A 47,960-nucleotide genomic window follows, 5' to 3' on the forward strand; every position below is an offset into this window, starting at 1 on the left:
TTCGGGGTGACACCCCCGAACGGGCCCGCCCTGTCCGTGTGCCGCCTCACCGGCTCCACCGGCGCAGTTCCCGCGCGATGTCGGACACCGATGTCTCGCCGTCCTTGACCAGGCGGGCCAGGTCACGGACCTGCTCGGGTGAGGTGGCGACCTTCAGGCCGCTGGCGACGAGATAGGCGTACGCGACGGCGCAGGCGAACAGCGCGTTGGAGCGCTCAAGGGCGGGGACGTGGATGAGGAGCTGGAGCAGCGCGGCGGCGCGGGCGGGCGGGTCGTCGTAGACGGGGACGTCGAATATCCGGGCCTGATGGCGGGCCACGGCCGCCACCAGTGCTCCCCAGTCGGTGACCTGGGGGTCTCCCGGGGTGTTCTGTTCGGCGAGCATGAGAAGCCAGGCGAGGTCGATGCGCAGTTCGCTCAAGGGATCAGCGGCGACCTTCGCGCGTGCCGCCCTCGCGTTCGGCGCCGAACTCCTCCACGAAGAGCGCCTCGTACTGCTTCATGAAGTCGCCGGCGGCCTCGACGAACGTGTGGCCGACCTCGCCGGCGTCCTGTCTGACCAGCTCCTCTATGTAGCGGTTGACGCTCATGCCGCGGGCCGTGGCGCGCTCGCGGGCCGCCCGGGCCGTGCCCTCGTCGACGCGTACGTTCAGCTGGGTCTTCGCCATACCTAGACGCTAGCGCCGGAACGCTAGCAACGGCAAGGGCGGACGGGAATCGAAAAGGGATACCGGGTGTGCGCCGGGTCACACTACGCTCGGCCCGGCACCAGCACACTCGGCACGTCCTTACGAGCGAGGAGGCAGCCTTGTCCACACCTGCTGCGGAGCACGCCCCCGGCCCGGCCGCGGCCGACCGGGTCGCCGCCCGCGCCCGTGCTCTGACCAAGGCGTACGGCTCGGGCGAGACCGCGGTGCTCGCCCTGGACTCGGTGGACGTGGACATCGCGCGCGGCCGCTTCACCGCCGTCATGGGACCGTCCGGCTCCGGCAAGTCGACGCTGATGCACTGCCTGGCGGGCCTCGACACCGTTTCGGCCGGTCAGGTGTGGCTCGGCGACACCGAGATCACGGGGCTGAAGGAGCGGGAGCTGACCCGGCTGCGACGGGACCGGATCGGGTTCATGTTCCAGTCGTTCAACCTGATCCCGACGCTCAACGCGGCCGAGAACATCACCCTGCCCATGGACATCGCGGGTCAGAAGCCCGACCAGAAGTGGCTGGACCAGGTCATCGACACACTCGGCCTGCGGGATCGGCTGAAGCACCGGCCGTCACAGTTGTCCGGCGGTCAGCAGCAGCGCGTGGCCTGCGCCCGGGCGCTCGCCTCCCGCCCCGAGCTGATCTTCGCCGACGAGCCGACCGGGAACCTGGACTCGCGCGCGGGGCTCGAGGTCCTGTCGTTCCTGCGGGAGGCCGTCGACAACCTGGGCCAGACCGTCGTCATGGTCACCCATGACCCGGGTGCCGCCGCCCATTCCGACCTGGTGCTCTTCCTCGCGGACGGGCGGATCGTGGACGAGATGGAACGGCCGACGGCGGAGGCGGTGCTGGAGCGCATGAAGCGCTTCGACGTGATCCGCGCCCAGTCCGACGGAGGGAGCGGCGACGGGGGCTACGGGGGCGACGGCGACCCGGTCGTCCCGGCCGCCGGCGGCCGTGCCACCGACGGCCACGGCACCCGCACCGGCGCCGACGCCGACGCCGACGCCGAGGAGAAGTGATCCGGTGCTGAAGGCGACACTGAGGAGTTTCCTCGCGCACAAGGGCCGGCTGCTGCTGTCCGCGCTCGCCGTCGTCCTGTCGGTGGCGTTCGTCGCGGGCAGTCTGATCTTCTCCGACACGGTGACGCGGACCTTCGACCGGCTCTTCGCGTCCACTTCGCCGGATGTGACGGTCCAGCCCCGGGACGACCTCACCGCGTCCGTGCCGACCGGCGCGGTACAGACCGTGCCCGCCGCCCTCGCCGGCCAGGTGGCCCGCGTCGACGGCGTCGCGTCCGCCCACGCGGACGTGAGCGTGGAGAACATCACGGTCGTGGACGGCGACGACAAGTCCGTCGGACCGACCACCGGCGCGCCCACCATCGCCACCGACTGGTACGTCAGCGACCGCAGCCCGGTGAAGCTGACCTCCGGCCATGCCCCTCAGGGCGCCGGCGAGGCCATGCTCGACGCCGACACCGCCGACAAGAAGCACGTGAAGATCGGCGACACCCTCACCGTGATGGCCCAGCCGGGCACGTTCGAGGTGAAGATCGTCGGCATCGCCACCTTCACCACCACGAACCCCGGAGCGGCCCTCGTCTACCTCGACCCCGCGACCGCGGGCACGCAGCTCCTGGGGTCGGCGGACAAGGCCACGAGCATCTCCGTCGACGCGGCGCAGGGGGTGAGCGACGCGGTGCTCGAGCGGCGCGTCGTCGCCGCGGTCGGTACCGCGACGTACGACGTGAAGACCGCCGACGAGCAGGCGAAGTCGTCGGCGGAGGCGCTGGGCGGGTTCCTCGACGTGATCAAGTACGTGATGCTCGGCTTCGCCGGGATCGCCGTCCTGGTCGGCGTGTTCCTGATCGTCAACACGTTCTCGATGCTGATCGCCCAGCGCACCCGGGAACTGGGCCTGTTGCGCGCCCTGGGGGCCGACCGCCGTCAGGTGCGCCGCTCGGTGCTCACCGAGGCGGTGCTGCTCGGTCTCGTGGGTTCCACGCTCGGCCTCGCCGCGGGCATCGGTCTCGCGGCCGGGCTGATCAAGCTGATGAGCGCGTTCGGCATGAACCTCAACGCCGCGGAGATGGTGGTCGGCTGGGCGACCCCGGTGTCGGCGTACGTCGTCGGTGTCGGCGTCACCTTCGTGGCGGCCTATCTCCCGGCCCGGCGCGCCGCGACCGTGTCGCCGATGGCGGCCCTCGCGGACGCCGACATCGCCGGAACGGGCCGGCCGCTCAGGGTCCGGGCGGTCGTGGGCACGGTCGTCGGAGCGCTTGGCGTGGCCGCGCTGGCCGGCTGCGCGAGTGCCTCGAAGACGGCGTCCGCGGCCTCGCTGCTGGGCCTGGGGGTCGTGCTCACGCTCATCGCCACCGTCATCGCGGGACCGCTCCTCGTCCGCCCGGTGATCCGCGTCCTCGGCGGTGCCTTCCCCGCGCTGTTCGGCTCCGTCGGCCGGATGAGCCAGCGCAACGCCCTGCGCAACCCACGCCGTACGGGTGCCACGGCGGCGGCGTTGATGGTGGGCCTCGCCCTGGTCGGCGGGATGTCGGTGGCGAGCGCCTCGATGTCCAAGTCCTTCGACCAGCAGATCGACAAGACGCTGGGCGCCGACTTCGTCGTCCAGAACGCGAACTTCACACCGTTCTCCGAGGAGGTCACGGACGCGGTCCGCGACACCGGGGGCGTCGGCCTCGTCGTACGGCAGCGGTTCGCGCCGGTCGCCGTGCGGCTGCCCGACGGCAAGCGCGTGGAGACGACCGCCACCGGCTACGACGACCGGGTCGACGACGTCGCGCACGTCACGTACGCCGCGGGCGGCACGGCGGCCGCGCTGGCCGACGGCGCCATCGGCATGGACGCCGACTTCGCCGCGGACCACGGCGTGCGGCTGGGCAGCGTGCTGCCGGTGCAGTTCCCCGGCGACCGGACCACGTCACTGAAGGTCGGCGCGCTCACCGACCAGGACACCGGCGACGGGTTCGGCATGCAGGGCGGGCTGTTCGTCGGGATCGCCACCGTCGAGAGGTACGTACCCGACGGGCAGGACTCCGCGCTGTACGTGAACGCGTCCTCCGGCACGACCGGCGACCAGCTGCGTCCCCGGCTGGAGCGGACCCTCGCCGCGTATCCGCAGGTACAGGCGCGTGACCAGGCCGACTACAAGAAGCTGGTGCACGATCAGATCGCCGTCCTGCTGTACCTGGTGTACGCGCTGCTCGGGCTCGCGATCGTCATCGCGGTGCTCGGTGTGGTCAACACCCTGGCGCTCTCGGTGGTGGAGCGGACCCGGGAGATCGGGCTGCTGCGTGCGATCGGGCTGGCCCGGCGGCAGTTGCGCCGGATGATCCGGCTGGAGTCGGTCGTGATCGCGGTGTTCGGCGCGGTGCTGGGGCTCGCGCTCGGGCTGGTGTGGGGCGTGTGCATACAGCAGGTGCTGGAGTTGCAGGGCATGAAGGCCTTCGCCGTCCCGTGGGGCACGCTCGTCGCGGTCATGGTGGGCTCCGCGGTCGTCGGTGTCGTGGCGGCGCTGCTGCCCGCGTTGCGCGCCTCCCGGATGAACGTGCTCGCCGCGATCGCGCACGAGTGAAGGACACGCGGCGCGGGCCCGGGGCGGGCGGGCGGTCCGCATGCTGGAAATCGGCGTTCCGGCCGGTACCGCCCGTGGTGGGATCGGTCCATGACTGATCTGCGGATTCGGGCCGCCGGCCCCGAGGACCTGGACGCCGTGCTGGCCTTCTGGAAGACCTCCGCCGAGGGTACGAGCATCAGCGACGACCGGAGCGGGGTGGAGCGGCTGGTCGCGCGCGACCCGGGGGCTCTGCTCCTGGCCGAGCGGGACGGTGAGCTGGCCGGGACGGTGATCGCCGGGTTCGACGGGTGGCGGTGCCATCTGTACCGGCTGGCGGTGCACCCGGAGCGCCGCCGGCAGGGGATCGGATCGGCGCTGCTGGCCGCCGCGGAGGAACGGTTCGTCCGGCTCGGCGGGCGTCGCGGCGACGCGATGGTGCTCACCCGCAACGAGACGGCGCATCATGCCTGGCGCGCGGCGGGGTACGCGCCGGAGGAGAAGTGGCGGCGCTGGGTGAAGCCACTCAGCGTCTGACCGGGGCCCCGCCAAGGCCCTTTTGCCGATCCTTTACCATTGGGGGACTGTGCGGATCGCCGCGCGGTCCCCCGACGACTTCATGAAAGGTGTGAGCGTCCGCCCATGGGCGAGCCTCCCAGTACCCCGTCCCCCACGCGACATCGCGCGTCCCTCACCACCCTGTCCGACGATGGGACGGAGGTGACCCGATGACCGAAGTCCTGCTGCTCCTGGTGGCGATCCTGTTGTCGCTCGCGTGCGGCGCCTTCGTCGCCGCCGAGTTCTCGCTCACCACGGTCGAGCGCAGCGAACTGGAACGGGCGGTGGAGCGCGGCGAGCGCGGCGCGCCCGGAGCGCTCAAGGCCGTACGGAACCTCACCTTCCAGCTCTCGGGTGCGCAGCTCGGCATCACCGTCACCAACCTGGTGGTCGGCATGCTCTCCGAGCCGTCGATCGCCAAGCTGATCGCCGGGCCGCTGGAGTCGCTCGGCCTGTCGAGCTCCACGTCGAGCTCCGTCGCGCTGGTGCTCGGTACGGCCCTGTCGACCGTGTTCCTGATGGTCGTCGGCGAGCTCGTGCCCAAGAACTGGGCGATCTCCTCCCCGCTGGCGGTCGCCAAGCGCGTGGGCAACGCGCAGCGCTGGTTCAGCGCCGCCTTCCGGCCCTTCATCACCCATCTCAACAACACCGCGAACCGTATCGTGCGCCGCTTCGGCGTGGAGCCCACCGAGGAGCTCGCCGCCGCGCGCGGCCCGCAGGAGCTCGCGGCCCTGGCCCGGCACTCCGCGAAGGCGGGCGCCCTGGAGGCGGACACCGCGGAGCTGTTCGTGCGCACGCTGAACCTGGCGGATCTGACCGCGGAGAACGTGATGACCCCGCGCGTCCAGGTCATCGCCCTCGAGGCCGCGGCGACCTGTGAGGACGTGGCGAACGCGACCCGGGCGACGGGCCTGTCCCGGTTCCCGGTGTACCGCGGCAGCCTCGACTCGGTGGTCGGCACCGCGCACATCAAGGACGTGCTGGCGATCCCGGCGGGGCGCCGCGCGCGCGTGCCGGTCTCGGACCTCATGCGCGAGCCGCTGCTCGTGCCCGAGTCGCTGACCGTGGACCGCCTGCTGGACCGGCTGTCCGGCAAACGGACGATGGCCGTGGTCATCGACGAGTACGGCGGCACGGCGGGGGTGGCCACACTGGAGGACATCGTCGAGGAGGTCGTCGGCGAGGTCCGCGACGAGCACGACCCGCACGAGACCTCCGACCTGGCCGCCGCGGGCACGGACGGCGACGGCCGCACCCTCTACTCCGCCGACGGCGCGGCCCGCACCGACCAGCTCGCGCGCGTGGGGCTGCACACCCCCGAGGGACCGTACGAGACGCTCGCCGGTCTGGTCGCCACCGAGCTGGGCCGGATACCGGCGGTCGGCGACACCGTGGAGGTGGCCGGCTGGCGGATGGACGTGGTGGACGCCTCGGGCCGCCGGGCCGCGCGCGTGCTGCTGCACGCGCCGCTCGCCCCGTCCGAGGGTTTCGAACAGGAGGCCGGAAAGTGATCGCCATCCAGTTGCTGATCGCACTGGCGACCCTCGTCGTGAACGCGTTCTTCGTCGGCGCGGAGTTCGCGCTGATCTCCGTGCGCCGCTCCCAGATCGAGCAGTATCTCGATGACGGCGCCGGCACGAACGGGGCACAGGGCGACCGCCGCGCCAGGAGCGTGCTGTGGGGCCTCCAGCACGTGTCCGCGCTGATGGCGGCCGCGCAGCTCGGCATCACGCTGTGCACGCTGATCCTCGGTGTGGTCGCCGAGCCGGCCATCGCGCACCTGCTGGAACCCGTGTTCCACGCGGCGGGCGTGCCCGAGGGCGCGGGACACGCGGTGTCCTTCGTGATCGCGCTCGCGGTGGCGACGTATCTGCACATGCTGCTCGGCGAGATGGTGCCCAAGAACGTCGCACTGGCGGAGCCGGTGCGCAGCGCGCTGCTGCTGGGGCCGCCGCTGGTCGCGCTGGCGCGGGCGCTGCGCCCGGTGATCTTCGCGATCAACGCCGTCGCGAACGGCCTGCTGAAGCTGCTGCGGATCGAGACCAAGGACGAGGTCGCCGCGGCGTTCTCGGACGCCCAGCTGGCCCAGATCGTCAAGGACGCGAGTGCGGCGGGTCTCATCGACGACCGCGCCCTGGAACGCCTGCACGACGCCCTGGAGCTGGGCCGCCGTCCGGTGCGGGACGTCGTCCTGCCGTTGGAGCGGGTCGTCTACGCGCGCGTGGGCGTCACTCCGGAGGAGCTGGAACGGCTGGCCGCGGAGTCCGGGTTCTCCCGGTTCCCCGTGGTGGACGAGGGCCGCCGGATCGTCGGCTACCTGCACGTCAAGGACGCGCTGGACGCCTCGCCGCGGGAGCAGCCGTTCCGGTCGGCGGACATGCGGCCCATCGCGCGCGTGCGGGAGGCGACCCCGATGGACGACGTCCTCACCGCGATGCGGGGCAGCCGTACGCATCTGGCGGCCGTGCTCGGCTCCGACGGGCGGCTGTCCGGGCTGGTGACCATGGAGGACGTGTTGCAGGAGTTGTTCGGGCAGCGGGCGTGAGGGCACCCTCCGACCGGAGGGGACCGGCCGGAGGGGACCGACCGCTGGGTATGGGACTCGGGCTACCATCGATGTCGCCATGCAGACGAATTCCACACACACCAGCCTGGTCGCGATCGGCGACTCCTTCACCGAGGGCATGTCGGACCTGCTGCCCGACGGCTCGTACCGGGGCTGGGCGGACCTCCTCGCCGCACGGATGGCCGCCCGCACCCCCGGCTTCCGCTACGCCAACCTGGCGGTGCGCGGCAAGCTGATCGGGCAGATCGTCGAGGAGCAGGTGCCGGTGGCCGCCGCGATGGGCGCCGATGTGATCACACTGGTCGGCGGACTCAACGACACCCTGCGCCCCAAGTGCGACATGGGCCGCGTGAAGGACCTGCTGACGGAGGCCGTGGAGCGCCTGACCCCGGCCTGCAAGGAGCTGGTGCTGATGCGCAGCCCGGGTCGGCAGGGGCCGGTCCTGGAGCGGTTCCGGCCGCGCATGGAGGAGCTGTTCGTGCACGTCGAGGAGCTGGCGCAGCGGCACGGCGCGCTCGTCGTCGACCTGTACGGCGCTCCGTCGCTCGGCGACCCGCGCCTGTGGGACGTCGACCGGCTGCACCTGACGGCGGAGGGCCACCGCCGCGTCGCGGAAGCGGTCTGGCAGACGCTCGGGCACGACCCCGAGGACACCGAGTGGCACACGCCGATGCCGGCGACGCTGCCTCCGGGCTGGGGCGCCCGGCGCGTCGCGGACGCGCGGTTCGCCCGGCAGTACCTCATCCCCTGGATAGGCCGCCGTCTGACCGGCCGGTCCTCCGGGGACGGCCTGCCGCCGAAGCGGCCCGATCTGCTGCCGTACGAGGGCCGGGCGTAGGGCCGCGGTTCCCGTCCGCACACGGGTGACGTCGGTCTCGTAGGTTCCGCCCAACAGTTCGGTGGCGCTGGCCTGCACGAATCGCCAGTAGAATCCGTCCACGTGACTTCCGCTCCCGCCAAGCCCCGCATCCCCAACGTGCTCGCCGGTCGCTACGCCTCCGCCGAGCTCGCCACGCTCTGGTCGCCCGAGCAGAAGGTGAAGCTGGAGCGTCAGCTCTGGCTCGCCGTGCTACGGGCTCAGAAGGACCTCGGGATCGAGGTGCCGGACGCGGCGATCGCCGACTACGAGCGTGTCCTCGACACCGTCGACCTGGCCTCCATCGCCGAGCGCGAGAAGGTCACCCGGCACGACGTGAAGGCCCGCATCGAGGAGTTCAACGACCTCGCCGGCCATGAGCAGGTCCACAAGGGCATGACGTCCCGCGATCTGACGGAGAACGTCGAGCAGCTCCAGATCCGTCTGTCGCTGGAGCTCGTCCGCGACCGTACGGTGGCCGTGCTGGCGCGCCTGGGCAGGCTGGCCGGCGAGTACGGCGAGCTGGTCATGGCCGGGCGCTCCCACAACGTGGCCGCGCAGGCCACGACCCTGGGCAAGCGGTTCGCGACCGCCGCCGACGAGCTCCTCGTCGCGTACGGCCGGGTCGAGGAGCTGCTCGGGCGTTACCCGCTGCGCGGCATCAAGGGCCCGGTGGGCACCGCCCAGGACATGCTCGACCTGCTCGGGGGCGACGCCGCCAAACTCAGCGAGCTGGAGGACCGGATCGCCGGTCACCTGGGCTTCTCGCAGGCTTTCACGTCCGTCGGCCAGGTCTACCCGCGCTCGCTGGACTACGAGGTCGTCACCGCGCTGGTGCAGCTCGCCTCGGCCCCCTCCTCGCTGGCGAAGACGATCCGGCTGATGGCCGGGCACGAGCTGGTGACCGAGGGGTTCAAGCCCGGCCAGGTCGGTTCCTCGGCGATGCCGCACAAGATGAACACCCGCTCCTGCGAGCGCGTCAACGGCCTGATGGTCATCCTGCGCGGCTACGCGTCGATGACCGGCGAGCTGGCGGGCGACCAGTGGAACGAGGGCGACGTGTCCTGCTCGGTGGTGCGCCGGGTCGCGCTGCCGGACGCGTTCTTCGCGCTCGACGGTCTGCTGGAGACGTTCCTGACGGTGCTCGACGAGTTCGGCGCCTTCCCGGCGGTCGTCGCGCGGGAGCTGGACCGCTACCTGCCGTTCCTCGCCACCACCAAGGTGCTGATGGGCGCGGTGCGCGCGGGCGTCGGCCGTGAGGTGGCGCACGAAGCGATCAAGGAGAACGCCGTCGCCTCCGCGCTGGCCATGCGCGAGCAGGGTGCCGAGCGCAACGAACTGCTGGACAAGCTGGCCGCCGACGAGCGGCTGCCGCTCGACCGGGCCCAGCTGGACGCGCTGATGGCCGACAAGCTGTCCTTCACGGGCGCCGCGGCGGCCCAGGTGACCACGGTCGTCGGCCGGGTCGAGGAGATCGTGAAGCAGCGTCCGGAGGCGGCCGGTTACACCCCTGGAGCGATCCTCTGACGCGCTTCACCAAGGCGGAGCTGGAGGCCGCCCGCGACCGACTCGTACCGGATGTCGTCGCGGGCGGCCTGCGTGTGCTGTTCTGCGGCATCAACCCGGGTCTGATGACGGCGGCGACCGGTCACCACTTCGCCCGCCCGGGCAACCGCTTCTGGCCGGTGCTGCACCTGTCCGGCTTCACACCGAGGCTGCTGAAACCGGCGGAGCAGCGGGAGCTGCTGTCCTACGGGCTCGGCATCACCAACGTGGTGGCGAGGGCGACCGCCCGGGCCGACGAGCTCACGGCGCGGGAGTACCGCGACGGCGGTCGGCTGCTGGCGGAGAAGGTGACACGGCTGAAGCCCCGCTGGCTGGCCGTGGTGGGCGTGACCGCGTACCGGGCCGCCTTCGACGACCGCAAGGCCGCGGTGGGCCCGCAGGAGCGCGTCATCGGGGACACACGCGTGTGGGTGCTGCCCAATCCCAGCGGCCTGAACGCGCATTGGACGGCGGCGACGATGGCGGAGGAGTTCGCGCGGCTGCGGGTGGCGGCGGACGACTGAGGGCGGGGCGCCCCTCGGTGCCCGGCCCTCAGGGCGGGCCGGTATCGGTGACGACCAGCAGGAGCTGGATCTCGTCGTCCGGGTCCAGGTCGGCCACACCCAGGGCCACCCAGCGGCCGCGCTCCTCCGCCTGCCCCGTCTGCCCCGTCTGCCCCGTCTGCCCCGTCTGCCCCGTCTGCCCCGTCTGCCAGAGGTATACGTCGCCCACCCGCAGGCTCAGCTCGGCCCAGGGCTCGGGTATCTCCTCGGTCCCGGTCCGGAGCCGGACCGTCTGCAGGCCCACGTGGTACGGATCCCCCCATCTCCGCGTCAGTTCTCCGGCCAGCTCCTCCTTCCGCTCGTGGAACCGCTCCACCTCCGCGAGACGCACCTCGGCGTCCGCGACCGTCAGGCCGTGACTGGTCACCAAGGCGGTCGTACGGTGACCGGGCCCGAGGTACCTGTCGATGTCCATGAGCTCCAGTAAACCCGCCGCCACTGACAATTGGCGGGCCGTCAGCCCGCCGACCGCTGCGGCGTCCCCCCGCCGCGACCGCCGTCGCCGTCCGGAGAGCGACCGTGGCCGGACGTGGTCGGGCGCGTGGTGTGCCGAACGCGGAGAGCGCCGCCCGGCTCGGCGTCGGGACGGAGACGGTCAAGTCCCGTGCCGGCGCGGTGCCGGTGAAGCTCGGGGCGCGGAACCGGACGCAGACGGTGATCACGGCGTACGAGTCGGGGTTCGTCGCGCCGGGGTGCGCGCGCTGCCGGAGATATCGGTACGGATTCCTTACTCGCCGGGGTCCGCCGCGCCGAGTACGATCCGCCCAATACGCGCACGAGCTGGAAGGACGTACGTTGCGGCAGCTGACCGGCGGGGATCCCTCGCTGCTGCGAAGGATCAATTCCGCGGTGGTGCTGCACGCGCTGCGTGCCGCGGACTGCGCGACGCTCACGGAGATCACCCGCATCACGGGCCTGTCCAGGCCGACCGTCGAGGGGGTCGTCGAGGACCTCATCGGGGCGGGGCTCGTCGTCGAGAAGGCGGCCGACGAGAGTGTCGCCCGGCGGCAGGGGCGGCCCGCGCGCCGCTTCCGGTTCCGGGCGGAGGCCGGGCATCTGCTGGGGCTGGAGATCGGCTCGCACCGGGTGGCCGCGCTGCTGTCCGACCTGGACGGCCGGGTGCTGGGCGCGCAGGCCAGGGAGGTCGACGAGGCGGCGCCGGCGGACGAACGGCTGGAGCGGCTGCGCACGGCGGTCGCCGAGCTGCTGCGCCGGGCCGGCGTCCCGCGCAGCTCGCTGCGGGCCGTGGGCGTCGCCACGCCGGGCATCGTGGAGGCGGACGGGACGGTACGGCTGGGCACCGCCCTGCCCGAGTGGACGGGGCTGCGGCTGGGTGAGCGGCTGGGCCGTTCCTTCAAGTGTCCGGTGCTGGTGGAGAACGACGCCAACGCGGCGGCCGTGGCCGAGCACTGGAAGGGGGCGGCCACCGAGTCCGACGACATCGTCTTCGTGCTGGCCGGGCTGAGTCCGGGCGCCGGTTCGCTGATCGGGGGGCGGCTGCACCGGGGGTACGGCGGCGCGGCCGGGGAGATCGGCGCGCTGCATCTCCTGGGCCGGGAGGTGACGCCGGAGACGCTGCTGTCCATGACGGACGAGCCGCTGCATCCGCTGGACGAGCAGGCGGTCGCCGAGGTGTTCGCGCAGGCCCGCGAGGGGGACGAGCAGGCCCGGGCGGCCGTGGACCGCTTCATCCAGCGGCTCGTCCACGACGTGGCCGCGCTGGTGCTGGCGCTCGATCCGGAGCTGGTCGTGGTCGGCGGCTGGGCGGCCGGTCTCGACGGTGTGCTGGAGCCGCTGCGACAGGAGTTGGCCCGCTACTGTCTGCGGCCGCCGAAGGTGGCCCTGTCGCTGCTCGGTGAGGCGGTGGTGGCGACGGGGGCGCTGCGGCTCGCCCTCGATCACGTCGAGGAGCAGTTGTTCGCGGTGGAGGGGACCGTGACGGCGAGGCGGTGACCGGCCGTCACCGGTGGAACGCACCGCGCCCCGGTGGAGTTCCGGGGCGCGGTGGGGGCCTCCGTCCGGCGGTCGGGTGCAGGCTGTTCAGGGAGCCGGCCGGGGCCGGCCGGGAGCGGAGGGGGCGTTCAGGAGGCCTGCCGCTCCGGCCCGTGGTGTATCTCCACGCCGCCGGACGCGCCGAACGTCAGCCGGCAGGTGTCCGCGCGGTAGGTCGCGACGGAGAGCGCCGCGGTGCGCCCCTCGGCGAAGAAGCGGGTGGTGAGGACGAGGACGGGCGCGCCGGGGAGCCGGTCGAGTTCCCTGGCGTCGTCCGCGCGGGCCGAGCCCAGTTCCACGGCGCGGTCCTGGCCCTGGAGTTCGAGGCGCTGGAGCTCGCGCAGTACCGCACGCGCGCGTGCCGCCTCCGAGGGGGCGTCGATCGCGGTGAGGTCGGGCACCGACGTGGGGGGGACATAGAGCAGTTCGGCGGCGACGGGCTGGCCGTTCGAGACCCGCGAGCGGCGCACGATGTGCACGGCCTGGTCGCGCGCGGTCTCCAGAGCGGTGGCGACGACGGCGGGCGGCGTCGCGAGCGCGCAGTCGACGGCCTGCCAGGCGTCGTCGCCCGCGCCCGGCCAGACCTGCTGCCCGGTGCCGACGGCGACACCCATCCGCGGCGGCGCGACGGTGGTGCCGACGCCGCGACGGCGCTGGAGCCGGCCCTCGAGTTCGAGCTGCTCCAGTGCCTGGCGGAGCGTGGCGCGGGCGACACCGAAACGGGCGGCCAGGTCACGCTCGTTGGGGAGGATCTCACCGACGGTGAATTCCGAGTCGAGTGCCTCGCTGAGCACCGTCTTGAGATGCCAGTACTTCGGTTCCGGTACCGATTCCAGTTGCGTGGTCCCCACCCTGTCCTCCGCAATCACCGTGGTCCGGCGGCGTTTTTTCGCGCCCTTGTTTATTAAAGGTTGTTGTACTTCTCTGCGACCATAGGACGGCCCCCACCCTTGGTCAAGACCAATCCGCACAACCGATCCTCGATCCTCCCGAGGGCCTGGAGACCGTCTGCCGGGAAGCGTTCACGGGGCGTTCGTACGCGCGCGTTCTCGTGACACTCCGGCAAAGTCCCCGTCGCGCAACACGGTTGCGCACCCGGCTCCGACACCACCCCCAGGGGCTACCCGCCGGTAGCTTTTGCTGACAAGCTGTCTACGGCGTCCGCCGGCCGGTCCACGGCCCTCCAGTCGAGGAGCTCCCCATGTCCGCCACCGTCTCCTTCACGGTCCCCTCCCCCAGTGGCCCGCTGCCCGTCACCGTCTCCTACGCGCGCGTGGGCAAGGGGGAGCCACTGCTCCTGCTGCACGGCATCGGACACCACCGGCAGGCCTGGGACCCGGTGGTGGACATCCTGGCCGCCGAGCGCGAGGTGATCGCCGTGGACCTGCCCGGATTCGGCGTGTCCCCGCCCCTGCCGGACGGACTGGCCTACGACCTGCCCACCACGGCCGCCGTGTTCGGCGCCTTCTGCGAGGCGCTGGAACTCGACCGACCGCATGTCGCGGGCAACTCCCTCGGCGGTCTGCTCGCCCTGGAACTCGGCCGCGGGAAACTCGTACGGTCCGTCACCGCGCTGTCCCCCGCCGGGTTCTGGTCGCAGGCCGAGCGGCGCTACGCCTTCGGGGTCCTCATCACCATGCGCCAGATCTCGCGCCGGATGCCGCTGCCCCTCGTCGAGCGGATGGCCGGCACGGCGGCGGGCCGTACCGCCCTCACCAGTACCATCTACGCCCGGCCGAGCCGGCGTTCACCCGAGGCCGTGGTCGCCGAGACGCTGGCTCTGGCCCGGGCCACCGGGTTCGACCAGACGCTGCGGGCCGGCACCACCGTCCAGTTCACCGACGACATCCCCGGTGTCCCGGTCACGGTCGGCTGGGGCACCCGCGACCGGCTGCTCGTGCGCCGCCAGGGCGTCCGCGCCAAGCGGATCATCCCCGCTGCGCGTCTGGTGCGGCTGCCCGGCTGCGGTCACTGCCCGATGAACGACGACCCGGCGCTCGTCGCGCGCGTGATTCTCGACGGCAGCAGCCGCTGAGCCCCTGGGGGCACGGCTCGACGCCCCGGCCCCCAGGGCGACTCCGATCCCGACGAGCGCGCTTCCGACAGCCTGGGCGGGGCCGTAGGAGCCCGTTCCCACGAGGGGGGCGGTGCAGGCGGCCGCCACCGGAACGAGCCCGGAGAAGAGCGTGGCGCGCTCCGCGCCGATCCGCTGCATGCCCATGTACCAGCACACGAAGCCGACGACGGTGACGACGGCCGCCTGCCACAGCAGCGCGGCGGCCTCCGCGCCGTCCGGCCGCCGCAGCCACGCGCCGCCGTCGAGCAGCGCTCCGGTCACGGCGGCCTCGGCCGCGGCGATCCCGCACACCGTGGCGGACAGCAGCCGTGGCCCCAGCAGCCGCAGGACCGGCACGGCCAGGACCGCGAAACCGACCTCCCCGCCCAGCGCGCAGACCGAGAAGGCGAGGCCCGCGCCGTCGGTGCGGCCCCACCCCTGCACCGTGATCGCGCCCACGGCGACCAGTGACGCCCCGGCGAGAACCGGACCGCGGGGCCGTCGTCCCTCCAGGAGCGGGACGAGCACCCCCACGACGACGGGCGCACAGCCCACGAGGACGCCGGGGACGGCGGGTTCCGCCGAGCGCTCGGCGGCCAGCACCGCCATGTTGAAGCCGACCATCCCGACGGCCGCGAGCAGCGTCAGACGCAGCCACAGTCGGGGGGTGAGCGCCCGCAGCCGGATCCGGGACCCCGCCCCCGCCAGGGGCACGAGCAGCAGACAGGCGAGGCCGTAGCGCAGGGCCTGGCCGCCCGCGTACGGGTACGCGCCGAGGACGCTGTTGGCGGTGAACGACCCTCCGACGAGGAGACAGGCGAGCGCGGCGAGCAGGGACCCGCGCAGGGTGGTGGCATTCATGAAGGTGACGCTAGGAACGCCGGCGGCCCCGGTTAAGGTCCACTTCCATGACGTCATCGGGGACCAATCCCGGCCGCGCGCCGGGGTCCACGGCCTGGGAGGTGCTGCTGCCGGCCACCTCGGCTCCGCCGCGCGCGCGTGGCCGTGCGCTCCAGGCCGCCCTGCGGGACGCGGTCCGCTCGGGGCGCCTCGCCCAGGACACCCGGCTGCCGTCCAGCCGGGATCTCGCCGCCGACCTCGGGGTGTCGCGGGGGCTGGTCACGGAGGCGTACGAACAGTTGACGGCCGAGGGCTATCTGCGCAGCGGTCGCGGTGCGGGGACGTGGGTGAGCGGCGCCGTCCGGGCGGCCCGGCCACCCGCGCGTGACCTCGCCCCGCGTTCTCCGGGCGTACGGGCCGACTTCGTGCCGGGCACCCCGGACCTGTCGCTGTTCCCGCGCGCCGCCTGGGCCGCCGCGCAGCGGAGTGTGCTCGCCGGGCTGCCCCACCACGAACTCGGTTATCCCGACCCGCGCGGGCTGCCCCGGCTGCGTACCGCGCTCGCCGGCCTCCTCGCCCGCCGCCGGGGCGTGGTCGCGGACCCGGAGCGTCTCGTGGTCGTCTCCGGGGTGGCCCAGGCGACGGCGCTGCTCGGTCTCGCGCTGCACGCGCGCGGCACGGACGCCGTCGGCGTCGAAGACCCCGGGAGCCCCCAGCACGGCGCCCTGTACGCGGCGGCGGGCGTCACCGCCGTACCGCTGCCGCTCGACGAGGACGGGCTGGCGGTGGAACCGCTCCGGTCGTCCGGGGTACGGGCGGTGGTGACGACGCCCGCGCATCAGTTCCCCACCGGAATCGCGTACTCGGCGCGGCGGCGGGCCGAGCTGCTGGACTGGGCGAGGTCCGTGGACGGCTTCGTGGTCGAGGACGACTACGACGGCGACTTCCGCTACGACCGCGCTCCCGTGGGCGCGCTCCAGGGCCTGGACCCGGAGCGGGTGGCCTACACCGGTTCGGTCAGCAAGTCGCTCGCGCCGGGGCTGCGGCTCGGCTGGCTGCTCGTTCCCGAGGCACTGACCGAAGAGGTCGTCGAGCGCAAGCGGACGATGGATCTCGGCCATCCCACCCTCGACCAGGCGCTGTTCGCCCGGTTCGTGGAACGCGGCGACTACGACCGTCAGCTGCGCCGCTGCCAGCGGGCCTACCGGCAGCGCCGGGACGCCCTGGTGGACGCGCTCCAGGAGCACTTCCCCGGGGCACGGGTGTCCGGGATCGCGGCGGGGCTGCACGTCATCGCCGAACTCCCGGGACGGCACGGGCCCCAGGAGCGGTTCCTCGCGCGGACGGCCGCGGCGGGCGTCGAGGTGCGTGCGCTGGCGGAGTACGCACACGCGCGTGCCGTCCAGGACACGCACGTACGTCTCGTCCTCGGCTACGCGCACGTGCCGCCCGCGCGCATCCGCGACGGCGTACGCCTGATGGCGGAGGCCGCCGCGAGCGGGTGACAGCAGCCGTGCCCCGCGGAACCCGCGTGCGCGCGGCCAGTTGTTCACTTGTGGTTTCCGTGTGCGCTGCGGCGCACCAGTAGTTGTGGCAGTGCACACCGGCCGGTTCCCGCCCCTGGAGGCCCCTTCATGTCACCCACTCCGTTTCCCGGGCGCCGCAGCGTCCTGCGCGGCTCGCTCGCCGCGTCCGCGGCCCTGACCCTGCCCGCCGCCGTCGGCGCTGCCCCCGCCTTCGCGCTGTCCGGGCGGCCCGGGGCGGGGTGGGGCGTCCAGACCGGGGACGTGACCTCCGACTCCGGGCTGGTGTGGGTGCGCTCCGACCGTCCGGCGCGGATGGTCGTCGAGACCGCGGCCACCGAGTCCTTCCGGGGCGCCCGCCGGTGGCACGGCCCGCTGCTCGGCGCCGGTACGGACTTCACCGGCACGACCCGGCTGCACGGTCTGCCGGCCGGCGAGCAGATCCACTACCGCGTGCTCCTCGCCGACCCGGACGACCCGCGCCGCACCGGCGAACCGGTGACCGGCACCTTCCGGACCACCCCCACGGGGCGTCGGCACGGGGTGCGCTTCCTGTGGTCCGGTGACCTCGCGGGACAGGGCTGGGGCATCAACCCCGAGCTGGGCGGTTACCGCATCTACGACGCGATGGCGAAGCTCGACCCCGACTTCTTCCTGTGCAGCGGCGACAACATCTACGCCGACGGCCCGATCGCGGCGACCCAGGCGCTGCCCGACGGCACCCTGTGGCGCAACGTCGTCACCGAGGAGAAGTCCAAGGTCGCCGAGACCCTCGCCGAGTTCCGCGGCAACTTCCGCTACAACCTGCTCGACGAGAACCTGCGTCGCTTCAACGCCCGGGTGCCGTCCGTCATCCAGTGGGACGACCACGAGGTCCGCAACAACTGGTACCCGGGCGAGATGATCGCCGACTCCGACGCCCGTTACACGGAGAAGAGCGTCGACGTGCTCGCGGGGCGCGCCCGGCGGGCGTTCAGCGAGTACTTCCCGATCTCGACCCTGCGCCCGGGCGCCAGGGAGGGCCGGGTCCACCGGGTCGTGCGCCACGGCCCGCTGCTGGACGTGTTCGTGCTGGACATGCGGACATACCGCAACGCCAACTCGCCCGACGACCAGAAGGCCGACCCGCAGGGCATCCTGGGCGCCGAGCAACTGGAGTGGCTGAAGCGGGAGCTGTCACGCTCGCGTGCGGTGTGGAAGGTGATCGCCGCCGACATGCCCCTCGGACTTGTCGTGCCGGACGCCACCGAGGGCAGGCCGAACATCGAGGCCGTCGCGCAGGGGGATCCGGGTGCGCCGCTGGGCCGCGAACTCCAGATCGCCGAACTGCTGCGGTACATCAAGCACCGGCGGATCACCGGCACGGTGTGGCTGACGGCCGACGTCCACCACACCTCGGCGCAGCACTACCAGCCGTCGCGGGCCGCGTTCACCGACTTCGAGCCGTTCTGGGAGTTCGTCTCCGGTCCGCTCAACGCGGGCGCCTTCCCGGCCAGCGCGCTGGACGGCACCTTCGGTCCCGAGCGGGTCTTCGTGAAGGCGCCGACCGCCTCGAACGTGTCACCCGCCGGGGGCTACCAGTTCTTCGGCGAGGTCGACATCGACGGCGGCAGCGGTGAGTTGACGGTGCGTCTGCGCGAGCAGGACGGGACCGTGCTGTTCACACAGGTGCTCCAGCCGGGACGGGTCGGGCAGTAGGGCGGCTTCCCGTACCCTCGGACATGTGCCGCGCACCGGCGTCATCCCCTGGTGCGCGGCGCGGTCGTGACACCTGGCGGGACAGCCGGTGCGCGGTGCGGTGGTAAAAGTATTAACAAAACGGGCATTGGTAACCTTTACCCATCAGTCACACACCGTTCGTGATCACGCAACACCGTTCCTCCACAGTGGCTGCATGAGTCGAGACATGTCTGATGTGACGCGCGCGAAGCACGGCCGCCCGGTGCACCACTGGCGGCGGGACGTCGTGGAACTCGCCGCGCTGTTCACGGCCGTCGCGGTGGCCGACGGCGTGGCTAACCTGGTGGGGCACGGACCCGACGGTCCGGTGCTGCTGTCCGTCTCCGCCGTCCTGCTCGTCGCCACGGCCGGATTCCACACCTGGTGGTCACGGCGCCACGGTCACGCGCCGCCCACGAGCGATACCGACGCCCGGCCGCGCTCCGAGGAGCCGCAGGCCGGGCCGTCCGAACTCCCCTCCGGGGTCACCGCGGAGAGCGCCCTGTGGCGGATGCGGACGACGGTGAAGGACGCCCCGGGGTCACTGGCCGCGCTCTGCGCCGCGCTCGCCGGCCACCGGGTGGACATCCTCAGCCTCCAGACCCACCCGCTGGGCGAGGACACCGTGGACGAGTTCCTGCTGCGCGCCCCGGGCTCCCTGGCGGCGGCCGGGATCACCCGGGCGGTGGCGCTGGTGGGCGGCAGCCGCACCTGGATCGAGCGGGCCGACGCCCACGATCTGGTGGACGCGCCGACCCGGGTCCTCGGCCTGGCCACCCGCACCGCCCTCGACGCGGCCGAACTACCCTTGGCGCTGCGCCAGTTGCTGGGCCGCTGCACGATCCGTTCGCTGCCCGTCGCGTCGGGGAACGGCGGCCGTGGGCCGGAGGGGGTGCCCTTGGAGGGCGTACTGGAGGACACCGTGATGCGCCTGCGGGCGCCGGAGGGTGGAGTGATCACCGTGGAGCGGCCGTACCTGCCGTTCACCCCGACCGAGTTCGCACGCGCGCGTGCGCTGGTGGAACTGGACGCCCGGCTCGGCCCCCGGGTCCCGCGCGGCCAGGACGTGCTGACACTGCCCGAGGGCAACGCCATCACCGTGCGCCGGGCCGACCCCGGTGACCTTGCGGCGGCGAAGGCCATGCACGAGCGGTGCTCCTCGCGCACGCTCGGGATGCGCTACCACGGGCCCGTCGGCGACGCCGACCGCTACCTGAGGCACCTGCTCAGCCCCCGCTTCGGCCGCACCCTCGCCGTGCAGACGCCGTCGGGGCGCGTCGTCGGCCTCGGTCATCTGCTGTGGGACGGCGACGAGACGGAGGTGGCCCTGCTGATCGAGGACCAGTGGCAGCGGCGCGGCATCGGCGCCGAGCTGCTCGGCCGCCTGGTGGCGATGGCCGTCGAGGCGCGCTGCGAAAGCGTCTACGCCGTGACGCAGGCCTCCAACACCGGCATGGTCGCCGCGATGCGCGGCCTCGGCCTGCCCCTCGACTACCAGATCGAGGAGGGGACCCTGGTCATCACCGCCCGTCTGGAGGGCGCCGCGACCGGCACGCGGGTGCCGTCCGAGCGGTACGACGAGCGCGTCGCACGCGACTGAGACACGGGATCGGGACACGGGACGCGGCACGGCCCGGCGGAGCCACACCGCCGGGCCGGTTGCGCACGGTTCGCCGCCCACGGCGTCGCCGCGACCGGTTCCGAGCGGACGACCACACCCGGCAGGGGCGGCACCCCGCTCGGAGCGGGCGACGGTCGGTCACGCCCGGACCGAGCGCCGAGACGTCACCCGGTGGCCCTGCGCCCGGACACGGTGACCATCACGCCGGTACCGAGCGCCGCGACCGGTCACCCGACGGCGGCTCCCCCGCTCGGACAGGGTGACCCTCACACCCGTACCGAGCGCCGCGACCGGTCACCCGACGGCAGCTCCCCCGCCCGGGCAGGGTGACCATCACACCCGTACCGAGCGCCGCGACCGGTCACCCGACGGCGGCTCCCCGCTCGGACAGGGCGGCCGTGGCGCCCGCGCCGAGCGCCCCTCGCAGGTCGTCCCACAGGTCCTCGACGTCCTCCAGGCCGACCGAGAGCCGCAGCAGCCGGTCGCTCACGCCCGCGCCCCGGCGCTCCTGCGCTTCCACGATGCGATGACTGATGGACGCCGGGTGCTGGATGAGGGTGTCGACGCTGCCGAGGCTGACGGCCGGGGTGATCAGGCGGACGCCGGCGATCACCTCGTGCGGGTCGCCGTGCACCTCGAAGGCGATCATCGCGCCACCGATCCGCGGATAGTGGACGCGGGCGACCCGCGGGTCGGCGGCCAGCCGCCGGACCAGTCCGGCGGCGGTCGCGGAGGCGGCCCGTACCCGCACCGGCAGGGTGGACAGGCCCCGCAGCAGCAGATAGCCGGCCAGCGGATGCAGCACGCCACCGGTGGCGAAACGTATCTGCCGAAGTCGTCCGGCGAACTCCTCGTCGCAGGCGACCACACCCCCCAGCACGTCCCCGTGCCCGCCCAGGTACTTGGTGGCACTGTGCAGGACGAGCCGCGCACCCTGCTCGGCGGGCCGCTGGAGCACGGGCGTCGCGAAGGTGTTGTCGGCGAGCAGCGGAACCGAGCCGCAGGCGTGGGCGACGGCCCGCAGGTCGACCTCGGCGAGGGTCGGATTGGCCGGCGTCTCGACCATGACCAGACCGGTGTCCGGGCGGAGCGCGTCGGCGATCCCGGCCGGGTCGGTCCAGGTGACCTCGGAGCCGAGCAGCCCTGCGGTCAGCAGATGGTCGCTGCAGCCGTAGAGGGGGCGGACGGCGACGACGTGCCGCAGTCCCGTCGAGGCACGCGCGAGCAGCACCGCGCTCAGCGCCGCCATCCCGCTGGCGAACGCGACCGCGCTGTCGGTGCCTTCGAGGCGGGCGAGGGCCGTCTCGAAACGGGCGACCGTCGGATTGCCCAGCCGGCCGTAGACGGGCGGCCCTTCCGGCTCCGCGCCCATGGCGGCGAACGCGTCGATGCGGGCCGCCTCGGCGCGGCTGTCGTACGAGGGGTAGGTGGTGGACAGGTCGATCGGCGGGGCGTGCAGGCCCTGCCGGGCCAGATCGTCCCGCCCGGCGTGCACGGCCTCGGTGGCCAGTGCGCGGGGCGCTCTCGACGCGGGTCGGCGTACGTCGTCGTACGCGTGCGTGCTCGCTGGGGCTGAGTCCATGGACCGCAGGGTGAACATCGAACGGGTCACTGTGTTCGAACACCGTGCTACGTTCGGCCGATGGCTGAATCCGTCGTACTGGACCCGGTCGATCTCCAGCTGCTGCGGCTGCTCCAGAACGACGCCCGGACCACCTACCGCGACCTCGCGGCGCAGGTCGGTGTCGCGCCGTCGACGTGCCTTGACCGGGTGACCCGGCTGCGCCGCTCGGGCGTGATCCTCGGCCACCAGCTGCGGCTCGATCCGGCCAAACTGGGGCGTGGTCTCCAGGCGCTGCTGTCGGTACAGGTCAGGCCGCACCGCCGGGAGCTGGTGGGACCGTTCGTGGAGCGGATCCGGACCCTGCCGGAGGCGCTCACCGTCTTCCACCTCACCGGGCCGGACGACTACCTCGTCCATGTCGCCGTCGCGGACATGGCCGACCTGCAGCGGCTGGTGCTCGACGAGTTCACGGCACACCGGGAGGTGGCACGGGTCGAGACCCGGCTGATCTTCCAGCAGTGGGAGTGCGGACCGCTGCTGCCGCCGACGGCTTCGGGACAAACGGCGTGACGTGCGCCACCGCCTCGTACGAGGATGGGGCGCATGTCACACACCAACAATCCGCTTCCCCGCGAGGTCGCCGACGCGTATGTCGACGACTTCATCGCCCTCGACCCGGTGACCGGTACCTACCTCGGTGTGCAGCAGAGTTCGAGCCGTCTGCCCGACTACTCGCCCACCGGCCAGAAGGCGCTCGCGCAACTCGCGCGGGACACCCTGGCCAGGCTCGACGAGGCGGAACGGAGGCCCGGTGCGGAAAGTGACATCGAGCGCCGGTGCGCGCGCCTGCTGCGCGAGCGCCTGACCGCCGAACTCGCCGTGCACGACGCCGACGAGGGGCTGCGCGCCGTGGGCAACATGGCCACCCCTCCGCATCACGTGCGCGAGGTGTTCACCGTGACGCCCACGCAGACCGCCGCGGACTGGTCGGCGGTCGCCGAGCGGCTGCGCGCGGTGCCGGCGGCCCTCGCGGGCTACCGGGAGTCCCTGGCGCTCGGTCTGGAGCGCAAGCTGTACGCGGCACCGCGCCCGACCGCCACCTTCGTCGGACAGCTCACCGAGTGGTCGGACACGGACGGCGAGGGCCACGGCTGGTTCGAGGACTTCGTGTCCACCGGGCCGGACGCGCTGCGCCCGGAGCTGGACGAGGCCGCCCGTGCGGCGACCGCGGCCGTCGTGGAGCTGCGGGACTGGATGCGCGACGTGTACGCGCCGACGATCGAGGGCGCGCCGAACACCATCGGCCGGGAGCGCTACGCCCGCTGCTCCCGCTACTTCAACGGCACCGACCTCGACCTCGACGAGGCGTACGCGTACGGCTGGGCGGAGTACCACCGGCTGCTCGCGGAGATGAAGCAGGAGGCCGAGAAGATCCTGCCGGGCGCGGAGACCCCCTGGGCGGCGCTGGCCCACCTCGACGAGCACGGCAGGCACATCGAGGGCGTCGACGAGGTCCGCGACTGGCTGCAGGGCCTGATGGACCGGGCGATCGAGAAGCTCGACGGCACCCACTTCGAACTCGCCGAGCGGGTACGGCAGGTGGAGTCGCGGATCGCCCCGCCCGGCGGCGCGGCCGCCCCGTACTACACGCCCCCGACGGAGGACTTCTCGCGGCCGGGCCGTACCTGGCTGCCGACGATGGGACAGACCCGGTTCCCGGTCTACGACCTCGTCTCCACCTGGTACCACGAGGGCGTTCCCGGCCATCACCTCCAGCTGGCGCAGTGGGCGCACGTCGCCGGGGACCTGTCGCGCTACCAGGCCTCCGTCGGATTCGTCAGCGCCAACTGCGAGGGCTGGGCGCTGTACGCGGAACGGCTGATGGACGAGCTCGGCTTCCTCACGGACGCGGAGCAGCGGCTCGGCTACCTGGACGCGCAGATGATGCGTGCGGTCCGGGTGATCGTCGACATCGGCATGCACCTGGAGCTGGAGATCCCCGCGGACTCGCCCTTCCGTCCGGGCGAGCGCTGGACCCCGGAGCTGGCCCAGGAGTTCTTCGGCGGGCACAGCAGCCGCCCGGCGGACTTCGTCGAGAGCGAGCTGACCCGTTATCTGACCATGCCCGGCCAGGCGATCGGCTACAAGCTCGGCGAGCGGGCCTGGCTGCTGGGCCGGGAGAAGGCACGCGAGCGCCACGGCGACGCCTTCGACCTCAAGTCCTGGCACATGGCGGCCCTTTCACAGGGCTCGCTGGGCCTGGACGACCTGGTGGACGAGCTGGCCCGGCTCTGAGGCACGGTTGGGGACCGGGCAGCGACTGAGCGCAGCCCGGTCCCCAACCTGGTTGTCAGCAGCCGCAGTTCTCCGCACCGACAGGCGCCGTGAGCCGATCTGCGTCGCGCCGCTCGCGGCCCTCCCAGGTCTCGTACGCGAAGCCCTCGCGCACCCAGTACTCGAATCCGCCGAGCATCTCCTTTACCTGGTAGCCGAGTTCGGCGAGCGCCAGGGCCGCGCGGGTGGCGCCGTTGCAGCCGGGGCCCCAGCAGTACGTGACGACCGGCACGTTCCGGTCGAGGAGCTGTGCGGCCTGCCCGGGGATGAGCGCGGTGGGCAGGTGGACGGAGCCCGGGACGTGGCCCTGGTCCCAGGACTCGGTGGAGCGGGAGTCCAGGACGACGAAGCCGGGGTCACCGCCGGCGGCGAGGGAGGCGGCCACGTCGGACACGTCGGCGTGGAAGGCGAGGCTCGCCCGGAAGTGGGCGGCGGCCTCGACCGGGGCGGCCGGGGCGACGCGCAGGACGGGACCGATCGTGGTCGGGGTGGTCGCAGGGCTCATCGCACGCCTTTCCGCTGGCGGTGTTCCGGCTGGTCACCGCTTTCGATGTCCAGAAATCTATGACGGGTGAACGCTTCCCTGAAGAGGCATTCCCCGGCCTGGACCTTGCCTTGCCGGGGATTCCCCTGCTATCTGTCGCTCATGACCGCGTATTCCCCGGACGCCACCGACTGGCGCATTCTCGAGGTCCTCCAGCGCGAGGGCCGGGCCAGTTTCGCCGACCTGGCGCGTGCCGTGGCGATGTCGGCGAGCGCCGTCACCGAGCGGGTGCGGCGGCTGGAGGAGGCGGGCGTCATCCAGGGGTACGCGGCCGTGGTGGACCCCGAGCGGCTGGGGCTGCCGATCCTGGCCTTCGTGCGGCTGCGCTATCCCAACGGCAACTACAAGCCGTTCCACGATCTGGTGGCCGTCACGCCGGAGATCCTGGAGGCCCACCATGTGACGGGCGACGACTGCTTCGTCATCAAGGTCACCGCCCGTTCGATGCGGCATCTGGAGGAGGTGTCGGGCAAGATCGGCGCGCTGGGTTCGGTGACGACCAGCGTCGTCTACTCCTCGCCGCTCCCCCGGCGGCCACTGGGCCGGTAGCCCCGCTGCCGCACCACCGATCCCGTTCTGCCCTTGACGACCTCCAGCTGGGCGTGGATCCGACGGCGCAGGTCGGCCACATGGCTGACGATGCCGACACTGCGGTCGCGTTCGCGCAGCGAGTCGAGGACGTCGAGGACCTCGTCCAGCGTCTGGTCGTCGAGGCTGCCGAACCCCTCGTCGATGAAGAGGGTGTCGAGGCGCACCCCGCCCGCCTCGTCGGTCACGACGTCGGCGAGGCCGAGGGCGAGGGCGAGCGAGGCGAAGAACGTCTCGCCGCCCGACAGGGTGGCCGTGTCCCGCTCGCGCCCGGTCCAGGCGTCGACGACGTGCAGTCCCAGCCCGCTGCGGCCCCGCCCGGCCCGGTCGTCGGAGTGGACGAGGGTGTAACGCCCCGAGGACATGCGCTGCAGCCGCGCGGTCGCGGCGGCGGCCACCTGCTCGAGGCGGGCGGCCAGGACGTACGCCTCCAGGCGCATCCTGCGCTCGTTGTCGGCGGAGGTGCCGGAGGTGAGACCGGCCAGCCGGGCCACCCGGTCGTACTCCTCGCGCAGCGGCCCGAGCCGGCGTACGCCGTCGCTCGCGCGTACGGAGAGCTGGTCGAGTTCGGCGCAGCGGCGGGCGGCGGCGTCCTGCGCGGAGGCGGCCGTGCGCAGCCGCTCGGCCGCGGCGGCCGCCGACCGTTCCGCGACCGCGAGGTCGGCGGGCGGCTGCCGGACGGCCGCCACGGTGTCGGGTTCGGCCAGGACGGCCCGTACGGCGGCCTCCTCGGACTGCCGGGCGTCCAGCCTTCGTTGCAGCTCACGGTGGGCGCTGTCGTCGAGGAGGGCGTCGGCGGCGGCCCGGGGGGTGTCGAAGCCGGCCCGGAACGCGGCTTCGTCGAGGCGTCCGTCGGCTGCCTTGAGACGCTCGGCGCTCTCCTCGGCGAGGCGGGCGGTGTCGGCCGCGTCGGTGAGCCGGGCCGCCAGCTCCTCCAGTTCGGCCGCCCGCGCGGCGACGCTGGCCGCGCTGCCCCGGGCCTGCGTCAACTCCTCCTCCAGCACGGCCCGTTCGCGCTCCAGGCGGTCCCGGTGGCCCACCCTGGAGGCGGCCCGCACCGAGGCCTCGCGCTGTGCCGCCGTGCGGCGGTCGTGCTCCTGCTCGGCCTGGCGCAGCTCCTCGCGCGCGGGGTGCAGCGCGGAGGCGTCCCGGCGGGCCTGCGCGTAGTTCTCCTCGGCCTCCTGCGCCTCGGCGGCGAGCCGGTCCGCCGGGGCGTCGCCCGCCTCGGCGGTGGCGGCCGCGAGCGCCTCCCGTACGAGGCCGAGATCGCGTTCGTCCTGGGCGTGCCGTTCCTCCGCGCGCCGGGAGGCGGTGAGCGCCCGCTCCTCGGCCTCGCGGTCGACGTGTCCCGCGACCTTGCGGGCGGGCGCGGGGTGCTCGGTGGCGCCGCAGACGGCGCAGGGTGTCCCGTCGGCGAGGGTGGCGGCCAGTTCGGCGGCGATGCCGTTCAGGCGCTGTTCCTTCAGGTCGAGCCAGTGCGTGCGGGCGGTCTGTGCCTGCTCCTGGGAGGTGAGGGCCTTGCGCCGGCCGGCCTCCAGGTCGCGGGCCAGCTCGTCGCGCCGCCGGGCGGCCCTCAGGCGCCGCTGCGCGGGCTCGCGTCGGCCGTCGAGCTGTTCGGCGCGGGTGGCGGCCTCCTGGGCGGACTCCACGCGCGCCCGCAGATCCGAGCGGAGGACGTCCCAGCCGGCGAGCCAGGCCTCGGTCTCCGTCAGGACGTCCTCGTCGTCCCGCTCCCGCCGGTCCAGGTCGGCCCGTTCGGCGACGAGGTCGGTCAGCCGCCGCTCGCCGCGGCGCGCCGACTCCAGCCCGCCCAGTTCCTCGGCGGTCCGGCGGGCGGCGGCGGCGAGCCCGGCGGCTCCGGCGTCCGCGAACCGCCGCGGCAGCAGGTCACGCGCGCGTACCGCGCGGGTGGCCGCCCCGGTGTGCTCGGCGTCGGCGGTCTCGCGCAGTTCCAGCGCGGGCGCCACCGACTCCGCCTTGCGCGCCCGCTCCATCCGCGCCTGCGCGTCCCGATGGGCGCCGGACCGCTCCTCCAGTGCCTCCGCCCGCTCGCGTGCCTCGGCGAACCGCCGCTGGAGGCGGGCCCGTTCGCGTACGTCGTCAAGGGTGCGCTCGGCGGCGGCCTGCGCGGACTCGGCCGCCAGGCGGCCGCAGTGGGCGGTGGTCAGCAGCTCGCGGGAGGTGCTGCGGGCGACGGCGGCCGCGGCCAGCACCGCTTCGGCCAGCCCCGGCTCACCCGGGGCGAGGTCGGGCAGCTCCATGGCGTCCCCGGCCACCTGCTGCATCCGGTGCGCGTCGGCGAGCAGGGCGGAGTCGCCCGCGCGCACCTGTGCCTCTGTGGTGCGGCGGCGCTCGACGAGCCGCTTCTCGACCTCGGCGAACCGCCGGGTGTCGAAGAGGCGGCCGAGCAGCCGGCCCCGCGCCTCGGCGTCGGCCCGCAGGAATCGGGCGAAGTCGCCCTGGGGCAGCAGCACGACCTGGCAGAACTGCTCGCGGCTCATGCCGAGCAGCTGGGTGATCTCCTCGCCGATCTCCTGGTGGGAGCGGCTGAGGTTCTTCCAGGCCCCGGTGACCGCGTCGTGCTCGCGCAGCAGGCTCTGCGCCTTGTCGACCGTCGTGCCCGTGCCGCGCTTCTTGGGCCGCTCCCAGGGCGGCTGCCTGCTGATCTCCAGCCGGCGTCCCGCGACGGTGAGTTCGAGGGTGACCTCGGTACGGGTGCCGGGCGCCGCGTGGTCGCTGCGCAGGGTCAGGCCCTGGCCGCTCTGCCGGGCGCCGGGTACGGAGCCGTACAGCGCGTAGCAGACGGCGTCCAGGACGGAGGTCTTGCCGGCGCCCGTCGGTCCGTGCAGCAGGAAGAGCCCGGCGGCGGAGAGCTCGTCGAAGTCGACGCGTTGGGAGCCGCCGAAGGGGCCGAAGGCCGTCAACTCGAGCCGGTGCAGCCTCACCGCGCCACCTCCCGAACCACGTCGTCCGCGCGCACCGCGTCGAAGGCGTCCCGCAGCACGTCCTGCTCGCGTGCGTCGGGTCCTGCCCCGCGCACATGGGCCACGAAATCCTCGGCGATCTCCTGGTCGCTGCGGTCGGCGAGGCGCCGGGCGTACGACTCGCCGGGGCCGTCGGGCGCGCGCTCGGGGGCGAAGGCGAGGCTGAGCGTGTGCGGGAAGCGCTGGGTGAGGCGGGCCATGGGGTCGGCCGGGCGGACGGCGTCGGTGAGTGTCGCCTCGACCCACGCATCCTCGTGGCGCGCGAGGGCGGGATCGGCGAGCAGCTCCTCCAGGGGGCCGCGGACGCGGGCCAGCGCGCGCGGCACCGGACAGTCGATCCGCTCGGCCTCGACCTCCCCGCCGGCCCCGAGGTCGACGAGCCACATGGTCTTGCGGTGCTCGCTCTCGGAGAAGGAGTACGGCAGCGGGGAGCCGGAGTAGCGCACCCGCTCGGTGATGGTCTGGCAGCCGTGGAGGTGCCCGAGGGCGGTGTAGTCGACGCCGTCGAAGACCCCTGCGGGCACCGAGGCGACCCCGCCGACGGTGATGTCCCGCTCGCTGTCGCTGGGCTCACCGCCGGTGACGAAGGCATGGGCGAGGACGACGGAACGCGTCCCGCGCGCGCGTGCGGCGAGGTCGGCGCGGACCCGGTCCATCGCGGCGGCCAGCACGGTCTCATGGCCGGCCTTCTCGACGCCGAACTCGTCCTTCACCAGGGCGGGTTCGAGATAGGGCAGGCCGTAGAAGGCGACCTCGCCGAAGGCGTCCTGGAGGATCACCGGCGTCCCCGCCGCCGTCGGATCCGTCCGCAGGTGGATGCCGGCGCGTCCGATGAGCCCGGCACCGACCCCGAGCCGGCGGGCCGAGTCGTGGTTCCCGGAGATCATCACCGTGGGCACGCCGAGGCCGGCGAGCCGGTGCAGGGCGTCGTCGAACAGCTCGACCGCGGCCAGCGGCGGCACCGCGCGGTCGTACACGTCTCCCGACACGAGCACCGCGTCGACCTCGCGCTCCCGCACGGTCGCGACGAGGTGACCGATGAACCCGGCCTGGGCGCCGAGCATGTTCACCCGGTGGAACGCCCGGCCGAGATGCCAGTCGGAAGTGTGCAGGAGCCTCATGATCCCCGAGACTAACGGCCGGGTCCGACAGCACGGGCGGTTACTCCCGTATCGCACCGTCATGCCGACCGACACAAACGGTCATTACGGACATTTCACCTACCGATTCGCTCACCGCGTCACGTGTCACTCATCACGGGTCGCGCGGCGCGGGTCATCGCGCGTCACGGATCGGGGGTCGCGGCTCACGCCTCCCCGTAGGCCTCGCCGCCCAGCTCGAAGCGTGCCGTCCCCGCCGTCGCGTCCGCGAGCCACGCGCGGAAGGCGTCCACGTCGGCGTCCGGCAGGCCGATCTCGATGGTGACCTCCTCGCCGTAGCGGACGTCCCGGACCGCGCGTCCCGTCGAGTGGAGGTCGTTCTGGACCTTGCCGGCCCGCTGGTGGTCCACGGTCACCGTGGCCAGGCGGAAGCGGCGGCGGGTGAGCGTGCCGAGGGTGTCGAGGGCCTCGCCGACCGCCCCGCCGTACGCCCGGATGAGGCCGCCCGCGCCGAGCTTGACCCCGCCGTAGTAGCGGGTGACGACGGCGACGACGTACCGCATGTCGCGGCGCAGCAGCATCTGGAGCATCGGGACGCCCGCCGTGCCGCCGGGTTCGCCGTCGTCGCTCGCCTTCTGGACGAAGGCGTCCGCGCCGACGACGTACGCCCAGCAGTTGTGGGTGGCGTCGGCGTGCTCCTTGCGGACGGACGCGATGAACTCCTGGGCCTCCCGCTCGGTGGCGGCCGGGGCGAGGGCGCACAGGAAGCGGGAGCGGTTGACCTCGGTCTCGTGCACGCCCGCGTGGGCGACCGTGCGGTACTCGTCCTGCATCGGGCCAGCCTATGCGGTGATCGCGAAGTAGCCGTCGTCACAGGTGCGGGCGACGATGTGCGGGGTAACCAAGGGCGGTGACCGTGGACCATGACTCGACCGATCGCAGGGAGCGTGCGGCATGACCGGCACCCGGGTGCAGGAGAACAGCTCCGGTCCGCCGTCCTCCCGGTGGCGCGCCTGGCTCCTGGAGGGGCTCAGCGAGCAGACCGCCCGCCATCCGGGTCCGCACGCCACGCCGGACGAGGAGCAGGAAGGGCACCGGTGGTGGCGGGTGATGTGCCTGACCGGTGTCGACTACTTCTCCACGCTCGGCTACCAACCCGGCATCGCCGCCCTCGCGGCCGGTCTGCTGTCCCCGCTCGCGACGCTCGTGCTGATCGCGCTGACCCTGCTGGGCGCTCTGCCCGTGTACCGCCGGGTGGCGCACGAGAGCCCGCACGGCGAGGGGTCGATCGCGATGCTGGAGCGGCTGCTGCCGTGGTGGTCGGGGAAGATCCTCGTGCTGGTGCTGCTGGGGTTCGCGGCCACCGACTTCATGATCACGATCACCCTGTCGTCCGCGGACGCGGCCGCGCACGTGGTGGAGAACCCGTTCGCCCCGCACTGGATGGCCACCGGCAACGAGTGGATCACCCTGGTGCTGGTGGGCGCCCTGGGCGCGGTGTTCCTCAAGGGCTTCCGGGAGGCCATCGGCATCGCGGTGCCCCTGGTCGCGGCCTACCTCGTGCTCAATGTCGTGGTGCTCGGGGTCTCCGCCTGGGAGATCTTCACGCACCCCGTGCGGATCGGCGACTGGACCGACGGTATGACCGCCGAGCACTCCTCGCCGTGGGCCATGCTCGGCGTGGCCGTGCTGGTCTTCCCGAAGCTGGCGCTCGGCATGTCCGGCTTCGAGACCGGGGTGGCGGTGATGCCACAGGTCACGGGTGATCCGACGGACACGTACGAGGAACCGCGGGGGCGGGTGCGGGACACCCGCAAGCTGCTCACCACGGCCGCGCTGATCATGAGCTGCTTCCTGCTGCTGTCCAGTCTGGCGACGACGATCCTGATCCCGCAGGACGACTTCGAGAGCGGCGGCCCCGCGAACGGGCGGGCGCTGGCCTACCTCGCGCACGAGCATCTGGGCGAGGCCTTCGGCACGGTCTACGACGTCTCGACGATCACGATCCTGTGGTTCGCGGGCGCCTCCGCGCTGGCCGGTCTGCTGAACCTCGTCCCGCGCTATCTGCCCCGCTACGGCATGGCGCCGGAGTGGACGCGCGCGGTGCGGCCCCTGGTGCTGGTGTTCATGGCGGCCGCCGTCTTCATCACCCTGTGGTTCAACGCGAACGTCGACGACCAGAGCGGCGCCTACGCGACCGGCGTGCTGGTGCTGATGCTGTCGGCTGCGTTCGCGTCGACCGTGGCCGTCCACCGGCACGGCCACCGCCGGGCCACACTCGGCTTCGGCGTGATCACTGCCGTCTTCGCCTACACACTCGTGGCGAACGTCATCGAGCGGCCGGACGGCATCAAAATCGCGGCGATCTTCATCTTCGCGATCCTGGTCACGTCGTTCGGCTCACGGGTGCGCCGGGCCTTCGAGCTGCGCGCCGCCGAGGTCTCCTTCGACGAGACAGCGGCCCGGTTCGTCGACGAGGCCGCGCGGCGCGGGCCGCTCCAGCTCATCGCGAACGAGCCGCGGGAACACAGCACACGCGCGTACCGCGCCAAGGAGTGGGACCAGCGCGAGCACACCCCGATCGCCGGCGGCGGCCCGGTGCTCTTCCTGGAGGTGTTCGTGCGGGATTCCTCCGACTTCACCGCGGACATCACGGTGCGCGGCGACGAGAAGCACGGGGTCCGCCGGCTGCGCGTCTCCGGTCCCACGGTGCCCAACGCCATCGCCGCGGTCCTGCTGGCGCTGCGCGACCGCACCGGGCAGGTGCCGCACGCGTACTTCAGCTGGACCGAGGGGAACCCGGTGAGCCATCTGATCCGCTTCCTGGTCTTCGGCGACGGCGAGGTCGCCCCGGTCACCCGTGAGGTGCTGCGCCGCGCGGAGACCGAGCCGGAGCGCCGGCCGCGCGTGCACGTCGGTTAGTCCTCCTCGTGCGGCCTGCGGCCTCTCGGCACGGTCATCGTGGTCAGCAGGGCCGTGCCCGGGGTCAGGGCGGACCAGCCGGGTCCGTACCAGGCCAGGACGGCGATCGCCGAGGTCGGGAACTTCAGCCGCACCTCGTCCAGAGCGCCGTCCAGACTGTCTCCGGCCAGGTCGAGGACCAGTTCCTCGAGGCCGGGGTTGTGCCCGACCAGCAGCAGCGTCCCGACCTCGGCGGGCGTCTCGTGGACGACCTCCAGGATCCCGGGGACGTCGACGCCGTAGAGCCGCGGGTCGAAGCGCACCGGGGGCGGGGCGCCCCATTCGGCGGCGGCCAGCTCCCAGGTCGCGCGGGCGCGGGCCGCGGTGGAGCACAGGGCCAGGTCCGGGAGGCAGCCGGCCCCGGCGAGCGCGCGGCCCGCCGCCGGCGCGTCCCGGCGGCCGCGCGGGGCGAGCGGCCGTTCATGGTCGGGCACGCCCTGCGGCCAGGCCGACTTGGCGTGCCGCAGCACCACCAGCCTTCGCGGCGGGGTCCCGCCGCCGGGCCCGTTCACGCCGAGGCTCCCACGTCGCGCAAGAGGTCGAGGCCGAGAAGACGGTCGGCGTAGGCGTACGTCTCGAAGCGGGCGCCGTCCGGCAGCTCGGCGCCGGCGTCCTCCACCCACCGCAGGACCCGCAGCACCTCGGGCAGGTCCAGGTCGTCCTCCCAGGCGGCGCGCAGCCGTCCGCGCAGCTCCTCGGGGACCGGTCGCGAGGGCCGCCGCGCCCAGTCGGCGACGGCTCGCCGCCAGCGGGCGAGGGCGTCACGGGCCTCGCCCAGCGCGTCCTCGTCGAGCCGCAGGGGCTCGGTGCGGGGCCGGGAGAGAAGCGCGAGACGCAGGACGGCGGGGTCGGTGTCCGGTTCCCCGGAGACCCGGTCCGCCCCCGGTCCCCCGGGCACCGCCCCCTGCGCCGGCGCCACGGCGACCCGCACCCCGTCGGGGGCCGGGCCGCCCTCCGCCACCACGTGCAGGATCTGCGCCTGGCCCACTCCGGCACCCGCGCCGAGGTCGCGGCCGTCCTCGAAGGGGTGCGTGCCGAGGGCTCTGGCACCCGCCCTGAGTTCCGCCTGGTCGCGTTCGCCGGACAGCAGCGCCCAGACGGGCGTGCCGCCGAGTTCCAGCGCGCGGACGAGCAGGTCGGCGAAGAGAAGGATCCGCAGCGACCCGGCGCCGTACCCCGAGGCATGCGCCTCCACACGGGTCGGGCCACGGCGGACAGGGGCGGCGACGACGGGTTCGCCGGTTCGGGCGTCGATGATGCGCAGCACGAGGCGAGCCTAGGCGGGCGGGCGCGACTTCGCAGGCAGGGACAGGAATCAGGGTCCGGCGCGAGCTGTTGTGGTCGTCGACCGTTCCTTTCCGACCCCAAGGAGGCCGCCGGTGTACGGCGACGAGGCAGCGATCCGGAAGATCCTCACCGGGCTCGGCGACACCTGGGCCGTGGTGGGCCTGTCGACGAACCGGGGGCGTGCGGCCCACGGAGTCGCCGAGGTGCTCCGGCGCTTCGGCAAGCGGGTCGTCCCCGTCCACCCGAAGGCGGAGACGGTGGACGGTGAGCGGGGATACGCCTCCCTCGCGGACATCCCCTTCGCGGTGGACGTCGTCGATGTCTTCGTCAACAGCGAACTCGCGGGCGCCGTGGCCGACGAGGCGGTCGCCAAGGGCGCGAAGGCGGTGTGGTTCCAGCTCGGCGTCGTCGACGAGGCGGCCTACGACCGTACCCGGGCCGCGGGCCTGGAGATGGTCATGGACCGCTGCCCGGCGATCGAGATCCCCCGACTGGGCTGACGGGCCGCGGCCTCCCGGCCGCGTTCGAGGGCCCGCCCATAATGTGCGGGTGACCACCGACTCCCCTTCCGCCCACCACACTCCGGTCGTCGTCGTGGGCGCGGGCCCCGCAGGTCTCACCGTCGGCAACATCCTGCGGGCCGCGTCCCTCGACTGTGTCGTCCTGGAGACGGAGAGCCGTGAGTCCATCGAGCGGCGGCCACGCGCCGGTGTCATCGAGGAGTGGGCCGTCCAGGGACTGCGGCAACGCGGTCTGGCCCACGACCTGTTGGCGCGGGCCCAGCGGCACTCCGCGTGCGAGTTCCGCTTCGGCGGCGAGCGCCACCGCTTCTCCTACACAAACCTGACGGGTCATCACCACTGGGTGTATCCCCAGCCGTTGCTCGTCACGGACCTCGTGCGCGAGTACGCCGACGTACGTGGCGGCGACGCCCGCTTCTCGGTGCGCGACGTCGAGCTGCACGACCTCGGGACGGCCCGCCCTTCGGTTTCGTACACCTGCCGGGACACCGGTGAACGGCAGCTGCTGACCTGTGACTTCGTCGTCGGCGCCGACGGAGCGCGCGGAGTCAGCCGGGCCGCGCTGGTGCCGGAGCGGGCCAGGATCGGTCTAGTCCGAACTGCACCAGCGTCTCGAGGGCGCGGGGGCCCCGCCGCTCACCGAGGGGCGGCTGATCGAGAAGTGCGTGCTCGACCTGCACGACTACGTGGTCGAGCCGATGACGTACGGGCGGCTCTTCCTGGCCGGGGACTCGGCCCATCTCGTCGCGCCGATCGCCGCGAAGGGCATGAACCTCGCCCTGCACGACGCGTTCCTGCTCGGCGACGCGTTGGTGGCCCATCTCGACGGCGGCGACGACGGGCTGGACGGCTACTCGCAGGCGTGTCTGCGCCGGGTGTGGGACTACCAGGAGTTCTCGCAGTGGCTGTCCGAGGTCTATCACGGGTGCGCGGCCGACGACTCGTTCCGCGCGGGTACGACGTTCGCCCGGCTGCGCCGCCTGTTCACGTCTCCCTCCGCCGCTGCCGCGTTCGCGGAGCAGTACCTCGGAACGGCCGAGCACTACTGAGCCGGTCGGGTCAGTCGTGCACCGGTTCGTCCCCGAGCCGGTGGTCCGCCACGTTCAGCGCCTCGTCCACCAGGCGGCGCAGATGGCCGTCGGAGAGCGAGTAGATCACCCGGCGGCCCTCCTTGCGGGTGCTCACGAGTCCGGCCAGCCGCAGCCGCGCCAGATGCTGGCTCACCGCCGGCCGGGCCGCTCCGCACGCCTGCGTCAGCGTCGTGACGTCGGCCTCGCCGGAGGTCAGCGCGTGCAGCAGGGTGAGCCGGGTGCGGTCGCCGAGCAGGGCGAGGACCTCTGCTGCGAGGGCGAACTGCTCCTCGCCGGGGGTGCGCGGGTGCGCATGGTGTGCAGATGACAGGTGCATGCGTGCGCTCATACGCACATAATGGCGGTGTGGGCGGACGCGCGTCCACCTCGGCGCACCGGAAGGGACCGACGTGAGCGAGCGGCACGACCACGAGCACGGGCACCGGCACGACCGCGGGCCCCACCACGAGCACGCCCACGAGCACCCGCACCACCACTCCCCTCCCTCCTCCCCGGGCGTGCGCCGTCGCGTCGCCCACCTCCTCACCCCGCACTCGCACGAGAGCGCCGACAAGCTGGACCCGGCCCTGGAGTCCTCGGCCCGGGGCATGCGCGCGCTGTGGGTCTCGCTGGCGGTGCTGGGTCTGACGGCCGTCGCGCAGGCGGTGGTGGTCGTACTGTCCGGGTCGGTGGCGCTGCTCGGCGACACGGTGCACAACGCGGCGGACGCGCTGACGGCCGTACCGCTGGGCATCGCGTTCGTACTGGGCCGCCGGGCGGCCACCCGGCGCTTCACCTACGGCTACGGGCGGGCGGAGGACCTGGCGGGCATCGCGATCGTGCTGACGATCGCCGCGTCGGCGGCCTTCGCGGGATGGACCGCGGTCGAGCGGCTGATGAACCCGCGCCCCGTCGAGCAGGTCGGCGCGGTCGCCGTGGCGGCGCTGGCCGGCTTCGCGGGCAACGAGTGGGTCGCGCGGTACCGCATCCGGGTCGGCCGTTCGATCGGCTCGGCCGCGCTGGTCGCGGACGGGCTGCACGCGCGCACGGACGGCTTCACCTCGCTGGCGGTGCTGGTGGGCGCGGGCGGCTCGGCGCTGGGCTGGCAACTCGCGGACCCGGTCGTGGGGCTGGCGATCACGGCGGCGATCGCCCTGGTCCTGCGGGACGCGGCGCGCGAGGTGTTCCGGCGGGTGATGGACGCCGTCGACCCGGCACTGGTCGACCGGGCCGAGCAGGCGCTGCGAGAGGTCGAAGGGGTCCGCGGGGTCGGCGAGTTGCGGCTGCGCTGGATCGGACACCGGCTGCGGGCCGAGGTGGCGGTCGTCGTGGACGGCGAGGCGACGGTACGCCAGGCGCACGGGATCGCCGTGGCGGCCGAACACGCCCTGCTGCACGCCGTACCGCGCCTGACGGCCGCGCTGGTGCACGCGGATCCGGCACCGGTGCCGGGCGAGGACGACCCGCATCTGGCCCTCGCCCATCACACGGCGGCCTGAGGCCGGCGCCCGGAGGCCGGGCGGCTCGGGTCGAGCGGTCAGGCGACGCCCAGCCCCTCCAGCACCACCGCGCCCGGCAGTTCGGCGAACGCGTTGCCCGGGACCAGCAGCTTCCCGCGCCGGCGCCCGCTGCCCACTGGGGGACGGCGGTGTCGAAGTTGCCGACGGGTGCACGCACGACCGCACGCCAACAGCCGGTTGACGGCCCCCGGAGGCCGCCTCAGTGCACGGGCGGCGGCACCGAGACGGTCAGCACCATCTCCGTCGGGACGTCGCCCCGGTTGCCGTACATGTGCGCGGCGTTGGCCTCGAAGGTGACGCTCGCGCCGGCCGGGACGCGATACTGCGTGCCGTCCACCGTGAGGGTGAGTTCACCCGCCGTGACGTGGGCGATCTCGACCGTGCCGAGCGGGTGCGGGTCCGAGCCGCTGCTCTCGCCGGGCATCAGCCGCCAGTCCCACATCTCCAGCGGGCCCGGCGCCTCCGTGCCCGCGAGCAGCCGGCTGTAGCTGCCCGAGTCGGTGTGCCACAGCCGTACCGCCTGTTCGGCGGGGACGATGCGGACCTTCGGTCCCTGTTCGTAGTCGAGCAGGGTGGTGATGCTGATCCCGAGCGCGTCGCCGATCTTGACGACCGTACCGAGGCTGGGATTGGTGCGGGCCTGTTCGATCTGGATCAGCATGCCGCGGCTGACACCGGCGCGGGCCGCGAGGGCGTCGAGGGTGAAACCGCGCTCGGTGCGCCAGCGCTTGACGTTGCGCGCCAGGGACTGGGTCAGCAGCTCGAGGTCCGACACTTTCCGTCCAATTCCGTCCGGTCCGTCCGGACCCGCCCCGTCCCCTCCGCCCCCGTTGGGTTCCGGTGGTTTCCAGCGGTCCCGGAGTCCAATATTCTGGATGACAGGGTTAAGTTTGCTGCACTACGGTGTGGTGCACCCGATCGTGCACCGAACTGTACTGCGAGGACCCCGTGACAGCACTCTTCGCCCTGGCCACCAGCCTCCTGTGGGGTCTGGCCGACTTCGGCGGCGGGCTGCTCACGCGACGGGTCCCGGCGCTCACCGTCGTCGTGGTCTCACAGTCGATCGCGGCGGCCGTCCTCGGGGCGGTCGTGGTCGCCACCGGGGGCTGGAGCGAGGCCGGTCCCCGTCTGTGGTTCGCGGTCGCGGCCGGGCTGGTGGGGCCGGTGGCCCTGCTCTCCTTCTACAAGGCGCTGGCGCTCGGCCCCATGGGAGTCGTCTCCCCCCTGGCCACCCTGAGCGTGGCCGTGCCGGTCTCCGTCGGGCTGGTCCTCGGCGAGCGGCCGGGACTCGTCCAGGTCGCGGGCATCGCGGTCGCGGTGGCCGGGGTCGTCCTGGCGGGCGGCCCGCAGCTGAGGAGCGCCCCGGTGCAGCGGCGGGCCGTCCTCCTCACGCTGGTCGCGGCGCTCGGGTTCGGCACGGTGTTCGTCCTGATCACCGAGGCGTCCACCACGGTCACCGGCCTGTTCCTCGCCCTGTTCGTGCAGCGGGTCACCAACGTGGCCGCGGGCGGCGCGGCGCTGTACGTCGCCGTCCGGCGCGGGGCGCCCGCGCTGCCCGAGGGCGGTCTGCCGTGGACTTCGCTGCCGGCGTACGGGTTCGTCGGTCTCGCCGACGTCGCCGCGAACGGCACCTACGCCGTCGCCGCCCAACACGGCCCGGTCATGGTGGCCTCGGTGCTCGCATCCCTCTACCCCGTGGTGACCGCCCTCGCCGCGCGCGGGTTCCTCCGGGAGCGGCTGCGCGCGGTCCAGGCGGCGGGCGCGGGACTGGCCCTGGTGGGCACACTGCTGCTGGCGACGGGTTGATCCGGGGCCTGTCCGGCCCGCTCCGGCTCCGGCTCCGGCTCCGGCTCCGGCTCCGGCTCCGGCTCCGGCTCCGGCTCCGGCTCCGGCTCCGGCTCCGGCATGATGGGCCGGGCCGGCCCTACGGCTCCAGCCGGGCCAGTGCGGCCGCCGTCTCCTCGTCCAGTTCAGAGAGCGCGACCAGCTGGTCCGAGGTGACCCCGTCGGGGATCGGCACCGGCGCCGGGGTGCGCAGCGGCGGCTGCCACCCCTCGGCGGGCGTCCAGCGCCGTACGACCTTGGCGGGCGCCCCCGCGACGACGGAGTGGTCGGGCACCGTACCGCGCACCACCGCCCCGGCCGCGACGACGACGTTCCGTCCGATCCGCGCACCCGGCAGGATCACGGCTCCTGTGCCGATCCAGCACCCGGGGCCGATCTCCACGGGCTCCATACGGGGCCACTGCTTGCCGATGGGCTCGTGCGGATCGTCGTAGGAGTGGTTCGTGGACGTGACGTACACATACGGACCGAAGTAGCAGTCGCTGCCGATGGTGACCGTCGTGTCGGCGATGACATGGCTGCCCCGGCCGAGTACCACGCCGTCACCGAGCCGCAGGATCGGGTCCGGGCCGAGATCCAGGTCGGGCATCAGACCGGCGGTCAGGGTGACCTGTTCGCCGACGATGCAGTGCGCGCCGAGGTGGATCCAGGGCTCACCGAAGACCGTGCCGAGCGGGAAGGCGAGCCGGGTGCCCGGGCCCATCGAACCGAAGCGGAAGCGACCGGGGTGCTCAGCGGTGACCGAGCCCGTGCGCTGCACCCAGGCCCAGCCCTCATGGACGGCGCGCTGCACCAGTCGGCGCCGCCATGACGAGAACGTGTTCCAGGGCTTCGGCACCCGCTCACCGTACTCAGCGCGCGGTGCGGCCATGGGCCCGCGGCCCTGTGATCTTCGCCCCACCGGGTGGCGTACGGTGCGGGCATACGACCGACACGAGGAGACGGTGATGACGCACAAGGCGCTGATCGTGGGCATCGGCGGCAGGGAACCGAAGGTCGACGCCGAGGCGTTCGTGGCACCGACGGCCTCGGTGATCGGGGACGTGACGCTGGAGGCGGGCGCGAGCGTCTGGTACGGGGCCGTCGTGCGGGGCGACGTGGAGCGGATCACCGTCCGGGCGAGCGCCAACATCCAGGACAACGTGACGCTGCACGCCGACCCCGGCTTTCCCGTGACGATCGGCGAGCGGGTGTCCGTCGGCCACAACGCCGTGGTGCACGGGGCGACGGTCGGGGACGACTGCCTCATCGGGATGGGGGCGACCGTGCTCAACGGGGCGGTGATCGGGGCGGGTTCGCTGGTCGCCGCGCAGGCGCTCGTGCCCCAGGGGATGGAGGTCCCGCCGGGATCACTGGTGGCGGGGGTGCCGGCCAAGGTCAGGCGGGAGTTGAGCGAGGAGGAGCGGCAGGGTGTGACGCTGAACGGCACGCTGTACGCGGACCTGGCCAAGGCTCACGTGGAGATCCACGAGTAGGCGGGTCAGTCCCAGAGACCGGGGCGGTTTCCCGAGGCGGTTGCCCGGGGCGGCTCCGTCGCGTGGGCGTGGCATTCCACGCCGGCCCCGCTCCCCGGACTACTCGACGGCGGGCACGGTCTCCGGTTCGGCCTCTCGCGTGGCCCCACCCTGCAGCTTCTTCGCCTTGCGCTTGATGATCAGCATCGACGTCAGGCCGATCAGCACCGCCACCACCAGGCCCAGGTACGAGAACTTCTTCAGCCAGGACTCCGCCACGACACCCACGTAGTAGATGACCGCCGTCGTGCCGCCGGCCCACGCGATGCCGCCGAGGACGTTGGCGACGAGGAACTTCCAGTACGGCATGTGCAGAACGCCCGCGAGCGGGCCGGCGAAGATACGCAGCAGGGCGACGAAGCGGCCGAAGAAGACGGCCCACATGCCCCACTTCTCGAAGGACCGCTCGGCGGTGGCGACATGCCCCTCGCTGAAGTGCCTGGGGAACTTGGCGCCGAGCCACGCGAGCAGCGGACGCCCGCCCTTGCGGCCGATGGCGTAGCCGATGGAGTCACCGATCACTGCGCCCGCGGTGGCGCACGCGCCGAGGACGACGGGGTTGATACCGCCGTGCTGGGAGGAGAGCAGCGCGGCCGACACCAGGATGATCTCCCCAGGCAGCGGAATGCCGAGGCTCTCGAGACCGATGACCAGGCCCACCACGGCGTAGACGGCGGCCGCGGGCACCGTGTCGAGCCATTCCTGCACGTGCACCGCGGGTTCCTCCCGTTAGACGTCCCTGGGCAGCCTTGCCTTCCGGGAAGCCTACCGGGTCGGCCGGACCCGGCCCGGATCCGTGGTGTAGGGGGCTACACCACGGATCCGGGGGCGCGGTCCCTCGTGGCGGCGGCCCCGCCACGTGATCGTGGTGGAGGACGAACCACCGTGCCCCACCGTTCCCGAAGGGACCCCCCCCATGGCCGTGAACCGCCGACGCGGACGCCGTACTGCCGTCATCGCCACCGCCGCGGCAGCCCTCGCGCTGACCGCCGGCCTTCTCACCGGCTGCGAGTTCGACGACTCCATCGACTGCCTCTCGAACGCCGACGACATCACGGACAGCATCACGGCGATCAACAAGGCCGGAGCGGACGCCATCGAGGATCCGACGAGGACCGAGGACTCCATCGACACCATCGAGAAGAACCTGGACAAGATCGACGACAGGTCGGCCGACAGCGACGCGGACGCCACCAAGGTCGACAAGGCGGTCGACAAACTCCAACAGGCCGTCGAGGACTACAACCAGGACGTCCTCGACGGCGACCACCCCGACTCCGCCGAGATCGACAAGGCGGCCTCGGAGCTGAGGAACGTCTGCACGTCGTGACCCGGACGGTCGTCCCGGACGGTCGTCCCCGGCGGTCGTCCCGGGCGGTCGTCCCGGGCGGTCGTCCCGGACGGTCGCCCCCGACAATCGTCCCCGGCGGTCGTCCCGGGCGGTCCTCCACGAGACGGACGGAGGGGCCGTCCCCCGGGCGGCCCCTCCGTCGTTCCCGGCTCAGCGGCCGAGGGACCGGGTCACGTCCGCGACGACGTTCCCCACTACGTCGGACACCTCGTCGGACACCTCGGCGGGTGCCGGAAGTGCGTCGACGAGCGTGGCGGGGTCCGCCGGGTCGACCGGGTCGGGCGACGGGTCGCAGCACCGCACCTGGGCGACCCTCGTCTCGAACTCCGTTGCCGCCGGGGCCGTTTCGGCGGGTGCGGGGGTGTCCGGCGTGAGGGGCCGGTCACCGCGCGGCGCCGGGTCCTCGGCGGATCCGGGTGTGCCCGGACCGGCCGGGTCCTCGGCGGATCCGGGTGTGCCCGGACCGGTCGGCTCCGCCGTCTTCCGCAGCTCCGGACCGGGTACCGCGGCGGCCGGGGCGGCCGTCTCGAACACCCACCGCTGTCCGCCGGAACCGTCCCGGTCGGCGACGACCACGGGCGCTCCCGGCTTACCGGCGGCGCGGGCGACGACCAGCCCGTCGTCCCTCCGCAGCAGGAGTTCCCCGCCCACGGTGAGGTCGAAGAACGTCTCGCCGGCGTGCACCAGGCAGTTGGCCAGGGCGGTCGTCCGGTGGCCGGGGTCGGCGGCCAGACAGAGTGCCGGATCGGCGGCACTGCGCAACAGCCCGTCGCCCTGGTACGACCACTGCTGGGACGCGGCCTCAGAGCACCCCGCGAGGACGATCGGCGCACCGGCCCGGGCCAGGCCGCCGGCGGCGTCGAGGCAGAGGCCCGTGTCCGGGCTGCGCAGGGTGCCGTGCGCGACCTCGACGGTCCGCGACGCTGTGGCGGCCGACGGCGATCCGGAGGGCGAGGGGCCGTCGGCGGCCCCGGGACGCCCCCGTGCGCCGGTGGCCGGGGTGCCGGTCCCGCCCGCGGGCGCGCCCCAGGTGGCCCCGGGAGCGGGGACACCGTTGTCATCGGACCAGCCCTTGGCCACGAAGACGGTCGCGACCAGCGCGAGGGAGGTCAGCCCCACGCCCAGCAGCACGGCCTTGGGCCGCCGGCCCGGCAGGTCGAGCAGTCCCGCCGAGGTGGTGCGGTGGCGGCCGCCCCCGACGGGCAGGCCCTGGGCGGCGGGCCTGGCCGGTGCGGTGACGGAGGTCGCGAGTCCGGGGCGCGAGTCGAGGTAGCGGCGGGCGCCCCAGCCCAGCACGGTCTCGGCGAGCAACACGTCCAGTCCGTCGTCGAAATGGCTGAGCTGTTCGGCAGCGTGCCGGCAGAAGCGGCAGTGCGCGAGATGCTGCCGCACATCGGGCAGCAGGGTTCCGCCGCGGCGCAGGGGAATGTCGAGGAGCCGGTTGTAGAAGCGGCATTCACTCGTCGGCGCGAGTTCCCGGTGGGCGCGTACACAGCCCGCCCGGAATTGTTCCCGCGCCCGTTCCAGGGCGGCCGTCGCGGAGATGGCGTCCACGCCCGCCAGACCGGCCGGTACGGATATGGGTTCCGCCTCCACCTCGGTATGCCACAACAGACATTGGGAGGCAGCCGGGAGCAACTGGAAAGAGCGCTCGGCGAGTTGACGCCTTTCGGCGGTTCCCGGACGTGCGGCGCGCAGTCCGCGGCCGCCGACGGTTTTCCGCAGCTCCGGGAGAACGTCGACCACCCCGTCGGCACCGGCCCATTCCCGCACCGTCTCCCTTACGGCGACGAGGAGTTGGGGACGCAGCGCGCCTCGGGTACGCCCGTCCGCGAGCCGGCCGAGCACCTCGTGGAACGCGGCGGCGGCCACGAGTCGCGCGGTGTCCTCGGTGCCGGCGAGGCAGATGGTCGCGTAGTCGTGAGCTGCGCGCCAGTGGCGGGCGAAGAGCAGGGCGACCGCACCAACCCGTGCGTCGCCGTCGGCGGGCCGGTCGGCCAGCCGGGCGGCGAGTTGCGGATCGGAATCCCCGGGGGTCCAGCCGGGGCGGGGCGGGTAGGGCGGGCGTGGGGGGTTGGGGGATTGCACGGAACCATTTCCTTCCAAGCCTACGAACGGCACGGAAAAGCACGGTGTCGGAAAGCTGTGCCGGGATAGGTGCGTACCTTTGGCCTGACCAGGCACGTTGGCCTGATCCTGCCCATCCGTAAGGGGAGGCTCACCTTCGCACATGCCCCTGACAGGAAACAAGGAGTTCGAGTGACCCAAGTTCAAAGTGCGGGAATTTCAGATAAGTTACCGGCGGTATCCGCACCCGCATTCGAAAAGCGCCCGGACCGCCGTGCTCAACTTGTGTACGCGCAAAGCCCGATGGCACACGGAATCTCCAACTTCGAGCCCCGGCGACGCCGGGCGTTCCGACACAGGGACGGCCCACAGGAATCTCAGATGTGACTCCCGGGGTACTCCCATCCCCGTGGGCCACCATGGCCCGCATGAGCGCCCCCCACTCCGCATCCAGTGTCCGCAAAGCAGTCGTCCCGGCCGCCGGTCTCGGTACGCGTTTCCTGCCCGCCACCAAGGCGACGCCGAAGGAGATGCTGCCCGTGGTCGACAAGCCGGCCATCCAGTACGTCGTCGAGGAGGCGGCCGCCGCCGGTCTGGACGACGTCCTGATGGTCACGGGCCGGCACAAACGGGCCATCGAGGACCACTTCGACCACGCCTTCGAACTGGAGCAGGCGCTCGCCGCCAAGGGGGACACCGTGCGGCTGGACGCGGTGCGCGACCCGGCGCGGCTCGCCGACATCCACCACATCCGGCAGGGCGACCCGCTGGGCCTCGGTCACGCGGTGCTGTGCGCCCGCAACCACGTCGGCGACCAGCCGTTCGCCGTACTGCTCGGCGACGACCTGATCGACCCCCGCGACACCCTCCTCAGCAGGATGCTCGAGGTCCGCGACCGGTACGCCGGCAGCGTGGTCGCCCTCATGGAGGTCCCGCCGGAGCAGGTCCACCTCTACGGCTGCGCGGCCGTGGAGCCGTCCGGCGAGGACGGGGTGGTGCGGGTCACCGGCCTGGTGGAGAAGCCCTCGCGCGAGGACGCGCCGAGCCGGTACGCGGTCATCGGACGGTACGTCCTCGACCCCGCCGTCTTCGACGTCCTGGAGCGCACCGCACCCGGGCGCGGCGGCGAGATCCAGCTCACCGACGCCCTGCAGGAACTCGCGGCCGACGGCTCGGTGCACGGCGTGATCTTCTCCGGCCGCCGCTACGACACCGGCGACAAGGCGGACTATCTGCGCACCGTCGTCCGCCTGGCCTGCGATCGGCCCGACCTGGGACCGGAGTTCGTCGCCTGGCTCAAGGATTTCGTGGCGGGGCTGGCCGACGGCGGCACGGAGGACGGCGGCGCGAAGGACGGCGGCACGGAGGACGGCGACACGGAGGACGGCCGCTTGGTGGCCTGACCGGCGCCTGACGTCCGCCCGTCGCTGACCTGTGCCTGGCGTCCGTACCGGACGGGGTGAGCGACGTCCGTACGGGACGGGTCGCCGACGGCTGTCACGGGCGGCGCGTGTCGGGTGGGTGCGGGACCGGACGGCGGGCGCGTGGTGTGCGGGCGCGTGACGTCGGGCACGTGGCGCCGCACCGGGCCCCGGTGGCGCGGTACGCCGCGGCCGGGGCCGTCGTCCTCGCGGGGACGCCGCTCAGCCGTTGGGACGAAGGGTCCAGATCACCGTCATCTCGCCGGTCACGGCCCCGTCGGCACGGCGGATCTCGATCGCGACCGGGAACTCGGGCCGCTCCCCCGCGTCGAGTTGCGCGACGACCTCGGCGGCCGGGCGGCCGAGGGTGGCGGTCGCGGTGACGGCACCCATGGCCAGCTTCCGGTAGGCGATCTCGGCGCCCACGGCCAGCGGCACGGCGCGGGACAGCTGGTCACCGAACGCGGCGAGGACGATCGCGCCGCTGGCGGACTCGCCGAGCGTGAACATCGCCCCGGCGTGCGGCCCGCCCACGTGGTTGTGGAACTCGCTCTGGTCGGGCAGGGCGACCACGGCCTTCTCCGGACCGGCCTCGATGAACTCGAGGTGCAGGGTCCGGGCCATGGGCACCGTGGCGGCGAGCATCTCGCCGATGGACATCTGGTCTGCGCTCATGCACTCGATGTTACCTATGAGTAGCTTCGACTGGCCAGACCGGTGTGACGATCGCCGCACGCGAGGTGCCGGATGCCGCAATCCGGAAGATCAGGGGCACTGTTCGCGGGTTCCGGCCGTCCGACTCCCGATTCGGTACGTCCCTGACAAGGGGCGGTGACCGAATCGTGTCCCGGACGGCACTAGGGTTTCTGGCCATGTGGCCAGGACAGCAGCAGCCGCCCGGGGGAGAGCAGAACCCGCAGGCGCAGAACAATCCGTACCAGCAGCCGGGATACCAGCAGCCGAATCCGTATCAGCAACCCGGCTACCAGCAGCAGCCGGACCAGCAACCCAACCCCTATGCGCAGCAGCCCCAGTGGGGCACCCCGTCGCCCGTGGGCGCGCCCACGCCGCCGCCCGGCGGGGGCGGCGCAGGCGGTGGCGGCCGGACGAAGGTGATCGCGATCATCGCGGCCTCGGCCGTCGTCGTGGCCGCCGGTGTCACCGGGTTCCTGGTGCTGGGCGGCGGCGGCGATGACAACCCGGACGACGTGGGCAAGAGCAGCGCGAGCCCCACCGCCTCCGCCACCGCGTCGGCTTCCGCGTCCTCGACGGCCGGCACGGACGACAACCCGCGGAGCAACGAGACCGAGAAGCCGACCGTCGCCGGCTGGAAGGTCGTGGTGAACCCCAAGTGGGGCATCGCCTTCGACGTACCGGCGGACTGGGAGGTCCAGTCGCCGGGCCTCAGCCAGGGTTTCGAGTGGGAGGACAAGAAGAAGTCCGACGGCTACGACCGCATCCTTCAGGGGGGCACGGCCGAGTACAAGTCGAAGTGGTGCTCCACGGACTCCGACAAGGACGGCAAGACCGACGACACCGCGCTGGCCGTGGTCGGTTCCAAGGGCGCCGAAGGCGCCAAGTCCACCGACGAGATCGCCATCAACACGCCCGCCTGGTGGGTGTTCGGCGGCTACACCGAGCCGGACAAGAAGAGTCTCACCTTCGACAAGAAGGCCACCGCCTACACCACCGCCTCCGGCATCAAGGGCAGTTACGCATGGGCCCAGTCGACCAACACGCCCCAGAAGGGCAAGTGCGACAGCGACGGCAAGGCGATCACGTTCGGCTTCAAGAACCCCAACGGCGACTACGTGTCGTGGAACCTGTACGGGGCCAAGGGCGTGAAGGACGAACTCCCCAAGGCCACGATCATGCAGATCCTCAGCACCGTACGGTTGCACGGGACGCCGACACAGAACTAGCGGCGAACGGACGGGACATCTGGCCCGGTGCCACCCACCGGGCCACCGGGTCACCGCGTCACCGCGTCACCGGTCCGTGAGGCCAGTCCGTGAGGTGCTTGCCGGAGGGGGTCTCGCCGCGTCGCTGTGGCCCCCGTCGTTCAGCCGATGCCGAACGCGCCCTCGGGTGGTTCGGGCGACGGTACGGCGTCCTCGTCCCGTACCGGGTGGGCGTCGCCGATGAGGCGGCGCAGTCCGGCGCCGTGTTCCACCCGGGCCGGGAACGCGTCGGATGCGGTGCGGCGGGCCAGGGCGGTCACGTCGAGCGGCCGGTGCGCGGCGACCAGCACCGCGTTCCCGAACCGGCGGCCGCGCAGTACGGCCGGCTCGGCGATGAGGGCGAGTTCCTCGAACACTGAGGCGAAGTTGGCGAGTTGGGACCGCAGGAAGCCGAAGGGCGCCGCGTCGGCGAGGTTCGCCAGATAGACGCCGTCGGCACGCAGGACCCGTCCGGCTTCCTGGGCGTAGGCGAGGGACGTCAGATGCGCGGGGACGCGGGAGCCGCCGAACACGTCGGCGACAAGCGCGTCCGCCGAGTCGTCCGGGGCCTCTTCCAGCCAGTCCCGCGCGTCGGCGGGGTGCACCGAGATACCGGTCCCGGCCGGGACGGGCAGGTGCTCGACGATCAGTTCCAGCAGGCCTCGGTCGAACTCGACGACGTCCTGCCGGGACCCCGGCCGGGTCGCGGCCAGGTAGCGGGGCAGGGTGAGCGCACCGCCGCCGAGGTGCAGAACGGTCAAGGGGCGCCCCGGCTCGGCGGCGATGTCCAGGACGTGCCCGAGACGCCGCGCGTACTCGAACTCCAGATGTGTCGGTTCGTCCAGGTCGACGTACGACTGGGGCGCCCCGTCGACGGTCAGCAGCCAGGCCCGCTCCCGGTCGACGTCGGGCATCAACTTGGCGGTGCCGTGGTCGACGGCGCGGGAGACGGGTATGGGCTCGTCGTTCACCACCCCATTGTGCCTGCGCCACCACGCCCCCGACGGAACGCGGAGCAGCGTCCACGACCCCTTCCACCGCGTCGCCCGCCGGCCCGGCCATCCCGCCCGACATCCTCGCCGACCCGACCGCCGACACCGCCGTCGCGACCGCCGACACCGCCGTCGCGACTGCCGGCACCGCCGTCTCGGCTCACGGCCTCACCGTGCCGACCGGCAGCCTCACCGTTCCGACCAGCGGCCTCGCTGCATGGGCGGCGGCGGGCCGTATTCGGCC

General features: G+C 73.0%; 42 protein-coding genes and 2 pseudogenes. 25 read left to right on the plus strand and 19 right to left on the minus strand.

The window, feature by feature from the left end; genetic code table 11:
• Window positions 1-46: 46 nt before the first annotated feature.
• Together ACFWBB_RS32815 and ACFWBB_RS32820 are read right to left on the minus strand one after the other, a co-directional pair.
• Window positions 47-421, minus strand: coding sequence for a fic family toxin-antitoxin system, toxin component (locus ACFWBB_RS32815; RefSeq protein ID WP_385279701.1), 375 nt, complete (start codon window positions 419-421; stop codon window positions 47-49).
• 4 nt (window positions 422-425) lie between these two features.
• Window positions 426-668 (minus strand): toxin-antitoxin system HicB family antitoxin, encoded by a 243-nt coding sequence (locus ACFWBB_RS32820; protein WP_385279704.1) that lies wholly within the window; start codon window positions 666-668, stop codon window positions 426-428.
• Window positions 669-808: 140 nt separating this feature from the next.
• Between ACFWBB_RS32820 and ACFWBB_RS32825 the strand changes: the two genes are divergently transcribed.
• The 8 genes from ACFWBB_RS32825 to mug all read left to right on the plus strand — a co-directional run bounded on the left by ACFWBB_RS32825 (window position 809) and on the right by mug (window position 10,323).
• Window positions 809-1,723, plus strand: a complete 915-nt coding sequence (locus ACFWBB_RS32825; protein WP_385279707.1) for an ABC transporter ATP-binding protein — start codon at window positions 809-811, stop codon at window positions 1,721-1,723.
• Between the two features lie 4 nt (window positions 1,724-1,727).
• Window positions 1,728-4,295 carry an ABC transporter permease gene (locus tag ACFWBB_RS32830; protein WP_385279710.1) on the plus strand — a complete coding sequence of 856 codons (2,568 nt, stop codon included), beginning with the start codon at window positions 1,728-1,730 and terminating at the stop codon, window positions 4,293-4,295.
• A 90-nt stretch (window positions 4,296-4,385) separates the two neighbouring features.
• Window positions 4,386-4,811: a GNAT family N-acetyltransferase gene (locus ACFWBB_RS32835; protein ID WP_385279713.1), complete on the plus strand. Its 426-nt coding sequence runs from the start codon at window positions 4,386-4,388 to the stop codon at window positions 4,809-4,811.
• A 191-nt stretch (window positions 4,812-5,002) separates the two neighbouring features.
• Window positions 5,003-6,343: a hemolysin family protein gene (locus tag ACFWBB_RS32840; RefSeq protein WP_385279716.1), complete on the plus strand. Its 1,341-nt coding sequence runs from the start codon at window positions 5,003-5,005 to the stop codon at window positions 6,341-6,343.
• A complete protein-coding gene (locus ACFWBB_RS32845; protein WP_385279719.1) occupies window positions 6,340-7,377 on the plus strand; it encodes a hemolysin family protein in 1,038 nt (345 codons plus the stop codon). The genes ACFWBB_RS32840 and ACFWBB_RS32845 overlap by 4 nt, the downstream gene beginning before the upstream one ends.
• Window positions 7,378-7,456: 79 nt before the next feature.
• Window positions 7,457-8,236 carry an SGNH/GDSL hydrolase family protein gene (locus ACFWBB_RS32850; RefSeq protein ID WP_385279722.1) on the plus strand — a complete coding sequence of 260 codons (780 nt, stop codon included), beginning with the start codon at window positions 7,457-7,459 and terminating at the stop codon, window positions 8,234-8,236.
• A gap of 102 nt (window positions 8,237-8,338) precedes the next feature.
• Window positions 8,339-9,781 (plus strand): adenylosuccinate lyase, encoded by a 1,443-nt coding sequence (gene purB, locus ACFWBB_RS32855; RefSeq protein WP_385279725.1) that lies wholly within the window; start codon window positions 8,339-8,341, stop codon window positions 9,779-9,781.
• Window positions 9,778-10,323 (plus strand): G/U mismatch-specific DNA glycosylase, encoded by a 546-nt coding sequence (mug, locus tag ACFWBB_RS32860; protein ID WP_385279813.1) that lies wholly within the window; start codon window positions 9,778-9,780, stop codon window positions 10,321-10,323. The genes purB and mug overlap by 4 nt, the downstream gene beginning before the upstream one ends.
• A gap of 28 nt (window positions 10,324-10,351) precedes the next feature.
• On the opposite strand, the gene ACFWBB_RS32865 is transcribed toward mug, so the two are convergent.
• Complete coding sequence (locus ACFWBB_RS32865; protein WP_385279728.1) at window positions 10,352-10,777, minus strand: hypothetical protein; 426 nt, start codon at window positions 10,775-10,777, stop codon at window positions 10,352-10,354.
• A 380-nt stretch (window positions 10,778-11,157) separates the two neighbouring features.
• On the opposite strand from ACFWBB_RS32865, the gene ACFWBB_RS32870 reads away from it, so the two are divergent.
• Window positions 11,158-12,315, plus strand: a complete 1,158-nt coding sequence (locus ACFWBB_RS32870) for an ROK family transcriptional regulator (RefSeq protein WP_385279731.1) — start codon at window positions 11,158-11,160, stop codon at window positions 12,313-12,315.
• Between the two features lie 128 nt (window positions 12,316-12,443).
• Here the strand turns inward: ACFWBB_RS32870 and ACFWBB_RS32875 are convergent, their stop codons facing one another.
• Entirely contained in the window at window positions 12,444-13,205 is a 762-nt protein-coding gene (locus tag ACFWBB_RS32875) for a GntR family transcriptional regulator (RefSeq protein WP_385279734.1), read from the minus strand.
• Window positions 13,206-13,555: 350 nt separating this feature from the next.
• Between ACFWBB_RS32875 and ACFWBB_RS32880 the strand changes: the two genes are divergently transcribed.
• Window positions 13,556-14,389 carry an alpha/beta fold hydrolase gene (locus ACFWBB_RS32880; RefSeq protein WP_385279737.1) on the plus strand — a complete coding sequence of 278 codons (834 nt, stop codon included), beginning with the start codon at window positions 13,556-13,558 and terminating at the stop codon, window positions 14,387-14,389.
• A gap of 45 nt (window positions 14,390-14,434) precedes the next feature.
• On the opposite strand, the pseudogene ACFWBB_RS32885 reads toward ACFWBB_RS32880, so the two are convergent.
• A pseudogene (locus ACFWBB_RS32885) lies at window positions 14,435-15,328 on the minus strand (DMT family transporter); the annotation flags it as partial.
• Here ACFWBB_RS32885 and ACFWBB_RS32890 point away from each other — a divergent pair.
• The 3 genes from ACFWBB_RS32890 (at window position 15,319) to ACFWBB_RS32900 (ending at window position 20,092) form a co-directional block, all read left to right on the plus strand.
• A complete protein-coding gene (locus ACFWBB_RS32890) occupies window positions 15,319-16,755 on the plus strand; it encodes a PLP-dependent aminotransferase family protein (protein WP_385279740.1) in 1,437 nt (478 codons plus the stop codon). The pseudogene ACFWBB_RS32885 and the gene ACFWBB_RS32890 overlap by 10 nt on opposite strands.
• Before the next feature lie 129 nt (window positions 16,756-16,884).
• The gene (locus ACFWBB_RS32895; protein WP_385279743.1) at window positions 16,885-18,471 is read left to right on the plus strand and encodes an alkaline phosphatase D family protein; all 1,587 of its coding nucleotides are present in this window, start codon (window positions 16,885-16,887) and stop codon (window positions 18,469-18,471) included.
• Between the two features lie 208 nt (window positions 18,472-18,679).
• Window positions 18,680-20,092: a GNAT family N-acetyltransferase gene (locus tag ACFWBB_RS32900; protein ID WP_385279746.1), complete on the plus strand. Its 1,413-nt coding sequence runs from the start codon at window positions 18,680-18,682 to the stop codon at window positions 20,090-20,092.
• Between the two features lie 382 nt (window positions 20,093-20,474).
• Here the strand turns inward: ACFWBB_RS32900 and ACFWBB_RS32905 are convergent, their stop codons facing one another.
• Window positions 20,475-21,695 carry a trans-sulfuration enzyme family protein gene (locus tag ACFWBB_RS32905; protein ID WP_385279750.1) on the minus strand — a complete coding sequence of 407 codons (1,221 nt, stop codon included), beginning with the start codon at window positions 21,693-21,695 and terminating at the stop codon, window positions 20,475-20,477.
• Window positions 21,696-21,755: 60 nt separating this feature from the next.
• Here ACFWBB_RS32905 and ACFWBB_RS32910 point away from each other — a divergent pair, with 60 nt between their 5' ends.
• Both ACFWBB_RS32910 and ACFWBB_RS32915 read left to right on the plus strand, forming a co-directional pair.
• Complete coding sequence (locus tag ACFWBB_RS32910) at window positions 21,756-22,247, plus strand: Lrp/AsnC family transcriptional regulator (RefSeq protein WP_385279753.1); 492 nt, start codon at window positions 21,756-21,758, stop codon at window positions 22,245-22,247.
• A gap of 33 nt (window positions 22,248-22,280) precedes the next feature.
• Window positions 22,281-23,972 carry a DUF885 domain-containing protein gene (locus tag ACFWBB_RS32915; RefSeq protein ID WP_385279756.1) on the plus strand — a complete coding sequence of 564 codons (1,692 nt, stop codon included), beginning with the start codon at window positions 22,281-22,283 and terminating at the stop codon, window positions 23,970-23,972.
• A gap of 55 nt (window positions 23,973-24,027) precedes the next feature.
• Here the strand turns inward: ACFWBB_RS32915 and ACFWBB_RS32920 are convergent, their stop codons facing one another.
• Window positions 24,028-24,516, minus strand: a complete 489-nt coding sequence (locus tag ACFWBB_RS32920; RefSeq protein ID WP_385279759.1) for a rhodanese-like domain-containing protein — start codon at window positions 24,514-24,516, stop codon at window positions 24,028-24,030.
• Window positions 24,517-24,657: 141 nt separating this feature from the next.
• Between ACFWBB_RS32920 and ACFWBB_RS32925 the strand changes: the two genes are divergently transcribed.
• The gene (locus tag ACFWBB_RS32925; protein ID WP_054240409.1) at window positions 24,658-25,104 is read left to right on the plus strand and encodes an Lrp/AsnC family transcriptional regulator; all 447 of its coding nucleotides are present in this window, start codon (window positions 24,658-24,660) and stop codon (window positions 25,102-25,104) included.
• Here the strand turns inward: ACFWBB_RS32925 and ACFWBB_RS32930 are convergent.
• The 3 genes from ACFWBB_RS32930 to ACFWBB_RS32940 all read right to left on the minus strand — a co-directional run bounded on the left by ACFWBB_RS32930 (window position 25,065) and on the right by ACFWBB_RS32940 (window position 30,060).
• Window positions 25,065-28,088, minus strand: a complete 3,024-nt coding sequence (locus tag ACFWBB_RS32930) for an AAA family ATPase (RefSeq protein WP_385279763.1) — start codon at window positions 28,086-28,088, stop codon at window positions 25,065-25,067. The genes ACFWBB_RS32925 and ACFWBB_RS32930 overlap by 40 nt on opposite strands.
• The gene (locus ACFWBB_RS32935) at window positions 28,085-29,248 is read right to left on the minus strand and encodes an exonuclease SbcCD subunit D (RefSeq protein ID WP_385279765.1); all 1,164 of its coding nucleotides are present in this window, start codon (window positions 29,246-29,248) and stop codon (window positions 28,085-28,087) included. Before ACFWBB_RS32935 ends, ACFWBB_RS32930 begins: the two co-directional genes overlap by 4 nt.
• Window positions 29,249-29,433: 185 nt before the next feature.
• Window positions 29,434-30,060, minus strand: a complete 627-nt coding sequence (locus ACFWBB_RS32940; RefSeq protein ID WP_385279768.1) for a YigZ family protein — start codon at window positions 30,058-30,060, stop codon at window positions 29,434-29,436.
• 121 nt (window positions 30,061-30,181) lie between these two features.
• Here ACFWBB_RS32940 and ACFWBB_RS32945 point away from each other — a divergent pair, with 121 nt between their 5' ends.
• A complete protein-coding gene (locus ACFWBB_RS32945) occupies window positions 30,182-32,149 on the plus strand; it encodes an amino acid transporter (protein WP_385279771.1) in 1,968 nt (655 codons plus the stop codon).
• Here ACFWBB_RS32945 and ACFWBB_RS32950 read toward each other — a convergent pair.
• Complete coding sequence (locus ACFWBB_RS32950; RefSeq protein WP_385279774.1) at window positions 32,146-32,700, minus strand: SixA phosphatase family protein; 555 nt, start codon at window positions 32,698-32,700, stop codon at window positions 32,146-32,148. The genes ACFWBB_RS32945 and ACFWBB_RS32950 overlap by 4 nt on opposite strands.
• Entirely contained in the window at window positions 32,697-33,455 is a 759-nt protein-coding gene (locus ACFWBB_RS32955) for a hypothetical protein (protein WP_385279777.1), read from the minus strand. The genes ACFWBB_RS32950 and ACFWBB_RS32955 overlap by 4 nt, the downstream gene beginning before the upstream one ends.
• A 112-nt stretch (window positions 33,456-33,567) precedes the next feature.
• On the opposite strand from ACFWBB_RS32955, the gene ACFWBB_RS32960 reads away from it, so the two are divergent.
• Entirely contained in the window at window positions 33,568-33,975 is a 408-nt protein-coding gene (locus ACFWBB_RS32960) for a CoA-binding protein (RefSeq protein ID WP_385279780.1), read from the plus strand.
• A 43-nt stretch (window positions 33,976-34,018) separates the two neighbouring features.
• Window positions 34,019-35,045 (plus strand): annotated as a pseudogene (locus ACFWBB_RS32965) (FAD-dependent monooxygenase).
• A gap of 10 nt (window positions 35,046-35,055) precedes the next feature.
• Here ACFWBB_RS32965 and ACFWBB_RS32970 read toward each other — a convergent pair.
• Window positions 35,056-35,415, minus strand: a complete 360-nt coding sequence (locus ACFWBB_RS32970; RefSeq protein ID WP_385279783.1) for an ArsR/SmtB family transcription factor — start codon at window positions 35,413-35,415, stop codon at window positions 35,056-35,058.
• 61 nt (window positions 35,416-35,476) lie between these two features.
• Here ACFWBB_RS32970 and ACFWBB_RS32975 point away from each other — a divergent pair, with 61 nt between their 5' ends.
• Entirely contained in the window at window positions 35,477-36,565 is a 1,089-nt protein-coding gene (locus ACFWBB_RS32975; protein ID WP_385279786.1) for a cation diffusion facilitator family transporter, read from the plus strand.
• Between the two features lie 220 nt (window positions 36,566-36,785).
• On the opposite strand, the gene ACFWBB_RS32980 is transcribed toward ACFWBB_RS32975, so the two are convergent.
• Window positions 36,786-37,361, minus strand: coding sequence for a helix-turn-helix domain-containing protein (locus ACFWBB_RS32980; RefSeq protein ID WP_385279789.1), 576 nt, complete (start codon window positions 37,359-37,361; stop codon window positions 36,786-36,788).
• 173 nt (window positions 37,362-37,534) lie between these two features.
• Between ACFWBB_RS32980 and ACFWBB_RS32985 the strand changes: the two genes are divergently transcribed.
• On the plus strand, window positions 37,535-38,392 hold the full coding sequence (locus tag ACFWBB_RS32985) for an EamA family transporter (protein ID WP_385279791.1): 858 nt from the start codon (window positions 37,535-37,537) through the stop codon (window positions 38,390-38,392).
• Window positions 38,393-38,510: 118 nt separating this feature from the next.
• On the opposite strand, the gene ACFWBB_RS32990 is transcribed toward ACFWBB_RS32985, so the two are convergent.
• The gene (locus ACFWBB_RS32990) at window positions 38,511-39,302 is read right to left on the minus strand and encodes an acyltransferase (RefSeq protein ID WP_385279794.1); all 792 of its coding nucleotides are present in this window, start codon (window positions 39,300-39,302) and stop codon (window positions 38,511-38,513) included.
• Window positions 39,303-39,378: 76 nt separating this feature from the next.
• On the opposite strand from ACFWBB_RS32990, the gene ACFWBB_RS32995 reads away from it, so the two are divergent.
• Window positions 39,379-39,906: a gamma carbonic anhydrase family protein gene (locus tag ACFWBB_RS32995; protein WP_385279796.1), complete on the plus strand. Its 528-nt coding sequence runs from the start codon at window positions 39,379-39,381 to the stop codon at window positions 39,904-39,906.
• Between the two features lie 99 nt (window positions 39,907-40,005).
• Here the strand turns inward: ACFWBB_RS32995 and ACFWBB_RS33000 are convergent, their stop codons facing one another.
• The gene (locus ACFWBB_RS33000) at window positions 40,006-40,659 is read right to left on the minus strand and encodes a DedA family protein (RefSeq protein ID WP_385279799.1); all 654 of its coding nucleotides are present in this window, start codon (window positions 40,657-40,659) and stop codon (window positions 40,006-40,008) included.
• A gap of 202 nt (window positions 40,660-40,861) precedes the next feature.
• Between ACFWBB_RS33000 and ACFWBB_RS33005 the strand changes: the two genes are divergently transcribed.
• Window positions 40,862-41,275 carry a hypothetical protein gene (locus ACFWBB_RS33005; protein WP_385279802.1) on the plus strand — a complete coding sequence of 138 codons (414 nt, stop codon included), beginning with the start codon at window positions 40,862-40,864 and terminating at the stop codon, window positions 41,273-41,275.
• Between the two features lie 171 nt (window positions 41,276-41,446).
• Here ACFWBB_RS33005 and ACFWBB_RS33010 read toward each other — a convergent pair whose 3' ends face one another.
• Window positions 41,447-43,384, minus strand: coding sequence for a ricin-type beta-trefoil lectin domain protein (locus ACFWBB_RS33010; RefSeq protein WP_385279804.1), 1,938 nt, complete (start codon window positions 43,382-43,384; stop codon window positions 41,447-41,449).
• Window positions 43,385-43,782: 398 nt separating this feature from the next.
• Between ACFWBB_RS33010 and galU the strand changes: the two genes are divergently transcribed.
• Window positions 43,783-44,766: a UTP--glucose-1-phosphate uridylyltransferase GalU gene (galU, locus tag ACFWBB_RS33015; RefSeq protein ID WP_385279807.1), complete on the plus strand. Its 984-nt coding sequence runs from the start codon at window positions 43,783-43,785 to the stop codon at window positions 44,764-44,766.
• A gap of 240 nt (window positions 44,767-45,006) precedes the next feature.
• Here the strand turns inward: galU and ACFWBB_RS33020 are convergent, their stop codons facing one another.
• A complete protein-coding gene (locus ACFWBB_RS33020) occupies window positions 45,007-45,444 on the minus strand; it encodes a DUF4442 domain-containing protein (RefSeq protein ID WP_385279816.1) in 438 nt (145 codons plus the stop codon).
• A 212-nt stretch (window positions 45,445-45,656) separates the two neighbouring features.
• Between ACFWBB_RS33020 and ACFWBB_RS33025 the strand changes: the two genes are divergently transcribed.
• Window positions 45,657-46,706, plus strand: coding sequence for a hypothetical protein (locus ACFWBB_RS33025; protein WP_385279810.1), 1,050 nt, complete (start codon window positions 45,657-45,659; stop codon window positions 46,704-46,706).
• Window positions 46,707-46,846: 140 nt separating this feature from the next.
• On the opposite strand, the gene ACFWBB_RS33030 is transcribed toward ACFWBB_RS33025, so the two are convergent.
• Window positions 46,847-47,638 carry a spermidine synthase gene (locus ACFWBB_RS33030; protein ID WP_385279819.1) on the minus strand — a complete coding sequence of 264 codons (792 nt, stop codon included), beginning with the start codon at window positions 47,636-47,638 and terminating at the stop codon, window positions 46,847-46,849.
• Between the last annotated feature and the right edge of the window lie 322 nt (window positions 47,639-47,960).

The sequence above is a fragment of the Streptomyces sp. NPDC060000 genome (assembly GCF_042737375.1).
In the GTDB taxonomy this organism is placed as follows: Bacteria; Actinomycetota; Actinomycetes; order Streptomycetales; family Streptomycetaceae; genus Streptomyces.

Excerpts from the sequence above, each read along its gene's own strand:
- ACFWBB_RS33020 (WP_385279816.1), bottom strand. The coding sequence starts at position 45,444 with ATGTCCATCGGCGAGATGCTCGCCGCCACGGTGCCCATGGCCCGGACC.
- ACFWBB_RS32880 (WP_385279737.1), top strand. The coding sequence starts at position 13,556 with ATGTCCGCCACCGTCTCCTTCACGGTCCCCTCCCCCAGTGGCCCGCTG.
- ACFWBB_RS32935 (WP_385279765.1), bottom strand. The coding sequence starts at position 29,248 with ATGAGGCTCCTGCACACTTCCGACTGGCATCTCGGCCGGGCGTTCCAC.
- ACFWBB_RS32920 (WP_385279759.1), bottom strand. The coding sequence starts at position 24,516 with ATGAGCCCTGCGACCACCCCGACCACGATCGGTCCCGTCCTGCGCGTC.
- ACFWBB_RS33030 (WP_385279819.1), bottom strand. The coding sequence starts at position 47,638 with ATGCCCGACGTCGACCGGGAGCGGGCCTGGCTGCTGACCGTCGACGGG.
- ACFWBB_RS32945 (WP_385279771.1), top strand. The coding sequence starts at position 30,182 with ATGACCGGCACCCGGGTGCAGGAGAACAGCTCCGGTCCGCCGTCCTCC.
- ACFWBB_RS32910 (WP_385279753.1), top strand. The coding sequence starts at position 21,756 with ATGGCTGAATCCGTCGTACTGGACCCGGTCGATCTCCAGCTGCTGCGG.
- ACFWBB_RS32940 (WP_385279768.1), bottom strand. The coding sequence starts at position 30,060 with ATGCAGGACGAGTACCGCACGGTCGCCCACGCGGGCGTGCACGAGACC.
- ACFWBB_RS32820 (WP_385279704.1), bottom strand. The coding sequence starts at position 668 with ATGGCGAAGACCCAGCTGAACGTACGCGTCGACGAGGGCACGGCCCGG.
- ACFWBB_RS32970 (WP_385279783.1), bottom strand. The coding sequence starts at position 35,415 with ATGAGCGCACGCATGCACCTGTCATCTGCACACCATGCGCACCCGCGC.
- ACFWBB_RS32995 (WP_385279796.1), top strand. The coding sequence starts at position 39,379 with ATGACGCACAAGGCGCTGATCGTGGGCATCGGCGGCAGGGAACCGAAG.
- ACFWBB_RS32925 (WP_054240409.1), top strand. The coding sequence starts at position 24,658 with ATGACCGCGTATTCCCCGGACGCCACCGACTGGCGCATTCTCGAGGTC.
- galU (WP_385279807.1), top strand. The coding sequence starts at position 43,783 with ATGGCCCGCATGAGCGCCCCCCACTCCGCATCCAGTGTCCGCAAAGCA.
- ACFWBB_RS32900 (WP_385279746.1), top strand. The coding sequence starts at position 18,680 with ATGTCTGATGTGACGCGCGCGAAGCACGGCCGCCCGGTGCACCACTGG.
- ACFWBB_RS32865 (WP_385279728.1), bottom strand. The coding sequence starts at position 10,777 with ATGGACATCGACAGGTACCTCGGGCCCGGTCACCGTACGACCGCCTTG.
- ACFWBB_RS33005 (WP_385279802.1), top strand. The coding sequence starts at position 40,862 with ATGGCCGTGAACCGCCGACGCGGACGCCGTACTGCCGTCATCGCCACC.
- ACFWBB_RS32835 (WP_385279713.1), top strand. The coding sequence starts at position 4,386 with ATGACTGATCTGCGGATTCGGGCCGCCGGCCCCGAGGACCTGGACGCC.
- ACFWBB_RS32840 (WP_385279716.1), top strand. The coding sequence starts at position 5,003 with ATGACCGAAGTCCTGCTGCTCCTGGTGGCGATCCTGTTGTCGCTCGCG.
- ACFWBB_RS32915 (WP_385279756.1), top strand. The coding sequence starts at position 22,281 with ATGTCACACACCAACAATCCGCTTCCCCGCGAGGTCGCCGACGCGTAT.
- ACFWBB_RS32850 (WP_385279722.1), top strand. The coding sequence starts at position 7,457 with ATGCAGACGAATTCCACACACACCAGCCTGGTCGCGATCGGCGACTCC.
- ACFWBB_RS32895 (WP_385279743.1), top strand. The coding sequence starts at position 16,885 with ATGTCACCCACTCCGTTTCCCGGGCGCCGCAGCGTCCTGCGCGGCTCG.
- ACFWBB_RS32890 (WP_385279740.1), top strand. The coding sequence starts at position 15,319 with ATGACGTCATCGGGGACCAATCCCGGCCGCGCGCCGGGGTCCACGGCC.
- ACFWBB_RS32905 (WP_385279750.1), bottom strand. The coding sequence starts at position 21,695 with ATGGACTCAGCCCCAGCGAGCACGCACGCGTACGACGACGTACGCCGA.
- ACFWBB_RS33025 (WP_385279810.1), top strand. The coding sequence starts at position 45,657 with ATGTGGCCAGGACAGCAGCAGCCGCCCGGGGGAGAGCAGAACCCGCAG.
- ACFWBB_RS32990 (WP_385279794.1), bottom strand. The coding sequence starts at position 39,302 with ATGGCCGCACCGCGCGCTGAGTACGGTGAGCGGGTGCCGAAGCCCTGG.